A 55,600-nucleotide genomic window follows, 5' to 3' on the forward strand; every position below is an offset into this window, starting at 1 on the left:
CTTAGCGGTCCTGAAACCGGGGATTGGCGTCTCACCCATTGGCCGGACCCGCGCAAGACTCAGTTCGCATGGGCGGTTGCTTCCTGGAGGGCTGCGCAACCCGAGGGGATAGGGCCCCGCGCCACAAACAGGCGTGCTCGGCTTGATGCAGGGCAGAGCAAAAGATCGCAGCCTTCGAAAAGGCCTACACCGGATCGGATGTAGGTATTGTCGAAGGCTGCGATCTTTTGTTTTCCACTGTGTTTCAGTTGCTGCTGGTGATTTCCCCACCCGAGTCCTGTTCGAAGAATTCCGGGATCGGGTAATTGAAGCTATTGAGCCAGCGCTGCATGGCCAATTCCCGTTCGGTGGCCGAGGCAGTTTGCAGGTGGGTTGAGGCCACCACCCCGCGAATCTGCAGCTGCATCCAGCTCTCCGTGCCCTGTTGCGCAGCCGAAGAGGGGCCGGGTTCAATGGCCCAGGCGGTGGCGGACAGGCAAGTCATGCACACGATCAACAGTTGTCTGGTTTTCATCTCTTGGACTCCTCGTAAGGCGCTACTTGACCGCATCGGATGAGGCGTCGGCCACATCGCTCAAGCGGTTCGCGGGGGATGTCGCCCCGGCAGGGGCCGAGCCTCTGATTTTTTCCGCCCGGGCTTGAGCATCTGCCACTTGTTTGGGGCTCAGATTGGCCATGTTTGCCAGTTCGGCTGCCTGCTTCCAGTTGTCCTGGTAAATCAGCAGCGTCACCATGTTGAAGGCGGCCAGCGAGTCTGACTGTCTGAGCTCCATGGCGGTCATGAACTCGAAGCGGGCTTCAGGGATTCGTCGCTGATTGAGATAGACAACTCCCAGGTCATTGCGGATTTTTCCTTCGGTGGGGGACATTTTCACAGCGCGCTCAAGGTGTTCGGTGGCGCCAGCATGATCATGCCTGGCGGCAGCCAACTGGCCGAGGCCATGCTCGCCATCAGCGGCCAGGCAAGTGCCGAGCAGGCTCTGGTACAACGGCTCTGCCTCGTTACGTCCCATCAGACGCAGCACTCGCGCCTTGCGCAGGCGGACCTGGACCAGATCCTCCGGCAGACCTTCGAGGTTCGCCAGGCTGGCATACAAACGTCCGTCATTGGCCATGTCATCGGCCAGGTTCAGCGCCAGTTCCTGATCGGAGCCTGGCTTGGCGCAACTGGTCGGACGTGAAGCCACGCCGTTGCTGGCGCATCCGACCAGCAGCACCGTTGCGGCTATCGCGATCACCGCTTTCATTGAATGTCCCCTCGTATCAGGTTGAACACGTGGACGCTTGCACTTCAGGCCCCGGCTCATTGGGACAGCCCGTTACGGTTGTCGAACTCGCCGTTTTCAAGGAAGTACATGCGGTAGAAGTTCGGGTCGTAATTGCGCAGCTGTTCGCCCGGCAACGTCGGCAGTTGTGCGTCGGCGGCCAACGGTTGGACCAAGTGCGGCGTGACGATCATCAGCAGCTCGCGTTCTTCGCGATTGATGGAGTTATCGCGAAAGAACGCACCGAGAATCGGAACATCGCCCAACCCCGGTAATTTGTTCACCTGAGAGGCATTGCGCGTGCTGATCAGGCCGCTGATGACAAAGCTTTCGCCATCGGCCAGGGCAATACTGGTATCGGTACGGCGTACGGTGAGCGCCGGAACCAGCGTGCCAGCGATGTTCACCGCGTTGGTGAAATCCAGTTCACTGACTTCCGGTGCCACCTTGAGCATGATGCGGTTGGTTCCGACGACGGTGGGCGTCAAGGTCAGACGGATACCGAATTCCTTGTACTCGATGGACACGTTGTCGCTGCCGGCACTGGGCACCGGGATCGGCACTTCGCCGCCGGCCAGGAAGCTCGCGCTCTGCCCGCTCAGGGCCACCAGGCTCGGCCGCGCCAGGGTGTAGGCAAAGCCACTGCCTTCCAGCGCATTGATCATCAGCAGGGTTTGTCCGGTGGCAAAGGACAGGTTGAACATGTCGTTGTTGACCGGCAATGAAGGCCGCACCACGCCACCGATGGTGGGCAGGGTTCTCGGCGCGCCGAACAGGAAGTTGCCACGGCTGCCGAAAATAGAGGTTGAAGCTTCCTTGAGCTTGGTCCGACTGACTTCGACGAAACGGATGTCAGTCTGCACCTGGGCAAGCAGCATGGGGTCTTCGGAGGGTACGCTCGCGGCGCTGGTCAGTGCCGAGGTGGCTCTGCCTTTGACGAAGATCATGCTCTGGCGGGGGATTTTTGAGCAGGCCGTCCAGACCATCAGGCTGGTGGCCCCGGGCGCCAGGCCCGTAAGGATGAAGGCATCGCTGCCGCTGGGTTGCACGTCGGCAATTTTCGGGTCGCCCACTGCCAGCTTCGTTACGGGGGCCAGGATACGCAATTCGTTCTGAAGCCCTTGGCCAACCTCGAAGGTCGCCGGCAAATTGTCCAACTGAGCACAATTTGCCGTTGCGGCCTGGGCCGCTTCCAGGCCAAGGCCCATCCAGAACAGACCATGGATCAAGTGCTTTAAAGCGGGCGGGGTACGATAGCTCATGAAGTGATCCTCGACAGAGAGGCCGTCCCTAGGCTTAACAAATGCCTCGGATCACTTAAGGGGCCCGGGCTGCCCCTTGTATTGCACCAGACCATTGAGCGGCGGTGGTGAGCGCCTCGTCGCTACAAGCGAGCGAGCGCATCCCACCGGCCTGACTGAATGGCAGGCAGCTTTCGAAAAAACTGTTTGAGCCCCGCGATACCGGGGTGACGAGCAGGGTGACCGGTGTTGATCGGGTCGCCCTAGGGGTGATTTATTCACCGCCGTGCCCGCTTCTTTTTGAAGGTAGTTCATGCATGGCAAAGCGCCACGCCATAAACAAAAAAAACGACTAAAAAGTGACGGGAGGGAAATTCTCGGCAAAGTCGCCGTCAATAATTTGTCTTTTGTGCGATTTCGGGACGTATTTACAGCGAAAGGATCAACCGTCCGGCAAACAGAATCAGGATGACGCCCATGGTCCGTTCGAACCAATGACCCATGCGCATGAACACTTCCCGTACCCGGGCGCTGGAAAAAAACAACGCGACGACGACAAACCACAGGGCATTCACCAGGCACATCCAGACCCCGTACAACGCCTGGATCTGCAGCGGTGTGGTGGTGCTGATCAGGGTGGTGAAGATGGCCAGGAAAAACAGCGTGGCTTTCGGGTTGGTGGCGTTGGTCAGAAACCCGGTGACAAACGCTTTGAATGGCGTTTGCCGAGCAGCGTTTTGAGCGATGGGGTGTTCACCTTCAAGCGTGGATTTGGGTCTGCTGCGCAGCAGGCTGACGCCCAGGTAAAGAATGTAGGCACCGCCCACCACCTTGGCGACCATCAGCAACCAGGGGAAGGTGTGCATCAGCGCACCCACCCCGAGCAAGGTGTAGATCACATGCACCGAGATACCGGCGCCTATGCCCAACGCTGTGCAGATCCCGATCCAGCGGCCAAAACGGACGCTTTGACGGATCGTCACCGCGAAATCAGGGCCGGGTGCGACCACCGCAAGAAAATGAACGGTGGCCAGGGCCAGGAATTCGCCCAGGTAGCTCGATAGCATTTCAACTCCGAACGGTCAGGGGCGCGGCAACGCGGCGCTAACCGATTAAAAAGAGAAAAGGCTCAGGTGCGGATATTCCATACCCGCATCGGAATGTGTGCGGGATTATAAGTTGTGTGTAAATTGATGATAATCCGTTCAAATTTCACAGGGCTTTTGCTCCATGAGCACAAATCAATCACTGGCCTTGCTCGCCGAAATGGCCATTTTCGTCAAGGTTGTGGAGACCGGCAGTTTCTCCGAAGCGGCCAGGCAATCAGGCGTGTCACCGTCGGCTGTCAGCCGAAGCATCTCGCGTCTGGAAAAAGCCTTGGCGACCCGATTGCTGCAACGCACCACCCGCAAGCTGCGCTTGAGCGATGGCGGGGAAGAAGTGTTCAAGCGTTGTCGGGAAATGGTCGCCGCCGCCCGATCGGTGATGGAAATCAGTGGCCAGTTCGCCCATGAAGCCGAGGGGCGGATCCGGGTCAGCGTGCCCAAGGCGGTGGGACGCTTTGTCATTCATCCCCACATAGCCGAGTTCTTGCGTCGTTACCCCAAGGTCGATGTGGAGTTACTGCTGGAGGATCGACAGGTCGATCTGATCGACGATCACGTTGACCTGGCGCTGCGGATCACCGACCAGCCGCCGGTCGGGCTGGTGGGACGTCAGTTGTTGACCATTGACCACCTGCTCTGCGCCACGCCGCGCTACCTGGCCGAGCACGGCATCCCCGAGCATCCCCACGACCTGCTGGAGCACAGCTGCATCTACCTGGGAGAAACCCCACACGACGCTCGCTGGAAATTCAGGAAAGGCACCAGGTCCGTCCACGTGGGCGTGCGTGGACGTTATGCCGCCAATCATACGGGCGTGCGGCTGGAGGCTGTCTTGCAGCACATTGGCATCGGCAGCTTGCCGTATTTCACCGCCCATCATGCGCTGGAGCAAGGCTTGATCGTGCAGGTGCTGGCGGATTGGACGTTCCTGGCCTCTTACCAGGGTGGTTTGTGGCTGCTGCATTCGCCTACCCGTTACCTGCCACCAAAGTTGCGGGTGTTCATTGATTATCTGGTGGAATGCCTGGAGAAGGAGCCTACTTTGAACAAGGCGGGCCACAAAAAAGGCCCGCCGGATTAACCGTGCGGGCCTTTGCATGACTGATCGCAATCAGTGCTTGCTGTCCTGATCCGACATCGCCAGCAATTGCTTTTCCTGGTTCCAGTCGAAGGGTTCGTCGTTTTGCTCGGCTTCGAAACGACGTTCTTCCAGAGCCTGGTACAAGGCGATTTCTTCGTCGGGCATGTAATGCAGGCAGTCACCGGCGAAGTACCACAGCAGGTCACGAGGCACCAGGTGGGCGATCTGTGGATAACGGACGATGACCTGGCACATCAGGTCCTGGCCCAGGTACTGGCTTTCGATCGGATCAACGGGCAACTGCGCGCGCAATTCGTCGAAGCGCTCCAGAAACAGGGCATGGCTTTCTTCGGGAACCTGGTCTGCCTCACCCACGGCGACCAGGATGCTGCGCAAGTGGTCAAGCAAGACAAGGTGATCGGCAACGACGTTGGACACGAGATAAGTCCTCAAGAGCAAAACGGGCGCAGGAGTATAAAGCGCTTGCGCCCGTTTTTACATGGCACAGAGCACAGGGTCGCCAGGATCAGCGGACCTTGTCCTCGGCGAGCGTGAGTTCCTCCTTGTCGAAATCATCCACGTCGATCACTTTACGTCGGGCCGCTTCGGCCTCGCGCAGGGTCTGGGCTTCGCCGGCCTGTAGCACGCCGGCTTCAAGGGCTGCGTCGATGACCTGTTCGCCTGGAGCGGGGTTGAGCTGACCCTGTTTGAGCGCGCCGTGCAGTTTCTTGTGCAGCGGGTGGGCCGCGGCGAGCAGGTCGCAAGCGTGCTGCAGCGCACCCACCGGATCGTCGACCGATTGCGGGCGATAGCAACCCTGTAGCAGCTCCTCGAGGGTCGGGTCGCCCTTGCCCCGGCCGATCACTGCAGCCACTTCAGCGTCCAGCCTGTCGCTCGGACCTTTGTGGCGGCGGCCGAAGGGGAATACCAGCACGCGTAACAGGCCACCCAGCACCCGGTTCGGGAAGTTGTCCAGCAGTTCGTCCAGGGCCCGCTCAGCCTGGCCCAGGCTTTCTTCCATGGCCCAGGTGAACAGCGGTTCCATATGGTCCGGCGAGTCCAGGTCGTGGTAGCGCTTGAGCGCGGCGGAGGCGAGGTAGAGGTTGCTCAATACATCCCCAAGGCGCGCCGACAAGCGTTCGCGACGTTTGAGTTCACCGCCCAGCAGCATCATGCTCAGGTCCGCCAGCAGGGCGAATGCCGCCGCCTGCCGGTTGAGGGCGCGGAAATAACCCTGGCTCAAGGCGTTGCCGGGGGCTCTTTCGAAACGCCCCAGGCCCAGGTTCAGTACCAGGGTGCTGGCGGCGTTGCTGATGGCAAAACCGATGTGTTTGAGTAGCAACCCGTCGAATTCGATCAGCGCCTGGTCTCTGTCTTCACGCGTGGCCAAGGCCATTTCCTTGAGCACGAACGGATGGCAGCGAATCGCACCCTGGCCGAAGATCATCAGGTTACGTGACAGGATATTCGCGCCTTCGACCGTGATGAAGATCGGTGCACCTTGCCAGCTACGCCCCAGGTAGTTGTTGGGCCCCATGATGATGCCCTTGCCGCCGTGTACGTCCATGGCGTGGCTGATGCATTCGCGGCCGCGCTCGGTCAGGTGGTATTTGAGGATGGCCGACAGCACCGAAGGTTTTTCTCCCAGGTCCACCGCGTTGGCGGTCAGCATACGGGCGGCGTCCATCATCCAGGCGTTGCCACCGATACGGGCCATGGCCTCCTGAATACCTTCAAAGGCCGACAATGGCACGTTGAACTGCTCGCGTACCTGGGTGTACTGGCCGGTCACCAGGCTGGTGAACTTCGCCGCCCCGGTGCCCACAGCCGGCAGGGAAATCGACCGACCGACCGACAGGCAGTTCATCAGCATCATCCAGCCCTTGCCGAGCATGGGCTGGCCGCCGATGAGAAAGTCCAGCGGGATGAACACGTCCTTGCCCCAGTTCGGTCCGTTCATGAAAGCGGCGCCAAGGGGCAGGTGACGACGGCCGATATTGACGCCAGGGGTGTCGGTGGGAATCAGGGCGAGGCTGATGCCCAGGTCTTCTTCATCCCCCAGCAGGTGATCGGGGTCATAGGCCTTGAAGGCCAGGCCAAGGAGGGTGGCCACCGGTCCCAAGGTGATGTAGCGCTTTTCCCAGTTCAGGCGCAGGCCCAGGGTTTCCTGACCTTCCCATTCGCCCTTGCAGATGATGCCGGTGTCGGGCATCGCCCCGGCGTCGGAGCCCGCCAGCGGCCCGGTCAGGGCGAAGCAGGGGATGTCGTCGCCGCGGGCCAACCGTGGCAGGTAGTGGTTGCGTTGTTCGTCGGTACCGTAGTGCAGCAGCAATTCGGCTGGGCCGAGGGAGTTGGGGACCATCACGGTGGAAGCCAGATCGCCGCTACGGGTGGCCAGTTTCATCGCCACCTGGGAGTGGGCATAGGCGGAGAAGCCCTTGCCTCCATATTCCTTGGGAATGATCAGCGCGAAAAAGCCGTGCTCCTTGATGTGTGCCCAGGCGGCGGGTGGCAGGTCCATGGCCTGACCGATCTGCCAGTCGCTGACCATGGCGCAGAGTTCTTCGGTGGGGCCGTCGAGGAAAGCCTGTTCCTCCTCGGTCAGTTGCACCTTGGGATAGGCCAGCAGCGTGTCCCAGTCCGGCCGGCCACTGAACAGTTCACCGTCCCACCACACCGTACCGGCGTCGATGGCGTCGCGCTCGGTTTCTGACATGGGGGGCAGGGTCTTCTGGAACCAGTTGAACATCGGCGCGCTGAAATACTTGCGGCGCAGGTCCGGCAGCAGCAGTGGAGCCGCGACGGCGGCGAGCGCGATCCAGAAGATCAGCATCAGCCAACCGGGAGCGGGGCTGAACAGGCTCATGGCCAGCAGGTAGGCTGCGATGATGCCCAGCGCGGGCAGCGGGGCGGTACGCCGATGCGCCAGCCAGGCTTTCCCGACAACCAGAACCAGTATCCACAACAACAGCATATGTAATCCTCCGTGAACCAGGGCAAAACCGACCCTCAGAGCTTAGACGGCATCTGCAAAACCGGCGGTCGGCGCGATGTGATTGATTTCGTGGGAAACCCTGGATGCATTGCGCCAGTCTGGTTGGCAACATCCGTGGGAAATCGTTCGTTAACAAAGTGAGAAAGCGCCATTGTTTGGCGTAAACGCCGTTATTACCGAGGGTGGGCTTTGGATAGACTCGAAGCAAGCCCTATAGGCGCTGCCGAAGGTGCGGGCCGCGTTCGGACGATCTCTTGATCTGTCTATCTTTCTCTCAGGGCTCGATGGTCCGGGAAAGATCGCCGCCTCGTTGCACTCGGCAGCTCCTACGGACGCAGGCGTTTTCCGTGAGGTCCTGACCATGCAGCAATACCTGAACCCCAGCCGCTTCATCGACAGCGATCACCCTGCGGTCATTGAGTTCGCCGAAACTCATCGCGGCACTGATCGCGACCCGCAGGCACAAGCAATCAGCCTGTATTACGCGGTGCGCGAGGCCGTGCGCTACAACCCCTATACCTTCAGCCGCGATCCGCAGACCCTGCGTGGCAGTTACGCACTGGCCTGCGGTGAAAGCTATTGTGTGCCCAAGGCGACCTTGCTGGCCGCTTGCGCCCGCCATTGTGGTATCCCGGCGCGCATCGGCCTGGCGGATGTGCGTAATCACTTGTCCACTGCACGCCTGCTGGAGTTGCTCAAGAGTGACGTGTTCGCCATGCACGGTTATACCGAGTTCTATCTGAACGAGCGCTGGGTCAAGGCCACGCCGGCCTTCAATCAAGGCTTGTGTGAGTTGTTCGATGTGGCACCCCTGGAATTCGATGGCCGCGAGGACAGCGTTTTCCACCCGTTCAATCGACAGGGCGCCAAGCTGATGGAGTACGTCACCGACCACGGCCAATTCGCCGATGTGCCCGAAGCGTTCTTCTTCGAGCACCTGGAAAAATGCTACCCGCACCTGTTCGGCGAGCAACTGCCGCCCCTGCTTGGCGACATGCAGGGCGATTTGAGTCGCGGCTGATCCGGCGTATGCTGCTGCGGCATTTATCCATCGGAGCAAGCCGTGATGCTGAAGATCTGGGGTCGGAAAAACTCATCGAATGTGCGCAAGGCGCTGTGGTGCGCCGAGGAGCTGGGGCTGGCCTACGAGGCCATCGACGCAGGGGGTGCGTTCGGCGTGGTGGACACGCCCGAGTATCGCGCCAAGAACCCCAACGGCCGTGTCCCGATGATCGAAGATGACGGTTTCGTGCTCTGGGAGTCCAACACCATCGTGCGTTATCTGGCGTCTCGCCATGCTCCGGGTTCGGCCTGGTATCCGGCAGACCCCCAGGCTCGCGCCAGGGCTGAAAAATGGATGGACTGGACCACCTCCTCGTTTGCCGATCCGTTTCGCACCGTGTTCTGGGGCGTCTTGCGCACTCCCGCCGAGCAGCAGGACTGGGCGGCCATCCATGCGGCGATCAAGGTCTGCGATGGTTTGTTGGCGATGGCGGACCAGACGTTGAGCGAGCAACCCTACCTCTCCGGGGATGAAATCGGCATGGGCGATATTCCCTTGGGCAGTTTCATTTATGCCTGGTTCGAGATGCCCATCGAGCGGGCTGCGCTGCCTCATCTACAGGCCTGGTACGCCCGGCTGCAGCAGCGTCCGGCGTATCGCAAGGCGGTCATGACCGCGTTGACTTAATACTTACTATCGACACGCTTGACTGTACTTGTGCGGCGACGCCACGCACCATTGCCTTCGTGCGCCGTGGTTGTATTGCTCGCCGTGCGCCCTTATCTAATTGTTTCTTCCCCTTCTTGGTGCGTAATCCGATATGAGTTCCGCTCTGTCCATCCGGCAGCTAACCAAAACCTACGGCAACGGTTTCCAGGCCTTGAGTGGTATCGATCTGGACGTCGCCGAAGGTGATTTTTTCGCCTTGCTCGGCCCCAATGGAGCCGGCAAATCCACCACCATCGGCATTCTTTCAACCCTGGTGAACAAAACCAGCGGTACGGTGAATATCTTCGGTCATGATCTGGACCGTGAGCCCGCCGCTCTCAAGCGCTGCATCGGCGTGGTGCCTCAGGAGTTCAATTTCAACCAGTTCGAAAAGACCTTCGACATCGTCGTGACCCAGGCGGGTTACTACGGTATCCCGCCGAAGATCGCCAATGAGCGCGCCGAGAAGTATCTGACTCAACTGGGTTTGTGGGACAAGCGTGATGTGCCGTCCCGTTCATTGTCCGGCGGCATGAAGCGGCGACTGATGATTGCCCGTGCCCTGGTCCATGAGCCGCGCCTGCTGATTCTCGACGAGCCGACCGCGGGCGTCGACATCGAGTTGCGTCGGTCGATGTGGACCTTCCTGACCGAGCTGAACCAGAAAGGCATCACCATCATCCTCACCACCCATTACCTGGAAGAGGCCGAGCAGCTGTGCCGCAACATCGGCATCATCGACCACGGCACCATCGTCGAGAACACCAGCATGCGACAGTTGCTCAGCCAACTGCATGTGGAGACGTTCCTGCTGGACCTGAAGAACGATCTGAAGGCCGCGCCGCAACTGATCGGCTATCCGGCCCGGCTGGTGGACCACCACACGCTGGAAGTCCAGGTGGATAAAACCGTCGGTATTACCGGCTTGTTCTCCCAACTGGCGCTGCAAAACATTGAAGTGCAGAGCCTGCGCAACAAAACCAATCGCCTCGAGGAGTTGTTCGTGTCTCTGGTGGAGAAAAATCTGGCGAAGGTGGCTGTATGAGTTCCGAACTGCGACCCAACCTCATCGCCCTCAATACCATCGTTTATCGCGAAGTCCGACGCTTCATGCGGATCTGGCCGCAGACCCTGCTGCCGCCGGCCATCACCATGGTTTTGTACTTCGTGATTTTCGGCAACCTGATCGGTCGGCAGATCGGCGACATGGGTGGCTTCACGTACATGGACTACATCGTACCGGGGCTGATCATGATGTCGGTGATCACCAACTCCTACGGTAACGTGGTCTCGAGTTTCTTCGGCAGCAAGTTCCAGCGCTCGATCGAGGAACTGATGGTCTCGCCGGTTTCGCCCCATACGATCCTGATCGGCTACACCCTGGGCGGTGTATTGCGCGGGTTGGCGGTGGGCTTGATCGTGACCTTGCTGTCACTGTTCTTCACCGATCTGCAAGTGCACCATTTGGGCGTGACGATATTGGTGGTGGTGTTCACCGCCACGATCTTTTCGCTGCTGGGGTTCATCAATGCCGTGTTTGCGCGCAACTTCGATGACATTTCCATCATCCCGACGTTCGTGCTCACGCCACTGACTTACCTGGGCGGAGTGTTCTACTCGATTTCCCTGCTGCCACCGTTCTGGCAGACCGTGTCCCTGGCCAACCCGGTGCTGCACATGGTCAACGCGTTCCGCTACGGCATCCTTGGGGTGTCGGACATCCGGATCAGCGTCGCGATCACCTTCATGCTGGTGGCGACCGTGGTGCTCTATGTGGGGTGTGCACGGCTGTTGGTCAGTGGGCGAGGGATGCGTACTTAGAGCTCGGCAGGCGTGCTGACTGGTATACCGCTATCGCGAGCAGGCTCGCTCTCACATCGAAATGCAAAAAGGCCTCCATTCACTGGAGGCCTTTTTGCATTTCACATCCGGCTTTTCTTGCGCCGTTTCCATTGCCGCGCCACCCACCAGCGCCAATAGATCATGGTCATGAAATAGGCGAGGGCGCCGAGCACCAGGCCCGTCACCACCGACCCCAGCAGAAACGGCTGCCACAAGGTAGACAACTGGGTGGTGATCCATTCCCAGGTCAGTTCATCCGGTAACGTGCGGGCAGGCACATCCATCAACCAGGCCCCGGTCTGGTAGGTGCAGAAAAACACGGCGGGCATGGTGATGGGGTTGGTCAGCCAGACCAGGCTCACCGCAATCGGTATGTTGCCGCGTACGGTGATGGCCAGTGCCGCGGCCAGCAGCATCTGCAAAGGAATCGGCAAAAAGGCGGCGAACAGACCAACGGCCATGGCGCGTGCCACGGAGTGTCGATTGAGGTGCCAAAGGTTGGGGTCGTGCAGCAAGGAACCGAGAAAACGTAAGGACTTATGTTCCCGAATACTCGCTGGGTCAGGCATGTAACGTTTGAAAAGGCGCCGGGGCATAAGGCTTCTCGGTCGGTTCAAAGCGGTGAGGCCGCAAGTATGTCCGCATTCTACGGCTGACTGATTCAGACTTTGTGACAATTGTTAACGCGCACCGTGCCGTAGACCGACTATGCCTGAAGAGAAGACTCTCAAGGACAGGCTTATGCGCACAGGGATGGTCGCGCTTGCACTCGGGCTGCTGACCCCGGTTTTTTGCCCGGCGCTGCCGCCGCTGTGGCTGATTGCGGTCATGCCTGTGCTGGCGCTGATGGTTTTGCCGTTTCGAACTCATCCGCTGGGTTTTTTCCTGATCGGGCTGGCTTGGGCGTGTCTGTCGGCGCAACTGGCCCTGGACGATCGGTTGCCTGCCGCGCTGGATGGAGAAACCCGCTGGCTCGAAGGGCGCGTCGTCGGTTTACCGCAATATAACGAAGGTGTGGTGCGCTTTGAACTGGCCGATGCCCATTCCCGCCGCACACGGCTGCCGTCGTCGATGCGCCTGGCCTGGTTCGGTGGACCGCCTGTGAGCAGCGGCGAACGTTGGCGATTGGCGGTAAAGCTCAAACGCCCCACCGGGCTACTGAACCCCCATGGCTTCGATTACCAGGCCTGGCTGTTGAGCCGCGGCATCGGCGCGACTGGCACGGTCAAGGACGGTCATCTCCAGCAACCTGCCCAAGGTGCCTGGCGCGACGGCGTGCGTCAGGCGCTGGCGCAAGTCGACGCCCAGGGCCGCTCCGGGGCGCTGGCGGCATTGGTCCTGGGGGACGGAGCTGGGCTGAGTCGTGATGACTGGCAGGTACTGCAGGACACCGGTACGGTCCATCTGCTGGTGATCTCCGGGCAGCACATCGGCCTGCTTGCCGCACTGGTGTACCTGCTGGTGGCCGGTGCGGCGCGTTATGGCATGTGGCCGGTGCGTCTGCCGTGGCTACCTTGGGCCTGCGCGCTGGCCTTTATCGCAGCCTTGGGTTACGGCTTGCTCGCCGGCTTCGAGGTGCCGGTGCGGCGCGCCTGCGCGATGATCGGCCTGGTGTTGCTGTGGCGTTTGCGTTACCGGCATCCGGACCCCTGGTGGGCGTGGCTGCTGGCTTTCAATGGGGTGCTGGCGTTCGATCCATTGGCCAGTCTGCGGCCGGGGTTCTGGCTGTCGTTCGCCGCGGTGGCGATCCTGATGTTTACTTTCGGCGCACGCTTGGGGTCCTGGCGCTGGTGGCAAACCTGGACCCGTGCCCAATGGCTGGTGGCAGTCGGACTGTGCCCGATCCTGTTGATATTGGGTTTGCCGATCAGCCTCAGCGGGCCTCTGGTGAACCTGGTGGCGGTGCCTTGGGTCAGCCTGCTGGTGTTGCCGCCGGCGCTGCTCGGTACGGCGTTGTTGCCGATGCCGTTCGTGGGTGAAGGGCTGCTTTGGATCGCCGGCGGGTTGCTCGATCTGCTCTTCAAGGGGCTGGCGCTGGTGGCCGGGCGAATACCGGCATGGGTGCCTGCGGCTATCCCCCTGTGGGTGTGGTGCATGGCCGCTCTGGGGGCTTTGTTACTGTTGCTGCCCAAAGGCGTGCCACTGCGGGTACTGGGATGGCCCATGGTGCTGCTGGTGGTTTTCCCTCCGAGGGAGGATGTGCCTCCGGGGCAGGCCGAAATCTGGCAACTGGACGTGGGTCAAGGGTTGGCGGTGCTGGTACGCACCCGTCATCATGCCTTGCTTTACGACGCGGGGCCGCGCTTTGGCGAGGCCGACGCGGGTGAGCGCGTGGTGCTGCCGACCCTGCGCAAGCTGGGTGTCGCCGGGTTGGACCTGATGCTGCTCAGCCATGCCGACGCCGATCATGCCGGCGGCGCCCAAGCCGTGCGCAATGGCTTGCCAACGGTCCGGGTGGTCAGTGGCGACCCCGCCGCGTTGCCTGCCACCCTGCAGGCAGAGGCGTGCGACAGTGGCGCGCGCTGGGAGTGGGACGGGGTCAGGTTCGAGCTGTGGCAATGGTCATCTGCCCTTGAAAGCAATCAGAGGTCCTGCGTTCTGCTGGTCGAGGCCGGCGGTGAGCGGTTGTTGCTCACCGGCGACATCGATAGCCATGCCGAGCGCGCGTTGCTCGACGGGCCCCTGGCCGTGCCGGTCCAGTGGCTGGCGGCGCCCCATCACGGTAGCCGCAGTTCATCGTCGATGTTGCTGTTGTCGCGGCTCAAACCCCATTCGGTGTTGATCTCCCGCGGCCAGGGCAATGCGTTCGGCCATCCTCATCCGCGGGTGCTGGCTCGCTATCGCCGCTTGGGCATGGCGATCTACGACAGTGCCGAACAGGGTGCCATTCGTCTGCAACTGGGGGCTTTCGAAGCACCGCGCCTTCAGGCCGGCCAACGGCGCTACTGGCGCGACCCGCCGTCTGCGGGACCATGGCCGTAACCTTGACCCGGGTCATCCTCGACGACGGTGTTATCGGCGGGGCGGGCCTGCAAGGCGAGTCTGTATGATAAAGTGGCGCACTTTTTCGAGGGGGCTGTCACTGTGTGGGAATTGGTCAAATCCGGCGGCTGGATGATGTTGCCGATCATTCTGAGTTCCATCGTGGCGCTGGGAATCGTTGCCGAACGCCTGTGGACCCTGCGGGCCAGCCGCGTGACCCCGGAGCATTTGCTCGGGCAAGTCTGGGTCTGGATCAAGGACAAGAAACTGAACAAGGAGCGGCTCAAGGAGCTGCGGGCCAGCTCACCGCTGGGTGAAATCCTCGCCGCGGGGCTGGCAAATTCCAAGCATGGTCGCGAGATCATGAAGGAATGCATCGAAGAAGCCGCCGCCCGGGTCATCCATGAGCTGGAACGCTACATCAATGCCCTGGGCACAATTGCCGCCATGGCTCCGTTGCTGGGCCTGCTGGGCACGGTGCTGGGCATGATCGACATTTTCAGTTCGTTCACCGGCGCCGGCATGACCGCCAATGCCTCGGTGCTGGCAGGGGGGATTTCCAAGGCCTTGATCACCACGGCCGCCGGGTTGATGGTGGGGATTCCTTCGGTGTTTTTCCATCGCTTCCTGCAACGGCGCATCGATGAGTTGGTGGTGGGCATGGAGCAGGAGGCCATCAAGCTGGTCGAGGTGGTGCAAGGCGACCGTGACGTGGACCTGGCCGAGGGCAAGAAGTGAAATTCCGCCGCAAACCACGGGAAACCGTCGAGATCAACCTTGCGTCGCTGATTGACGTGGTGTTCATCCTGCTGCTGTTTTTCGTCGTGACCACCACCTTCACCCGGGAAACCCAGCTCAAGGTGGAACTGCCGGAAGCGGTCAGCGGCTCGCCTGCCGAAGACCAGCAACTCAAGAACCTGGAAGTCACGATCAGTGCCGAAGGGACGTTTTCGGTGAACAATCAGTTGCTGCCCAAGAGCGACCTGGCGAGTCTGATCGATGCGCTGCAGAAGGAGTCCGGCGGCGACACCAGCTTGCCGCTGTCCATCAGCGCCGACGGCAAGACCCCACATCAATCCGTCATCACCGCCATGGACGCGGCCGGCAAGCTCGGCTTCAGCCATCTGCGCATGACCACCGTCGAGGCGGCGCCGGCACCCTGATGGCCATGTCCGATCGATTGCTCGCCGCCTGGTACGAAGGTCACCCGGCCCTGACGCTGTTGCGGCCACTGGAGTGGTTGTACCGTCGGGTGGTGATGGGCAAACGCGAGCGCTTTCTGGCGGGCGAGGGTGAGATTTACCAACCGCCCGTGCCGCTGGTGGTCGTGGGGAACATCACGGTTGGCGGCACCGGCAAGACCCCATTGATCCTGTGGATGATTGAGCATTGCCAGCGCCGTGGCCTGCGGGTCGGCGTGGTAAGCCGGGGTTATGGCGCCAAACCACCCCATTTGCCCTGGCGAGTCGAAGCCGGGCAGGGCGCCGACATCGCGGGTGATGAGCCACTGCTGATTGTCCAGCGCAGCGGCGTGCCATTGATGATCGATCCGGATCGCAGCCGGGCGGTCCAGGCGCTGCTGGAGACTCAACCGCTGGACCTGATCCTGTCCGACGACGGCATGCAACATTACCGCCTGGCTCGGGATCTTGAATTGGTGCTGATCGACAACGCCCGCGGCCTGGGCAATCGACGTTGTCTGCCTGCCGGTCCGCTGCGTGAACCCGTGGAGCGTCTGCAATCGGTCGATGCCGTGCTATTCAACGGCGCCAGCGCCGACCGCGAAGACGGCTTTGCCTTCGAGCTGCGACCCACGGCCCTGGTGAACCTGGCCAGCGGCGAACGGCGTCCACTGGACCATTTCCCGCCCGGCCAGGCCCTGCATGCCGTGGCCGGGATCGGCAATCCCCGGCGTTTCTTCAACACCCTCGAAACGCTACACTGGCGACCTATACCGCACGGGTTTGCCGACCACGCCCAATACAGCGCCCAGGCATTGAATTTCACGCCGTCGTTGCCGGTGGTCATGACGGAAAAGGACGCGGTCAAATGCCGTGCCTTCGCCGAGCCCCACTGGTGGTACCTGGCGGTGGATGCCGCGCCGTCGCCCGCCTTCGCGGACTGGTTCGATACCCAGTTGATGCGCCTGTTGCCGGATCGGCTTTTGCCTTAAACCATTTATCCAGGGAAATGTTCATGGACACCAAACTGCTCGACATTCTGGCCTGCCCGGTCTGCAAAGGCCCCCTCAAGCTCAGCGCCGACAAAACCGAGCTGATCAGCAAAGGCGCCGGCCTGGCCTATCCGATTCGCGATGGCATTCCGGTGATGCTCGAAAGCGAGGCCCGTACCCTGACCACCGACGAGCGCCTGGATAAATGACCGCAGCCTTTACCGTTGTCATTCCGTCGCGCTTTGCCTCGACGCGCCTGCCCGGCAAACCGTTGCTGTTGATCGCTGGCAAACCGATGATCCAGCACGTATGGGAACAGGCCTGCAAAAGCAGCGCCCAGCGCGTGGTAGTGGCGACCGACGATGCGCGCATCGTGGAAGCCTGCAAGGGCTTTGGCGCCGAAGTGGTACTGACTCGCGAGGATCACAACTCCGGAACTGATCGCCTGGCGGAAGTCGCCGCCAAGCTGGGCCTGGAACCCGACGCCATCGTGGTCAATGTGCAGGGCGATGAACCGTTGATCCCGTCCAGTGTGATCGATCAGGTTGCAAACAATCTGGCAGCCCATCCCGAAGCGCGCATGGCCACCCTGGCCGAGCCGATCGAGGATGTGCAAACCCTGTTCAACCCCAACGTGGTCAAGGTCGTCAGCGATCTCAATGGCCTGGCGCTGACCTTCAGCCGCGCCACCTTGCCCTGGGCTCGTGATGCATTCGCGCAAAGTCGGGACGTCATGCCTGACGGCGTACCGTACCGCCGCCACATCGGCATCTACGCTTACCGCGCCGGTTTCCTCCAGGATTTCGTCGCCTGGGGCCCGTGCTGGCTGGAAAACACCGAATCCCTGGAGCAACTGCGTGCCTTGTGGCACGGCGTGCGAATCCATGTCGCCGATGCGCTGATTGCTCCGCCGACCGGCGTCGACACCGTGGAAGACCTCGAGCGCGTTCGTCGCCTGCTGGAGGCCTGATGCGGGTTCTGTTTGTCTGCCTCGGCAACATCTGCCGATCACCCACCGCCGAAGGCATCCTGCGGCACAAGCTGCGCGAGGCCGGGCTGGCCGAGCAGGTGGAAGTCGCCTCCGCCGGTACCGGTGACTGGCACGTCGGCAAGGCCCCGGACAAGCGCAGCCAGGCTGCGGCCCTACGACGCGGCTATGACCTGTCGGCCCAGCGTGCCCGCCAGGTCAGCCGGGCCGATTTCGCCACTTATGACCTGATCCTGGCGATGGACGGCAGCAACCTGCGCAATCTAAAAGTCCTGCAACCGAGCAACGGCAGGGCCGAACTGGATCTGTTCCTGCGCCGCTACGAGGCTGAACTCGATGACGTGCCGGACCCGTACTACGACGGCGAACAGGGTTTCGAGCAAGTGCTGGACCTGATCGAGCGTGCCACGGACCGCCTGGTGATCGAATTGAAGGGGCGGCTATGACCTTGCAGGTGCGGGCCGGCGTCAGCCTCAAGCCGTTCAACAGCTTTGGCGTGGACGTCACCGCCCGGTTATTCGCCGAAGCTCACAGCGACGCCGATGTCCGCCAGGCGCTGGCCTATGCCAGCGCCAATGACGTGCCGTTGCTGGTGATCGGTGGCGGCAGCAACCTGCTGCTGACCGGTGATATCGACGCGCTGGTGTTGCGCATGGCCAGCCAAGGGATTCGTCTGCTCAGCGATGATGGCGAGCGGGTGCTGATCGAAGCCGAAGCAGGCGAACCGTGGCACCCCTTCGTCCAGTACACGCTGGCGCAAGGCTGGTCGGGGCTGGAGAACCTCAGCCTGATCCCAGGCACGGTGGGGGCCGCACCGATGCAAAACATCGGTGCCTACGGTGTGGAGATCAAGGATGTGTTCGCCGGCCTGACCGCCCTGGATCGGCAAACCGGCGAGCTGCACGATTTCACCCTGGAAGAATGCCGTTTCGCCTACCGCGACAGCCTGTTCAAGCAGCAAGCGGGTCGTTGGCTGATCCTGCGGGTGCGCTTTGCCCTCAGTCGCGCCGCGCATCTGCACCTGGAGTACGGCCCGGTCCGCCAGCGGTTGACCGAACTGGGCATCGAACAGGCGACTCCCTCGGATGTCAGCCGGGCCATCTGCAGCATCCGCAGTGAAAAGCTCCCTGACCCGGCGGTGCTGGGCAATGCCGGCAGTTTCTTCAAGAACCCGCTGGTGCCGGCTTCGCACGTCGCGCAACTCAAGCTTCAATACCCGGATCTGGTGGCTTATCCACAACCCCAAGGGCAGATGAAAATTGCCGCCGGTTGGTTGATCGAGCGGGCCGGCTGGAAGGGCTTTCGCGAAGGCGACGCGGGGGTGCATAAGTTGCAGGCGTTGGTGCTGGTCAACTACGGCTGCGCCACCGGGCCGCAATTGCTGGATCTGGCCCTGCGTATCCAGAAAGACATTGCCGAGCGTTTTCAGGTCAATCTGGAAATGGAGCCCAATCGGTACTGAACCTGGCTTTCACCGAGCGCCCTGCACAACCTCGCACAAGGATCATTTGTGCAGGATTGTGCAGGGCGTTTTGCTTAATCCTGGGTTAATTTAGTGAGCTAACGATGCGACCATCGCATCATTGAAGGCCCGGTGCAGACGTCTGCGTGTTTGCACAAGAGAGCCCGATTAGCCTGAGTCAGTCTGCGCCAACCGAACCGTTGTCCAAACGGCAGATTGCTCGACCCCATAATTCGATCACCGTGCGGGCGTGCCCATGATTACCTTGAAACTCAATGGAAAAGATCACCAACTGGATGTGACCGAGGACATGCCGCTGCTCTGGGCCATCCGAGATGTGGCCGGTTACAACGGCACCAAATTCGGCTGCGGCATGGGCCTGTGCGGCGCCTGTACCATTCACATCGACGGCGCCCCGGCGCGCAGTTGCATCACCCCGATTGGCTCGGTGAAAGGCCAGAACGTCACCACCATCGATGCCCTTCATGTCGACCCGGTCGGGCAAATTGTCCAGAAGGCCTGGCTCGATACCGCCGTGGCCCAGTGCGGCTACTGTCAGGGTGGGCAGATCATGTCCGCGACCGCCTTGCTCAAGACCAATCCCAACCCGAGCGATGAGCAGATCGAAGAGGCCATGGTCGGCAACATCTGCCGTTGCGGCACTTATAACCGGATCAAGACTGCGATCCGCCAGGCTTCCACCCACCTGAAGGAGGCCAAGGCATGAGCCGCTTGCCCAATGATTTTGTGCTGAGCAACCTCAGCCGCCGTGGTTTCCTCAAAGGCGCGAGCGCCACGGGTGTGTTGGTGCTGGCCGCCAGTTGGGGCCTGCCGGACGCTTTTGCCGAGGACAAGAAGTTCGGCGGTGAGGGCATGCCCAATGGTGTGATCGACGACCCGCAGGTGTACGTGAGCATCGCCACCGATGGCAGCGTGACGGTGATCTGCAACCGTTCGGAAATGGGCCAGGGGGTGCGCACCAGCCTGACCATGGTGGTGGCCGATGAACTGGACGCTGACTGGGCGCAGGTCAAGGTGCGGCAGGCACCGGCGGATGAGGTGCGCTTCGGCAACCAGGACACCGATGGCTCGCGCAGTATGCGCCACTGGTACGAACCAATGCGTCGTTGCGGGGCCGCTGCCCGGACCATGCTGGAGCTGGCCGCCGCTGCCCAGTGGAATGTCCCGGCGAGTGAGTGTCGTGCCCAATTGCACAAAGTCGTGCACCAGCCTTCCGGTCGGGAACTGGGGTATGGCGCGTTGGCCGCCGCGGCCAGTGCCTTGCCAGTTCCCGCCCGTGACAGCCTGCGCCTCAAGCAACCTTCGGAGTTTCGCTACATCGGTAAGGAGTCGAGCCGGGCCATCGATGGCGAAGACGTCGTCAACGGGCGTGCCGTGTTCGGCGCCGATGTACATTTCGATGGCATGCTCTATGCCGTCGTGGCTCGCCCGCCAGTCTATGGTGGCAAGGTCAAGCGCGTGGACAGCAGCGCGGCGCTGAAAGTACCGGGCGTGGTCAAGGTGCTGCAGATCGAAGGACGTCCGCTGCCCTCCGAATTCCAGCCTCTGGGCGGCGTGGCGGTAGTGGCGAAAAACACCTGGGCGGCGATCAAGGGCCGCGAGGCGCTGAAAATTGAGTGGGATGACGGCCCGAATGCTGGCTATGACTCCGTCGCCTATCGCAAGGAACTGGAAGCCGCGGCCCTCAAGCCCGGGAAAGTCTTGCGCAACACTGGTGATCTGGACGACGCGCTGGCCAAGGCTGACGCAACCCTGGAGGCGTCCTATTACCTGCCGCACCTGTCGCAGTCGCCGATGGAGCCGATGGTCGCCGTCGCCCGGTTCAAGGATGGCCAGTGCGAAGCCTGGGCACCGAGCCAGGCGCCGCAGGTCACCCGTGAACGCGTCGCCGAACGGTTGGGGATCCCTTTCGACAAGGTTACCGTGCACATCACGCTGCTGGGCGGTGGTTTCGGGCGCAAGTCCAAGCCCGATTTCGTCCTCGAGGCGGCCGTGTTGGCCAAGGAGTTTCCAGGCCAGGCGGTGCGGGTGCAATGGACCCGCGAAGATGACATCCATCATTCGTATTTCCACACCGTATCGGCCGAATACCTCAAGGCTGGCCTGAACCAGGACGGGATGCCGTCCGGCTGGCTGCATCGCACCGTAGCCCCGAGCATTACCGCACTGTTTGCACCGGGCATGACCCACGAAGCGCCGTTCGAAGTGGGCATGGGCGTGACCAACATGGCCTACGCAATTCCCAACATGCGCCTGGAGAACCCTGAAGCGGTAGCCCATACGAGGGTTGGCTGGTACCGCTCGGTGTCGAATATTCCCCACGGTTTTGCGATTCAGAGTTTCATCGACGAATTGGCCCACAAGGCCGGCCAGGATCCACTGGCGTATCACGTCAAATTGCTTGGCCCGGACCGTAAGATCGATCCGCGCACCTTGAATGAAGAATGGAACTACGGCGAATCCCCCGAGCTTTATCCCATCGATACGGCGCGGATCCGCACCGTGCTGGAAACCGCCGCCAAGGCCGCCGGTTGGGGCCGCAAACTGCCCAAGGGCCGTGGCCTGGGGCTGGCGGTGCACTACAGCTTCGTCACCTATGTGGCGGCTGCGCTGGAGGTGGAGGTCAAGGACGATGGTACGTTGATCGTGCACAAGGCCGATATTGCCGTGGACTGCGGCCCGCAGATCAACCCCGAGCGTATCCGTTCCCAGTTCGAAGGCGCCTGCGTCATGGGCCTGGGCAATGCGGTGGTGGGGGAGATCAGCTTCAAGGACGGCAAGGTCCAGCAAGACAACTTCCACATGTACGAAGTGGCACGCATGTCCCTGGCTCCCAAGGAGGTCGCGGTGCACTTGGTCACGCCGCCGGGCGAGGTGCCGTTGGGCGGTGTGGGTGAACCGGGTGTGCCGCCGATTGCGCCGGCGCTGTGCAACGCGATTTTCGCCGCCACCGGCAAGCGCATCCGCGAGCTGCCCGTGCGGTATCAGTTGCAGGGCTGGCAGCAGGCCAAAACCTGATGGACAGCGTTGATCTGAACGTCCTGCGCAGCGTGCTTGAGTGGCGCCGCGCCAGGCAGCGGGTGGTGTTGTTCACTGTGGTCCAGACTTGGGGCACGGCGCCGAGGCCGCCGGGGGCGATGCTGGCCCTGCGTGAAGACGGCGTGGTGATTGGCTCGGTATCGGGCGGTTGTGTCGAGGATGACCTGATCGCCCGGCTGCACGACGGGCGTATTCCGGCGGACGGTCCACCCGTGCAGCTCATCACCTATGGCGTCACTCGTGAGGAGGCGGCGCGCTTCGGCCTGCCGTGCGGCGGTACCTTGCGCCTGACCGAAGAACGGGTCGGCGATCCGCAATGGGTCGCGCAACTGCTGGAGCGCTGCGATGGCCATGAGATTGTCGCCCGTGAGCTGACCGTCGCCACAGGCGAAGTGCTGCTGACGCCGGCCAGCAAAACCGACGCGCTGGTATTCGACGGTCAAGTCCTGCGGGCCATCTACGGCCCGCGCTGGCGGCTGCTGTTGATCGGCGCGGGGCAACTGTCGCGTTATGTGGCAGAAATGGCCCGGTTGCTGGATTTCGAGGTGTTGATCTGCGATCCGCGCAAGGAATTTGTCTACGGTTGGGAAGAGCAGCATGGCCGCTTCGTTTCCGGCATGCCCGACGAAGCGGTGTTGAGCATCCAGACCGACGAGCGCACCGCCATTGTCGCCCTGACCCATGATCCACGATTGGACGATATGGCGCTGCTCACGGCCCTGGACTCTAAGGCGTTTTATGTCGGGGCCCTGGGCTCTCGGGTGAACAGCCAGAAGCGCCGGGATAACCTGGCTCAGCTAGGCTTGTCTGCACAGGCTATCGAACGGCTGCATGGGCCGATCGGTTTGCACATCGGCAGCCATACGCCGGCGGAAATTGCCTTGTCTTTGCTGGCTGAAATCGTGGCGATCAAGAATGGCGTCGAGTTGCGTCAGAAAAAGCCGCTGTAATCGGCGGGCGAGGAGACGGGATGACTGAATCGATTGGCGTGATCATTCTCGCGGCAGGATCGGGCAGCCGTTTCCGTCAGGTTGCAGGCCAGGACAAAGATAAGCTGCTGGCCGATTGCACGGGGCGTGACGGCGCTGTCCGATCGGTCATCGAGCAGGTGCTGGTGAACTTGCCGCCTTCTCTGGAAAAACGCGTGCTGGTGACCCGTGAGGACCGTCCACAGGCTATTCGCATGGCCCAGGCTTACGGGTGCGATTTTGTACAACTGGACTCGCCTGGCTTGGGTGACAGTATCGCTGCGGGTGTCCAGGCTTGCCCGGACCTGGATGGCTGGTTGATCGTGCTCGGTGATATGCCGTTCATCCTGCCGTCAAGCATCGAGCAGGTAGTGGCGCAGATCAGCGAAGATGGCATCAGTGTGCCGGTCCTAGCGGGTGAGTATGGGCATCCCGTGGGGTTTGGTCGTGCGTTTGGCCCGCAATTGATGGCATTGACCGCTGATCGCGGCGCCAAGGGGTTGTTTACCGGGGCGCGGGTGGTGGAGGTGGCAGTGGACGATCCTGGGGTGGTTTGGGATGTGGACGTGCCTGAAGCGCTGATCTTCAAGTAACAGCCGACGCGGATTCCTGTGGGGCAGGCAACATTGATACAAGCCGGGCCCGCGCTATCGCGAGCAGGCTCGCTCCCACACTGAATTTCGATGGTCGCCAGATTTTATGCCCGCCGCCAATCTCCTGTGGGAGCGAGCCTGCTCGCGATAGCGCTGCGTCAGCTTGCATCAAGGGTGGACGCCGGGCCATGTTCGCCAGCAAGCCCGCTCCACACCATCGAGCTTCCAACACTCATGTAACTAAGTCTGAAGACATAAAAAAGCCCCGCCTGGCGTCAACCAGGCGGGGCTTTTTACTGGGCGGTGGAATCAGGCGTGAGGTTTAGGCTCGTGCTCTTTTTCCAGGGCTTCAGTGTGGCGAGGTGCGACTTCTTCAGCGGAGTGCTGAGGTTCGTCGATCACCGGCGCCGATTCAGCGGGAGCGGGTTCGCTGGTGGTTTCAGCGACCGGGGCAGGGGCTGCCTCGATTGCTTGCTCCACGGGTGCTGGCTCAGCGGCAGGCGCTTGAGCAGCGGCAGCGGCAGCTTGTTCGGCTTCCTTCTGCAGACGCTCGGCTTCACGCTTGCGACGACGCACTTCACGCGGATCGTTCGGAGCGCGACCGTTGGGGGTCAGGGCGCTGGCAGGGGCAGGCGCCTCCACCTCTACCGGGGCTGGAGCTTCGGCAACCACAGGCGCTTGAACCGCTGGAGCTGGCTCGACCACGACCGGCTCGGCTGCTTTCACGGCTTCTGCTGCCGGCTCGGCTTCGACGACGGCTGGCTCGGCGTGCCAGTTGAACGCGGTCTGTTCTTCGCGAACCGGCTCCGGCGCTTTTTCCTCGATCACAGCTTCGATCACAGGTTCAGCGGCAACCACAGGTTGCTCGATGACAGGTACAGGCTCGGAAACTGCTTCTGCCTGAGGTTCGGCTTCACGAACCGGGGCGAGTTCCACTTCTGGCGAAGCGGTGGTTTCTACCGGGGTAGTGGCTTCGACCACAGGCGCTTCAACCGGGGCGTTTTCCACCACAGCGGTAGCGCGTTCGGCCTGTTCGTGAGCCTCGGCTTCAGCGGGGGCGCTGATCGAGCTGCTGGCAACCGCGGCGGTGACGGCCAGGCCGGCGGCCAGGTCGGCAGCGCTTGGCGCTTCGGCGTTCTCGGCGGATTCGGAGGCTTCCGAACCTTCGATCACATTGCCGTTGGCGTCGCGTTGACGCTCACGACGGTTGCTGCGGCGACGCTGCCCACGGGAGCGGCGGCGTGGACGATCGCCTTCGGCGTTGTCCTGACCGTCTTCCTGCAGTTGCTCTTCGCTGTTCAGTACTTCCTCTTCGCTGGCAGCGGCAGCCTGCTCGGCGCGTGGTTGACGCTCTTCACGTGGCGGACGCGGTGCGCGCTCTTCGCGAGGCTGACGGGCCGGACGCTCTTCAGCGGTGCCGGCAGCAGCGGCGGGAGCGGCATCCAGCGGTTCGCGCAGCTCGCGAACACGTTCTTCACGCTCGCCACGTGGCTTGCGATCTTCACGAGGCGCGCGGGGTTGGCGCTCTTCACGCGGCGGACGCGGCGCGCGTTCTTCGCGGGCTACGGCTGGCACTTCCTCACGGGCTTCGCGAGGCTGGCGTTCTTCACGTGGCTCACGTGGTGCGCGCTCTTCACGCGGTGCACGTTCTTCACGGGGTTTACGCTCCTCGTCACGACGACCGTTGCGGTTGCGGGTCTGCTGACGACCATTGCGACGTTCTTCGTTGCGGGCTGGACGCTCGGTAGCCGCTGGCTTGGCGACAACGGTCGGCGCAGCCGGCTCTTCCTTGGTGGCGAACAGGCTGACCAGGGATTTCACCAGGCCTTTGAACAGGCTTGGTTCAGGTGCGGCGGCAGGTGCCGGTGCCGGCGCGGCTGCTTCGGTCGGAACCGGTGCATTGGCGCGGGCTGGAGCCGTCTTGACCGCAGCTTCCTGGCGAACCAGGGTGCGAGTGGCAGCAGCCGGCTGCACTTCTTCCACTTCGGCAGCGGCAGCAGCGATTTCGTAGCTGGACTGATTGGTGTGGGCTTCCGGGCTGTCATCACGCAGGCGCTGCACTTCGAAGTGCGGCGTCTCGAGGTGATCGTTCGGCAGGATGACGATACGGGCGCGGGTGCGCAGTTCGATCTTGGTGATCGAGTTGCGTTTTTCGTTGAGCAGGAACGCAGCCACCGGGATCGGCACCTGGGCGCGAACTTCGGCGGTGCGGTCTTTCAGGGCTTCTTCTTCGATCAGGCGCAGGATCGCCAGGGACAGCGACTCGACGTCACGGATGATGCCGGTGCCGTTGCAACGCGGGCAGACGATGCCGCTGCTCTCGCCCAAAGAAGGACGCAGGCGCTGACGGGACATTTCCAGCAGGCCGAAGCGCGAGATGCGACCGACCTGTACGCGGGCGCGGTCGGCTTCCAGGCACTCACGGACCTTCTCTTCCACGGCGCGCTGGTTCTTGGCCGGGGTCATGTCGATGAAGTCGATGACGATCAGGCCGCCGATGTCGCGCAGGCGCAACTGACGGGCGATTTCTTCGGCGGCTTCAAGGTTGGTCTGCAGGGCGGTTTCTTCGATGTCGCTGCCTTTGGTGGCGCGCGCCGAGTTGATGTCGATGGACACCAGGGCTTCGGTCGGATCGATGACGATGGAGCCGCCGGACGGCAGTTCGACGACGCGCTGGAACGCGGTCTCGATCTGGCTTTCGATCTGGAAACGGTTGAACAGCGGAACGCTGTCTTCGTAGAGTTTGATCTTGCTGGCGTACTGCGGCATGACCTGGCGGATGAAGGTCAGGGCTTCGTCCTGGGCTTCAACGCTGTCGATCAACACTTCGCCGATGTCCTGGCGCAGGTAATCGCGGATCGCGCGGATGATGACATTGCTTTCCTGATAGATCAGGAACGGCGCGGAGCGATCCAGCGAGGCTTCCTTGATGGCGGTCCACAGTTGCAGCAGGTAGTCGAGGTCCCACTGCATTTCTTCGCTGCTGCGGCCAAGGCCGGCGGTGCGAACGATCAGGCCCATGTCGGCTGGGGCAACCAGGCCGTTGAGGGCTTCGCGCAGTTCATTGCGCTCTTCGCCTTCGATGCGGCGGGAGATACCACCGGCGCGAGGGTTGTTCGGCATCAGGACCAGGTAACGGCCCGCCAGGCTGATGAAGGTGGTCAGGGCTGCGCCCTTGTTGCCACGCTCTTCTTTTTCGACCTGGACGATGACTTCCTGGCCTTCGCTCAGGACGTCCTTGATGTTGACGCGGCCTTCAGGGGCCTTCTTGAAGTATTCGCGGGAGATTTCTTTGAGGGGCAGGAAGCCGTGGCGCTCGGAGCCGAAATCGACAAAGGCAGCCTCAAGGCTTGGTTCGATGCGAGTAATCCGGCCTTTATAGATGTTGGCCTTCTTCTGCTCGCGTGCACCGGATTCGATATCCAGATCGTAGAGGCGCTGGCCGTCTACCAGTGCAACACGCAACTCTTCGGGTTGAGTTGCGTTAATCAGCATTCTTTTCATGTAGTACCGTCGGTTTCCGGGCTGCCGGAAACGGCGTTCGGCACACACGACTTCTCACGGTCGGTGTCAGGTGCGTCATGGAAGTGGCCGGGCCATTCCAGTGTCCAGCGAGTTCGACCCAATGATGGCGAAGTCGCGACGGACGCGTCCTGCTTGCTGGCTGTTCAAGCACTCAGTCAGGAGGAGGAATCAACCGGCGCCTGTGGACGAGATGAAGCGTCTAAATATAAGCCTAGTGCTACACAGTCCGACGGTTGTACATCTCCACCCTACACGTATCCCTGATAATCGGGTGCTGCCGCGCGCAGAATCCGCAGCGGGTTGGCATTTACCGTGAGCTCCGAAAGGGGAGGTCACGCATCATGGCTAATTTAGGCGTTGTTTCCGAAGCTCTCGCTCGGGGTCGTCTACCGGTGACTGCACTTTGTGAACTGGCCGTGAATGTGGCGCGCAAGGCGAGTCAAAACTCTGCTTTGCCGCGTATTTCAGGCCTCATGTCACCTGCGCTCGTTACACCTGCAAACTCTGCCGTTATCTAGCAAAAGCCCCGTAGGACGGCCTCTCGTCCTCGTGAATTGCGTTGGTCAGGGCCGGTTTTTGACCGTTAGTCCGCTGTCCGGCCGCTTTTGGCGGCGTTCGCGACTATAGCAGCAATGATTAAGTGCTTCAATTCCATAAAAAATTGTTATCATCGCCGCCATGACGACTACTGCCCCTTCGACCCCTGGCGTTCAACTGCTCGAGGTCTCGCCGGAATATGCCGGCCAACGAATCGATAACTTCCTTCTAGCCCGACTCAAAGGCGTGCCCAAGACCTTGATCTATCGCATTTTGCGCAAGGGTGAAGTGCGGGTGAACAAAGGTCGGATCAAGCCCGAATACAAGCTTCAGGCGGGCGATATCGTGCGCGTGCCGCCGGTTCGCGTGCCCGAGCGCGATGAGCCCGTGCCCCTGGCCCAAGGCCTGTTGCAGCGCCTGGAAGCCTCGATCGTCTTCGAAGACAAGGCGCTGATCGTGCTCAACAAGCCTGCGGGCATTGCGGTTCACGGCGGCAGCGGCCTGAATTTCGGCGTGATCGAGGCCTTTCGTCAGTTGCGCCCCGACGCCAAGGAGCTGGAGTTGGTCCATCGCCTGGATCGCGACACCTCCGGCCTGCTGATGATCGCCAAGAAACGCAGCATGTTGCGGCATTTGCATGAGCAATTGCGCGGCGATGGCGTCGACAAGCGCTACATGGCGCTGGTGCGGGGACGTTGGGATACCTCCATCAAGCAAGTTCGGGCGCCGTTGCTCAAGAGCAACCTGCGTTCCGGCGAGCGCATGGTGGAAGTCAACGAAGAAGGCAAGGAGGCCCTGACAGTGTTCAAGGTCCTGCGCCGCTTCGGTGATTTCGCCACCATGGTCGAGGCCAAGCCGGTGACTGGCCGCACCCACCAGATTCGCGTCCATACGCTACATGCCGGGCATTGCATCGCTGGGGACAGCAAGTACGGCGATGACGACTTCACCCGGGAAATCCGTGATCTTGGTGGCAAACGCCTGTTTCTCCATGCCTACATGTTGACCGTGCCGTTGCCCGATGGTGGTGAGCTGAAATTGCAGGCTCCGGTGGATGAAATGTGGGCCAAGACCGTGGAGCGGTTGAGTGCATCCTGAATACAAGCTGCTGATCTTCGATTGGGATGGCACTCTGGCGAACTCCATCGGTCGGATCGTGGAGGCAATGCATGCCGCCTCTGATCGTGCAGGTTTTGCCAGGTGTGATGATTTTGCCGTGAAGGGCATCATCGGCCTCGGCTTGCCGGAAGCGATCCGCAGTCTGTACCCGGAGATCAGTGACCCTGAGCTGCTGGTTTTTCGCCAGTATTACGCTGATCACTACATTGCGCTGGAGGCTGAGCCTTCGCCGTTGTTTGACGGTGTGGTAGACACTCTTGAAACCTTGAGGGGCGAGGGGTATCGCTTGGCTGTCGCCACCGGCAAGGCGCGTCGCGGGCTGGATCGGGTGCTGAAATCCCATGGCTGGGACGATTATTTCGATATCACCCGGGCTGCGGACGAAACGGCCAGTAAGCCGCATCCGCTGATGCTCGAGCAAATCCTGGCTCACTGCGGCATGCAGCCGGAACAGGCGTTGATGGTGGGGGATTCCTCGTTCGACCTGCAGATGGCGCGCAACGCCGGTATGGGGTCGGTTGCGGTGAGTTACGGCGCGCAGACGATCGCGGCGCTGCAAGCCTTCGAACCGCAGTTGGCGATCGATCATTTTCCTGAGTTGCACGCCTGGCTGAGCCGGCGGGCCAATTAAGTTTTTGCTGGGGATACTTGCATGACCGACGAATGGAAGGCACCGGCCAAGGCGAGCGCCGAGAACGGTGACGACAAAAGCTGGAAGCTGTTGGAGAAGACCTTGCTGGCCGGTGTGCAGGAGCAGCGTCGTTCCCGCCGCTGGGGCATTTTCTTCAAGCTGCTGACGTTCGTTTATCTCTTTGTCGCGCTATTGCTGTTCACGCCCCTGTTCGACATGGAAAAAAGCGCCGTGCGGGGTTCTGCGTACACCGCATTGATCGACATCGAAGGCATGATTGCCCATAAGGAGCCTGCCAGCGCGGACAATATCGTCGGTAGCCTGCGGGCTGCTTTCGAAGATCCCAAGGTCAAGGGTGTGATATTGCGCATCAACAGTCCGGGTGGCAGCCCGGTGCAGTCGGGTTATGTCTATGACGAGATCGTCCGGTTGCGCGCGTTGCACCCGAACACCAAGGTCTACGCGGTCATTTCCGATCTGGGGGCTTCCGGTGCTTACTATATTGCCAGCGCGGCCGATCAGATCTATGCCGACAAGGCGAGCCTGGTGGGCTCCATTGGCGTGACGGCGGCCGGCTACGGTTTTGTCGGGACGATGGAGAAACTGGGCGTGGAGCGTCGGGTGTACACCTCCGGCGAGCATAAGTCGTTCCTTGATCCGTTCCAGCCGCAAAAACCTGAAGAAACCGCGTTTTGGCAGGGTGTGCTCGACACGACCCACAAGCAATTCATTGCCAGTGTCAAAAAAGGCCGGGGTGAGCGCCTCAAAGACAAGGAGCATCCCGAGCTGTTCTCTGGGCTGGTCTGGTCTGGGGAGCAGGCCTTGCCGCTGGGCTTGATCGATGGCCTGGGCAGCGCCAGTTCGGTGGCGCGGGACGTGATTGGCGAAAAAGAGCTGGTGGATTTCACCATCGAAGAGTCGCCGTTTGATCGCTTCTCGAAGAAGCTGGGAGCGAGCATTGCCGAGCATCTGGCGATGTGGATGGGGTTCCAGGGGCCGGCATTGCGCTAGTTCGTTGGTTTGCGCGATCCCCTGTGGCTTGGCTGTGGGGGGCAAAGTTTGCTCGCGATGAGCGATAACCCGGCTGGTCTGCATCATCGCAGCGCCTGCATCGCGGGCAAGCCTTGCTCCCACAAATAAATGCCCTCGCTACACGTTGTATGTTGGCTTAGGGAACCTGCACGCCCTCGGCCAGCAACATATCCACAAGGCGAATCAGTGGCAGGCCAACCAGGCTGGTGGCGTCTGGCCCTTCCGTGCTCTGGAACAGGCTCACGCCAAGCCCTTCGGCCTTGAAGCTGCCCGCGCAGTCATAAGGTTGCTCGGCCAGCAGGTAGCGTTCGATGCGTGCAGGGTCCAGCGTGCGCATGTGGACGGTAAACGGAACACAATCGACCTGGCAGGTGCCGGTCTGGCTGTTAAGCACCGCCAGGCCGGTCAGAAAGCTGACCCGGGCCCCGCTCGCGGCCAGCAGTTGTTCGCGGGCGTTCTCGAATGTATGGGGCTTGCCCAGGATGCGCTCGCCGAGCACGGCCACCTGGTCCGAACCGATGATCAGATGCGCCGGATGGCTGCTCGCCAGGGCCTGGGCTTTTTCCCGGGCCAAGCGTTTTACCAGGTCGAGTGCTGGCTCGTCAGGTCGACGGCTTTCGTCGATGTCCGGTGAGCTGCAGACGAACGGTAGCCCCAGACGGGCAAGCAATTGCCGGCGATACACTGAGCTTGAGGCGAGTAATAAAGGCAGCATGGGCATCTCCAAAAGGCAGGGGCGAATTCTAGCGAGGCGCGCAAGTGACGGACAGGGCTGAATTTCCTTTGACATGGCCGGGTGCATCCCTATAATGCTGCGCCTATGTTGAATGACCCGATTCCACCTCACGTTGACCCGCGCAAATTGGCTGACCGTGGCACCACCCTTCAAGGTGAACTGCTGCTGGCCGATTTGAAGAGACTCTGCGACCCGCTTTCCGACGATGTCGGTACGGTCCAGGCCAAATTCGTTTTTGAACGAGATGAACGTAAATCTGTGGTAATCCACAGCTTTATCGACACTGAAGTCAAAATGGTTTGCCAGCGTTGTCTTGAGCTGGTCACCCTGCCGATCCACAGCGAATGCAGTTATGCCGTGGTGAAGGAGGGTGCGAATACCCAGTCGTTACCGAAAGGTTATGACGTGCTGGAACTGGGCGAAGATCCATTGGATCTGCAGTCACTGATCGAGGAGGAGCTTCTGCTCGCCTTGCCCATTGTGCCTGCTCATCATCCGGAAGAATGCCAGCAGCCGGCGGGAGCAGATGAGCCCGAACCGAGCGAGGACGAGGTAACGCGGTCCAACCCGTTCAGTGTATTGGCGCAGTTAAAGCGTGACCCAAACGTTTAGGAGTTAATCAATTATGGCTGTTCAGCAGAACAAAAAATCCCGCTCTGCCCGTGACATGCGCCGTTCGCACGACGCTCTCGAGGCTAGCACCCTGTCTGTAGAAAAAACCACCGGTGAAGTTCACCTGCGTCACCACGTATCGCCAGAAGGCGTATACCGTGGTCGTAAAGTGATCGACAAGGGCGCTGACGAGTAATCCTTGTCCGCTCAAGTCATCGCGATTGACGCAATGGGCGGGGACTTCGGTCCCCGCAGCATTGTTCAGGCCAGCCTTGCTTGTCTGAATGCTACACCCTCGTTGCACCTGACCCTCGTCGGTCAACCCTCCCTTCTAGAAGAAATGCTCAACGGCCAATCGGCTGTGGATCGTTCGCGCCTGACGATCGCACCTGCGTCCGAAGTCATCACCATGGACGAAAAACCTGCCCAGGTCCTGCGTGGCAAGCCTGACGCCTCGATGCGTGTAGCCCTTGAGCTGCTGCGCGATGGCAAGGTCCAGGCGTGTGTCAGTGCAGGCAATACCGGTGCACTGATGGCGCTGTCGCGTTACGTGCTCAAGACCTTGCCGGGCATCGACCGGCCGGCGATGGTTGCGGCCATCCCCACCCAGCGTGGTTTTTGCCAGCTCCTTGATCTGGGCGCCAACGTCGATTGCAGTGCCGAGCATCTACTGCAATTTGCAGTGATGGGCTCGGTAGCGGCTGAAACCCTGGGTATCGTGCGCCCTCGTGTAGCGCTGCTGAACATCGGTACCGAAGACATCAAGGGTAACCAGCAAGTCAAGCTGGCAGCCACGTTGTTGCAGGCTGCGCGAGGTATCAATTACATCGGCTTCGTTGAGGGCGATGGATTGTACCGGGGTGAGGCGGACGTGGTGGTGTGTGACGGTTTTGTCGGCAATATTTTGCTCAAGTCCAGCGAAGGCCTGGCGACCATGATCGGGGCGCGTATCGAGAAGCTGTTCAGGCAGAACCTGGCCTCGCGGATGGTCGGTGCCCTGGCGTTGCCGTTGATGCGTCGGTTGCAGGCGGACCTGGCACCGGCGCGGCATAACGGTGCAAGTTTTCTCGGGCTGCAGGGCATTGTGATCAAGAGTCATGGTTCGGCGGGCGTGCAGGGGTTTCAAAGTGCGATCAATCGCGCGCTGATCGAAATCCAGGAAAACCTGCCGGAGCGTCTTCATGGGCGCCTCGAAGATTTGTTAACTTAGGCGTTTTCGTCTGACAATGCTTAAATGTGACCGGTCGGTTCAAGCCGCCATCCAACTGTCAGTTTCCTAGCGCCCCCTGGGGCGTCAATTTTTGACGACAAGATCATTAGGGGCTTTGTTTTCATGTCTGCTTCTCTCGCATTCGTCTTTCCTGGGCAGGGTTCGCAGTCCCTCGGCATGCTTTCCGAGCTGGGCGCGCAATACCCGTTGATCCTCGAAACATTCAAAGAAGCTTCCGATGCTCTGGGCTATGACCTGTGGGCACTGACCCAGCAAGGGCCGGAAGAGCAACTCAATCAAACCGACAAAACCCAGCCGGCCATCCTGACCGCCTCGATCGCACTCTGGCGCCTCTGGCTGGCCGAGGGCGGTGCGCGTCCGGCGTTCGTTGCCGGACACAGCCTGGGCGAATACAGCGCTCTGGTGGCTGCTGGCAGTCTGAGCCTGGGTGACGCGGTGAAGCTCGTGGAGCGTCGTGGCCAGTTGATGCAGGAGGCCGTTCCGGCCGGGCAGGGCGGCATGGCTGCGATTCTCGGCCTGGAAGATGCCGATGTGCTGGCCGCCTGCGCCGAAGCCGCGCAAGGCGAAGTGGTCAGCGCTGTGAACTTCAACTCACCGGGCCAGGTGGTGATTGCCGGTGCCAAGGATGCTGTGGAGCGCGCCATTGAAGGGTGCAAGAGCCGTGGTGCCAAGCGTGCCATGCCGTTGCCCGTCAGCGTGCCGTCGCACTGCGAACTGATGCGTCCGGCCGCTGAGCGTTTTGCCGAGTCTATCGCTGCCATTGACTGGCAGGCGCCACAGATTCCAGTGGTACAGAACGTCAGTGCCGATGTGGCTGCGGATCTTGAGACCCTCAAGCGTGATCTGCTGGAGCAACTCTACAAACCGGTTCGCTGGGTCGAATCGGTGCAGACCCTGGCGGCCAAGGGCGCGACCGAACTGGTCGAGTGCGGTCCTGGTAAAGTGCTGGCCGGTCTGAACAAACGCTGCGCCGAAGGCGTATCGACTTCCAATCTCAATACCCCAGATGCTTTCGCTGCCGCCCGTGCAGCGCAGGCCTGAACAGGAGAAGCTTGCATGAGTCTGCAAGGTAAAGTTGCACTGGTGACCGGTGCAAGCCGTGGCATCGGCCAGGCCATTGCCCTGGAACTGGGTCGTCAAGGCGCCATCGTTGTTGGTACCGCGACTTCCGCTTCGGGCGCCGAGCGCATCGCCGCTACCCTGAAGGAAAACGACATCCAAGGCACCGGTCTTGAACTGAACGTCACCAGCGATGAATCCGTTGCGGCGGTGCTGGCAAGCATTCAGGAACAGTTCGGTGCGCCGGCAATCCTGGTCAATAATGCCGGCATCACCCGCGATAACCTGATGATGCGCATGAAAGATGACGAATGGTTCGACGTGATCGATACCAACCTGAACAGCCTGTACCGGCTGTCCAAGGGCGTTCTGCGTGGCATGACCAAGGCTCGCTGGGGTCGAATTATCAGTATCGGTTCGGTTGTGGGTGCCATGGGCAACGCAGGCCAAGTAAACTATGCTGCGGCCAAAGCCGGTCTGGAAGGTTTCAGTCGTGCGCTGGCGCGTGAAGTGGGTTCGCGTTCGATTACGGTAAACTCGGTAGCCCCGGGTTTCATCGATACCGACATGACCCGTGAACTGCCGCAAGCGCAACGTGAAGCCTTGTTGACACAAATTCCGCTGGGTCGTCTGGGGCAAGCTCAAGAAATCGCGTCCGTGGTCGCTTTTCTTGCGTCGGATGGTGCGGCATACGTGACTGGGGCTACAATCCCGGTAAACGGCGGGATGTACATGAGTTAAATGTGACGGATTGCTTCAAAAAAATGTCATACGAGCTGTCTAAAATCCGTTATAAAGCTGCAATCTATTTATAGGCGGCGGGCTGCAGGGTTTGAGGAGTGAAGCTTTCGGTTGAAAAACCGAAAAGTCTTTCTATACACTTACCCACCGGCCAGCTGCCTGAATTTGTCCATTAGGAGTGAAAACAAGGTATGAGCACCATCGAAGAGCGCGTCAAGAAAATCGTTGCCGAGCAACTGGGCGTCAAAGAAGAAGAAGTGAAGAACGAAGCTGCCTTCGTTGAAGACCTGGGTGCCGACTCCCTTGACACCGTTGAGCTGGTGATGGCTCTGGAAGAGGAATTCGAGACCGAAATCCCTGACGAAGAAGCTGAAAAAATCACTACTGTTCAGCTGGCTATCGACTACATCAATAAGCATCAGGCTTAATTATTTTTAGTCGTCGCTAGCTGTCATGGAAAAACCGCACTGCCATCATGGCGTGCGGTTTTTTCTTTAGGCCTGATGCAAAGTCGTCATTAGAATAAAGGAGAGTGCTGTGTCGCGTAGACGCGTCGTAGTCACCGGTATGGGTATGTTGTCGCCACTGGGCACGGATGTGCCGAGCAGTTGGCAGGGCATTCTGGCTGGCCGTAGTGGCATTGGTCTGATCGAACACACCGACCTTTCTGCCTATTCCACCCGTTTTGGCGGCTCGGTAAAGGGTTTCAATGTCGAGGAGTACCTGTCGGTCAAAGAGGCCCGCAAGCTCGACCTGTTCATTCAATACGGCCTGGCAGCCGGATTCCAGGCCGTACGTAATGCCGGTCTTGAAGTCACCGATGCCAACCGTGAACGTATCGGCGTGGCCATGGGGTCGGGTATTGGCGGCTTGACCAATATCGAAGAAACCAGCCGTACGCTGCACGAGTCGGGGCCGCGACGGATTTCTCCGTTCTTTGTGCCGGGCTCGATCATCAATATGATTTCCGGTTTCCTGTCCATCCACCTGGGTGTGCAGGGGCCTAACTACGCTATTGCTACGGCGTGTACCACGGGCACCCACTGCATTGGCATGGCCGCGCGCAACATCATGTACGACGAGGCCGACGTGATGATTGCCGGCGGCGCCGAGATGGCGGCCTGCGGGCTGGGCATGGGTGGCTTCGGCGCATCCCGTGCGCTGTCGACCCGCAACGACGAACCGAGCCGCGCCAGTCGGCCGTGGGACAAGGGCCGAGACGGCTTCGTATTGTCCGACGGTTCCGGTGCGCTGGTACTCGAAGAGCTGGAGCATGCCAAGGCGCGCGGCGCGACCATTTATGCCGAGCTGATTGGCTTTGGCACCAGTGGCGATGCCTACCACATGACCTCGCCACCCGCCGACGGTGCCGGTGCTGCCCGCTGCATCACCAACGCACTGCGTGACGCGAAGGTCAACGCCGAGCAGGTGCAGTACATCAATGCCCATGGCACTTCGACCCCGGCGGGCGATCTTGCCGAGGCCCAGGCCATCAAGACCGTGTTCGGTGAGCACGCCTACAAACTGGCGGTCAGCTCGACCAAGTCCATGACCGGCCACTTGCTGGGTGCCGCGGGCGCGGTGGAAGCGATCTTCAGCGTACTGGCGATCAACAGCCAGGTCGCGCCACCGACCATCAACCTTGACGAGCCGGACGAAGGCTGCGATCTGGACTTCGTGCCACACACGGCGCGTGGCATGGACATCGATGTGGTGCTGTCCAACTCCTTCGGCTTTGGCGGTACCAACGGCTCGCTGGTGTTCCGCCGGTTCGCTGGTTGATGGAAAGCTGGGTCGACGGTCAGCCTGCCGACGTTCTGTCGCTCAAGGACCGCGGCCTGGCTTACGGCGATGGGTTGTTTGAAACCATCGCTGTGCGCAATGGCAAACCGGTGTTGCCTGAGCGTCACCTGCAGCGTCTGGCGCTAGGTTGTCAGCGGTTGACGCTCCAGGTTGACATGGGGGCGTTGGAGGCTGAGTTGCGCGCCTACGCGCAATGCCTGGGTGACGGCGTGCTTAAGTTGATCGTGACCCGCGGTGATGGTCTTCGCGGTTATGGCGCTGATCCCTCGGCGCCGTCCCGGCGCATCCTGCAGGGCAGTCCGCCGGCCGCCTATCCTCCAGTGCATGCCGAGCAGGGCGTTCGCCTGTTTCCCTGTGCCACCCGCCTGTCCGAGCAACCCTTGCTGGCCGGTCTCAAGCACCTCAATCGTCTTGAACAAGTGATGGCCCGCGCCGAATGGCGCGATGCCGAGCACGCCGAAGGCTTGATGCTGGACACGTCCGGGCGAGTGATCGAAGGCGTCTTCAGTAACCTCTTTCTGGTGCGCGATGGTGAATTGGTCACGGCGGACCTGAGCCGTTGTGGCGTGGCTGGCGTGATGCGGGCCGAATTATTGTATCAAGCCGAGTCTCAAGGCATCGCCACGCACATCACCGACATCCGCCTCGAACAGCTGCACCAGGCCGACGAAGTCTTCGTCTGCAATAGCGTTTATGGCGTATGGCCGGTACGTGCATGCGGTTCGGCGCGCTGGTCGACCGGGCCGCTCACCCGTAAACTGCAGACCCTTGCCCGCACGCTATTGGATGTTTGATTCGTGAGACGTAAATTCTTGCTTCTGCTGGAAACCGGACTGGTTCTGGCGGTGCTGCTGTTGGGCACTTGCGCCTGGAAAATTCATTCGGCGTTGCAACAACCGCTGAACATCACCCAGGAAGAACTGCTGGACGTCCCCAACGGGACCACCCCCACCGGAACCCTCAAGCGCCTCGAAGCGGACGGCCTGATCAAGGACGCTTTCTGGTTGCGCGTCTATTGGCGCTTCAATCTGGCCGGCCAACCGTTGCATTCCGGTGAGTACCGGATGGTGCCGGGCATGACAATGGAAAGCCTGATCGAGGTCTGGAAGCGCGGGGAAGTGGTGCAGTACAGCGTCACCCTGGTGGAGGGGTGGAATTTTCGCCAAGTTCGCGCGGCGCTGGCCAAGGATGAAAAACTCCAGCAGACCCTCGCCGGTCTGAGTGACAGCGAAGTGATGGACCGCCTGGGTCATTCCGGGATATTCCCCGAGGGACGGTTCTTCCCGGACACCTATCGCTTCGTGCGTGGCACATCGGACGCTGACCTGCTGAAAATTGCCTACGACCGGCTCGAAGACGTGCTTGCCAAAGAGTGGGCGCAACGCGCCGCCGATTTACCTTACTCCCAGCCCTATCAGGCGCTGATCATGGCATCCCTGGTGGAAAAGGAAACCGGCGTGCCTGAGGAGCGTGGGCAGATCGCCGGTGTGTTCGTGCGCCGTATGCGCCTGGGCATGCTGTTGCAAACCGACCCTACCGTGATCTACGGGCTGGGCGAGCGCTACAACGGCAAACTCACCCGTGCTCACTTGCGGGAAGAAAACCCCTACAACACCTATCTGATTCCTGGCCTGCCGCCGACACCGATTGCGATGGTGGGGCGCGAGGCGATTCACGCCGCGTTGAACCCAGTTGCCGGCAACAGCCTTTACTTCGTCGCCCGTGGTGATGGTAGCCACGTGTTCTCCGATGACCTGGATGCGCACAATAACGCCGTGCGCGAATATCAGCTCAAGCGCCGAGCCGATTATCGCTCCAGTCCGGCCCCGACTGTGCCGGATGAGGAGCCTATCGACGAACCGAATGCCAGCGAGCCGCCGCGCTCGCAATGACTTTGTTTAAGGATCGCCCGTGACTGGCTTGTTTATAACGCTGGAAGGCCCTGAAGGCGCCGGCAAGAGCACCAACCGCGAATACCTGGCCGAACGCCTGCGAGCCGCCGGCATCGAGGTGGTGTTGACCCGCGAGCCCGGAGGTACACCGCTGGCCGAGCGGATTCGCGAGGTGCTGCTGGCGCCGATCGAAGAAGTCATGAACCCTGACACCGAGCTGTTGCTGGTGTTCGCCGCCCGGGCACAACACTTGGCCGAAGTGATTCGCCCGGCGCTGGCCCGTGGCGCGGTGGTGCTCTGCGATCGTTTTACCGATTCGACCTATGCCTATCAGGGCGGTGGAAGGGGCTTGTCCCTGGAGCGCATCGCCGCGCTGGAAACCTTCGTCCAGGGTGACCTGCGGCCGGACCTGACCCTGGTGTTCGATCTACCGGTGGAAATCGGCCTGGCCCGCGCCAGCGCCCGGGGCCGGCTGGATCGTTTCGAATTGGAAGGCCAGGCGTTCTTCAACGCGGTGCGCAATGCCTTTTTGAGTCGGGCCAAGGCCGATCCGGCGCGTTATCTGTTGATTGATGCCGCTCAGCCGTTGGCGCAAGTCCAGCAGGCGCTGGACGGTTTGTTGCCGCGTTTGTTGGAGCGTGCCCGTGGCTGAAGCCTATCCCTGGCAGGACGGACTCTGGCAGCAACTGGCCGGAAGGGCACAGCATGCCCATGCCTATCTGCTGCACGGCCCGGTCGGTATCGGTAAGCGGGCGTTGGCCGAGCGTCTGATGGCTAGCCTGCTTTGCCAGCGCCCGGATATCTCGAACGCGTGCGGTGAGTGCAAGTCCTGCCTGTTGCTCAAGGCCGGCAGTCATCCTGACAATTACGTGTTGGAACCGGAGGAGGCGGACAAGGCGATCAAGGTCGACCAGGTCCGGGATCTGGTCAGCTTCGTGGTCCAGACCTCGCAGATGGGCGGGCGCAAGGTGGTGCTGATCGAGCCGGTGGAATCGATGAACATCAATGCCGCCAACGCCTTGCTCAAGAGCCTTGAAGAGCCTTCCGGCGATACCGTGCTATTGCTGGTCAGTCACCAGCCGAGCCGCTTGCTGGCAACCATCAAAAGCCGTTGCGTACAGCAGGCCTGTCCGTTGCCCAGTGAGGCGATGAGCTTGAAGTGGTTGGCCGAGGCCTTGCCTGACAGCAGCGACGAAGAACGCGTCGAGTTGCTGACCCTTGCCGCCGGCTCGCCGTTGGCGGCCGTCAGCCTTCAGGCCCAGGGTGTGCGTGAACAACGGGCGCTGGTGGTGGATGGGGTGAAGAAGCTGCTTAAGCAGCAACAGTCTCCCACGCAACTGGCAGAAGGCTGGAACGCCATCCCGCTGCTTCTGCTGTTCGACTGGTTCTGTGACTGGTCGAGCCTGATCCTGCGCTACCAGCTCACCGAAGACGAAACCGGGCTGGGACTGGCGGACATGCGCAAGGTGATTCAGTACCTGGCGCAAAAAAGCAGCCAGGATAAAATCTTGAACATTCAGGACTGGATTCTTGCCCAGCGTCAGAAGGTGCTGAGCAAGGCGAACCTCAATCGGGTGCTGTTGCTCGAGGCGCTGTTGGTGCAATGGGCGAGTTTGCCTGGTCGAAACTGACAGACACTGCCTAAACTCAGCTCAATCGCAGCGGAGATCAGCATGAACGAACCTGTCAGTCCCGGGCCACGCAACGGCATCCTGTCCCTGACCATCAAGGACAAGTCGGTGCTCTACGCCGCCTACATGCCCTTCATCAAGAACGGCGGCCTGTTCATCCCCACCAACAAGAATTATCGCTTGGGCGATGAGGTGTTCATGCTCTTGAGCTTGATGGACGAAGCGGAGAAGATCCCGGTCGCCGGCAAGGTGATCTGGATGACGCCCAAAGGCGCCCAGGGTAACCGGGCTGCCGGTGTTGGTGTGCAGTTCAACGACGGCGACCATTCAGCCCGTAATCAGATCGAAACCCACCTGGCCGGAACCCTGAAATCCGACCGTCCCACCCATACGATGTAGCCCGGCCCTTTATGCTTGTAGATTCCCATTGTCACCTTGATCGTCTCGACCTCGCCGCCCACGACGGCTCCCTGGATGCTGCACTGGATGCCGCCCGCCAGCGTGGTGTGGGTCACTTCCTGTGCATCGGCGTCAGCGCCGACAATGCCGCCGACGTCAAAGCCCTGGCCGAACGCTATGCAGATGTCGATTGTTCAGTCGGCATCCATCCTCTGGACGTCCAGCCCGACGCTACGCCTGCCCTGGATTGGCTGTTGCGCGAGCTCGACCATCCACGGGTGGTCGCCATTGGCGAAACCGGCCTGGACTATCACTACGAACCGCAAGCCGCCGAGGTTCAGCAGGCTTCGTTCCGGCTGCATCTGGAGGCTGCGCAACAGACTGGCAAACCGGTGATCATCCACACCCGCGGCGCCCGGGCCGATACCCTGGCCTTGTTGCGTGACGCCGCGTTGCCACAGGCGGGGGTGCTGCATTGTTTCACCGAAGACTGGGACATGGCCAAGACCGCGCTGGACATGGGCTATTACATTTCCTTGTCCGGCATTGTCACGTTTCGCAATGCCGACGCGCTGCGGGATGTGGCCAGCAAAGTGCCGGCAGATCGCCTGTTGGTGGAAACCGACTCACCGTACCTTGCGCCGATTCCGTATCGTGGCAAGCCGAACCTTCCGCAATACGTGCGGGAAGTGGCGGAGTTCCTGGCGATGTTGCGGGGCGAGTCCTACGAGCGATTTGCCGAGCAGACTACGGAGAACTTCAAGCGGCTGTTTCCGCTGGCCCATGTCCGCGCGGTGTCTGCCTGAGTTTCAGGCAAAAAAAACCCGGGTTCTGGGGGGTGAATCCGGGTTAAGACCATTAGGAGTAAAACAAAGGCACGCGGTCCGTTGGTACCTTTACCGGCGCGTCACTTGGGGGAGATGTCGCGCCGACAGTTCAAGTATTGATCAGTATGCTGACGCGTCCAGTTTAGCCGGGCTGGTTTTTAAACAAATTTGGAATACGCTCGCTTCGGATAAGTTCTCACTGCCGTCAAAGCCAGTCGTTACGGTGCGGCGAAGCGAATGACAGGAAGCTGGAGCTGCACGGTTTTGTGAAGAACTGTGGTTGGGAACGGATGATCCGTGCATTTTTGCGTAAGTTAGGCATAATACTCGGCTTCGAATTTTGACCCTTCAGACCTTTTTCTTATGCACAAAGAACCCCGTAAGGTCCGTGAGTTTCGTCGCCGCGAGCAGGAAATTCTCGACACCGCGCTCAAGTTGTTCCTCGACCAGGGTGAAGACAGCGTCACCGTCGAGATGATTGCGGATGCCGTGGGTATCGGCAAAGGCACGATTTATAAACATTTCAAATCCAAGGCGGAGATCTACCTGCGCCTGATGCTTGATTACGAGCGCGATTTGAATGAGCTGCTGCATTCGGCCGATGTGGACAAGGACAAGGAGGCCCTGTCCCGGGCCTACTTCGAATTCCGCATGCGCGATCCGCAGCGTTATCGCTTGTTCGACCGTCTGGAAGAGAAGGTGGTCAAGGGCAACCAAGTGCCGGAGATGGTCGAGGAACTGCACAAGATCCGCGCCTCGAACTTCGAGCGCCTGACCCTGCTGATCAAAGGCCGGATCAGTGAAGGTAAGCTCGAAGACGTGCCGCCCTATTTCCACTACTGCGCCGCCTGGGCGTTGGTGCACGGTGCGGTGGCGCTGTATCACTCGCCGTTCTGGAGCAACGTGCTGGAAGACCAGGAAGGCTTCTTCCAGTTCCTGATGGACATAGGCGTTCGCATGGGCAACAAGCGCAAGCGTGACACCGACGTTCCGAGCAGCTAAGTCATTCAGCTGCCTGATTGCGCCATGTCCGCTTACATGGCGCAGTGTCCCAGGAATATACTCAGGCTTGGGCCTTGCGAAAACTTGAGTTCTGGGTCAAGTTTCGTAAGTCCGATTCTTCTTTCGCCGGAGTGATCCATGATCGTTGACCGTCAAGGCAGGCGTTTCCGCAATTTGCGAATCAGCCTGACTTCAGCCTGCAATTACGCCTGTACCTACTGCGTGCCCAACGGCAAGCGGCTGGTGGCTGCGCAGGATGAACTGTCGGCCGAGGCCATGGCGCGCGGTGTGGCCTACCTGATCGAAGCTGCCGGTATCGAGCGGCTGCGCATCACCGGCGGCGAGCCGCTGGTCAGCCCCAAGCTTGAAAGCTTCATGACGGCGGTGGGGCAGATGGGCCTGGAGGACATCAGCCTGACCACCAATGGTCAGTTACTGGCCAAAAAGCTGCCTTTGCTGGTAGATGCCGGCATTCGCCGCATCAACGTTTCCCTCGATACCCTGGACCCAGGGGCGTTTCGCAGTATCGCCCGCGGTGGCGATCTGGCAACCGTGCTCGACGGGATGGATCAGGCCCGTGCTGCGGGAATGAAGATCAAGGTCAACATGGTGCCGTTGCGCGGGCAGAACCTGGATCAGGTGATGCCACTGCTCGAGTACTGCCTGGAGCGCGGCTATGAGCTGCGCTTCATCGAGCTGATGCGCATGGGGCACCTGGCCAGCGACTCCAACGCGTTCCTGCAGCAATTCGTCAGCCTTCAGCAGTTGCTGAGCCTGATCGGCGACCAGTACGAGTACCTGCAAGCCGACGCTCCAGTGGATGCCACCGCAGTGCGCTATGAAATTCCGGGCCTAGGGCATTTTGGCGTGATCGCTAACGAAAGCGTGCCGTTCTGTCGTACCTGCTCACGGTTGCGGCTGTCCTCCACGGGTTGGCTGCATGGCTGCCTGTCGTCGAGTAACCGACACTTTGTCGGCGATCTGCTCGACAAACCCCGTCATCAGGCCTTGCCGGCTCTGCAGCGCTTGCTGGTCAAGGCGTTGGGGGATAAGCAGGAAGTGGCGTTCTCTGGCGGCGCAACCATCATGAAAATCATCGGCGGTTGACGAATGCTATCGCGGGCAAGCTTTGCTCCCAGGTGAACACCGTACCTGTGGGAGCAAGGCTTGCCCGCGATAGCAATTTCCCCTTCACTTGGATGTGTCTGACACCCCCATTTCGATGAGCTGGCGCAAAAGCTGCATCCAATGGCCATTCGCCGGTTTTCCGTCACCGGTTTTTGGAGGGTAGGATGCGTAGCCTGGTTTTGCTGCTGGCCGTTTTGGCGCTCGGTGGCTGCATGAATGTCAGCGACATGGGGGAGGGCGTTCGCTATCACATGAGCGACGCCGGTTTGCTGGACCACAGCGACAGCCGGCGTGTGAATAACCTGCGCATCCAGCCGGATTCGTTCATCTACATTGCTCAGGGTGCCTTCGCGCCTCCCGGCAGTGCCTACCCGCGGCCCAATGTCGTCGCCGAAGAGGCCTTCAACGGTTTCATCGAGTATTTCCCCATGGTGCGTCGTGCCCGGGTTCCCGAGGGTCTGGACCAGGCCATGGGCGAAGCCCGAGCCGCCGGTGCTCACTACTTGCTGTATACGCGGTTCGCCAAGGCCGACAACCGTATCGGCAACACCGACGAATGGCTGGATGAAGAGGCCGTGGACCGTTTGGGTGTCGACACCAGCGTCATTCAAATCATGTTGATCGAGACCAGTACCCAGTATTTGATTGATACTGCACGCATCAAGAGTCGTGGCGGTTTACTGACGTTGCACGACAAACAGCCAGAAGACCTGATCGCTCCCCCTTTGCGCGAGTATGCCCGCAGCCTGTTGGGAGTGAGCGACCAGTAACATTCAAGGAGTCACCATGAGCGGACCGCAAAAAGCCAATGACCTGCTGGGGCAGATCCCCAAGACCAAAGGTTTGCCGCCAGTCCACTTGTGGAATCCTGACTTCTGCGGCGATATCGACATGCGCATCGCCCGTGATGGCACCTGGTATTACCTGGGTACGCCAATCGGGCGCAAGCCGATGGTCAAGCTGTTCTCCACTATCATCCGCCGCGACGGCCATGATTACTTCCTGATCACTCCTGTGGAAAAAGTTGGCATCAAGGTCGACGATGCACCGTTTGTGGCGGTGACCCTGGAGGTTGAAGGGCAGGGTGAGCAGCAGCGACTGCGCTTCACCACCAACGTCGAGGAAACCACTGAGGCCGGCGGCGAACATCCGATGCGGGTGGTGATCGATCCGCAAACCCAGGAACCCGCGCCCTACGTGCACGTACGCAGCAACCTCGAAGCGCTGATCCATCGCAATGTGTTCTACCAGTTGGTGGAGCTGGCGGTCAGTCGCGAGATCGACGGGCAGAGGTGGTTGGGGGTATGGAGTGGTGGGGTATTTTTCCCGATAGGCCTGGAACCCTGATCCCTGTGGGGGCGAGCCTGCTCGCAGCATGGCCAACCTTGTCTTAACTGATCCACCGCTATCGCGAGCAGGCTCGCTCCCACCCGGGTGAAGCCGTAAAATTCAAATTGACACCCAATCATATGATGATTAGTTTGGGCCTCTATAGAAAGTGGCCCCGGGGTGTTCATGTCCAGCAGTTTTCACGCATCGACCGTCGATTGGCTGGGGGGCTGGATAGCCGCCGGTCAGGTCAAGCCTGGGCAGACCATCAAGGTTGAGGCCGACCTCGGCCAGCAATTGGGCGTCAGCCGCACGGTGATCCGCGAAGCGATCAAGACCCTGGTGGCCAAAGGCATGCTGGAAGTCGGCCCGAAAGTCGGGACACGGGTGCTGCCGGTGCGTCGCTGGAATCTGTTTGACCCGCAGGTGGTCGGTTGGCTGTCGCGCAGTGGGCTGCCGGAAAATTTCGTCGATGACCTGCTGGACCTGCGGCGTACCATCGAACCGATGGCGGTGCGCTGGGCGTGTGAGCGAGCGACGGCTGATCAGGTGCAGGCGATCCGCCTGGCCTACCATGCCCTGGAGCGGGCGGTGGACAGCGGGGCCGATTACAACCGTGCCGACCAGTTCTTCCATGAGTGCATCCTCGCTGCCAGCCACAATCAATTTATTGAGCAAATGGTCCCGGCCCTGGGCGCGCTGCTGGCGGTGTCGTTCGAGGTGTCCGCCGCCGACCCGGATGAGCTGCGCCGCACGTTGCCGATCCACAAGGATATCGCCGAAGCCATCGCTGCCCGTGACGCGGCGCGGGGCGTCTGGGCCTGCATGACCTTGATCGATAACGCTGACCTGGCGATCAAGCGTTTTTACCCTAACGTCATGGCCGGGCGGACAGAGATTGCCGGGCAAGCAGGAAACAGGAGTGTTCAATGATGTGGACGGCTGTGACGGAACACCGGGCGATATTGGGGGAGGGCCCCTTCTGGGACGAGCCGACCCAAGCGCTGTATTGGGTCGACATTGCCGGTAAACAGGCGTTGCGGCTGATCGGCGCGAATGTGCAAATCTGGCAGATGCCCGAGCATGTGTCCGCTTTCATTCCGACACAAAGCGGCGACGCCTTGGTGACCCTGAGCAGCGGTGTCTATCGACTCGATCTGGATTCGCCGGGACTGGAACCGAACCTGAAATTGCTGTGCATGGCCGATCCCCGGCCAGGGAATCGCGCCAACGAGGCCCGTTGCGATGCCCTGGGCCAGCTCTGGCTCGGCACCATGCAGAACAACATCGGCGAAAACGCAGAAGACCTGCCCATTGAAGGACGATTCGGGGGCCTGTTTCGCATTGGCGCCGATGGCCGGGTCATGCCGCTGCTGCGCGATCGGGGCATTCCCAACACGCTGTTATGGAGTCCTGACGGCACTACGGTGTATTTCGGCGAAAGTCTCGACGGCACGCTTTACCGACATTTCATTTATCCCGACGGCAGCCTGGCCCCCGCCGAGGTCTGGTTTGGCCCTCACCCGCGTGGCGGCCCCGACGGCTCGGCAATGGATGCCAGGGGCTATGTCTGGAATGCTCGCTGGGACGGTAGCTGCCTGCTGCGACTGGACCCGCAAGGTCAGGTTGATCGGGTGATCGAGCTGCCCGTCAGTCGTCCCACCAGCTGTGTGTTTGGTGGTGAGGACCTCAAGACACTGTACATCACCAGTGCGGCGAGCCCACTTAACCATCCACTCGACGGCGCGGTGTTGTCGATGCGAGTCGAGGTACCCGGTGTGGCTTGTACGCGGTTTGCGGGCTGAATCCCAAAATATGGGATGTAAATATATATATTGAGATTATTTGGCGAGCGGGTTTATAGTCGGTCCCATCAGCGACACGCACTCACACTAAAAAAACAAGACAGGTGAAGTGATGCAACGATCTTCCTCCGTACCGCCCGACGGCGTACGCGATTCCAAAAGCCTTTCGACCGGTCATCTCTGGATGTCCGGTTTTTGTCGTGCTTGCGGACAGGAGTCTTGAGTCATGGCCCACACCCTGTCCTTGTTACCGATGCCCGAACCCCCGAAAGGCGAACGCCTGAAAAACAAAGTTGTGCTGCTGACCGGGGCTGCCCAAGGCATTGGCGAGGCGATCGTCGCCGCGTTCGCCTCGCAGCAGGCACGCTTGGTCATCAGTGATATCCAGGCCGAGAAGGTTGAGACAGTCGCAGCCCTCTGGCGTGAACGCGGGGCGGATGTGCAGGCACTCAAAGCCGATGTATCCAACCAGCAGGACCTGCATGCCATGGCCCGTCGTGCCGTCGAACTGCACGGTCGCATCGACGTTCTGGTGAACTGCGCGGGCGTGAACGTATTTCGTGACCCGCTGGAAATGACCGAGCAAGATTGGCGGCGTTGTTTCGCCATCGACCTGGATGGCGCCTGGTACGGCTGCAAGGCTGTGTTGCCGCAGATGCTTGAGCAGGGCGGGGGCAGCATCATCAATATCGCCTCGACTCATTCATCCCACATCATTCCCGGCTGTTTCCCTTACCCGGTGGCCAAGCACGGACTGCTCGGCCTGACCCGCGCATTGGGTATCGAATACGCGCCCAAAGGTGTGCGGGTGAATGCCATTGCGCCTGGTTACATCGAAACCCAATTGAATATCGACTACTGGAACGGCTTCGCCGATCCACATGCCGAACGCCAGCGTGCGCTGGATCTGCACCCGCCACGCCGAATCGGCCAGCCGATCGAAGTGGCAATGACGGCGGTGTTCCTGGCCAGCGATGAAGCACCTTTCATCAACGCCTCGTGCATCACCATCGATGGTGGACGTTCGGTCATGTACCACGACTGAATATTTCGGGATTTCAGTCGGAAACTTCGCCTGTAATCCAATCATCATACGATATGACTATTTGGACCTATGCTGTACAGCAACATGTTTGACCGCCCAGCCTGCGCATTTCCACTGATGTTGGAGCAGGGCCCTGGACGTTTTGGCTTTCAATAAAAAAAACAAGGAGACAGCTATGAATCATCGTCGTGGGATCCGTTCCCTGTGCCGTGCCGCCCTGGCGGTTACTGCCGTCAGCCTCAGCAGCACCTTGCTGGCGGCCGAAGAAGTGAAGATCGGTTTTCTGGTCAAGCAGGCCGAAGAACCCTGGTTCCAGACCGAATGGGCGTTCGCCGAAAAGGCCGGTAAGGACCGGGGCTTCACGGTGATCAAGATCGCCGTGCCCGACGGCGAGAAGACCCTCTCGGCCATCGACAGCCTCGCCGCTAACGGCGCCAAGGGCTTCGTGATCTGCCCACCGGACGTGGCTCTCGGCCCGGCCATCGTGGCCAAGGCCAAACTCAATGACATGAAAGTGATTGCCGTGGATGACCGCTTCGTCGGCTCCGATGGCAAGTTCATGGAAGACGTGCCGTACCTGGGCATGGCCGCGTTCGAAGTGGGCCAGAAGCAAGGCGACGCGATGGCCGCTGAGGCGAAAAAGCGCGGTTGGGACTGGAAAGACACCTATGCCGTGATCAACACCTACAACGAGCTGGATACGGGCAAGAAACGTACCGACGGTTCGGTCGACGCCCTGAAGAAGGCCGGCTTTCCAGACGATCACATCCTTTATACCGCGCTGAAAACCCTCGACGTGCCGGGCAGCATGGACGCCACCAACTCGGCCCTGGTGAAACTGCCCAGCGGGGCGAAAAACCTGATCATCGGCGGCATGAACGACAACACAGTGCTGGGCGGCGTGCGCGCCACCGAAAGCGCCGGGTTCAACGCGGCCAATGTGATCGGGATCGGCATCAACGGCACCGACGCCATCGGCGAACTGAAAAAACCCAACAGCGGTTTCTTCGGTTCGATGCTGCCAAGCCCGCACATCGAAGGCTACAAGACCGCCGAGATGATGTACGAGTGGATCACCACCGGCAAAGAGCCACCGAAGTACACCGCCATGGACGAGGTGACGCTGATCACTCGGGAGAACTTCAAGCAAGAACTGGAGAAGATCGGCCTGTGGAACTGATGGTCGGTTGATTCAAAAGCGGCCCTGGCCTGACGAGTGCCGGGGCCGCTTGATCTCTGTGAGTTCGAGGTGGTTATGCAAGCGCAAACAGCGACACAGCAACACAACATGGGCGGCAGCTTGCGGTTCAACGGGATTGGTAAATCCTTTCCCGGTGTGCAGGCGCTGGCCAATATCAGTTTCGTTGCTCATCCGGGACAGGTCCATGCTTTGATGGGCGAGAACGGCGCGGGCAAGTCCACGTTGCTGAAGATCCTCGGCGGTGCCTACATCCCCAGCAGCGGCGACCTGCAGATCGGCGAGCAGACGATGGCTTTCAAAGGCACCGCCGACAGCATTGCCAGCGGCGTGGCGGTGATCCACCAGGAGCTGCACCTGGTGCCGGAAATGACCGTTGCCGAAAATCTGTTCCTTGGGCATTTGCCGGCCCGTTTCGGTCTGGTCAATCGTGGGCAACTGCGCCAGCAGGCGTTGGCGTTGCTCAAAGGCCTGGCCGACGAAATCGACCCCCAGGAAAAAGTCGGTCGCCTATCCCTCGGCCAGCGCCAACTGGTGGAAATCGCCAAGGCCTTGTCCCGTGGCGCCCATGTCATTGCCTTTGATGAACCCACCAGCAGCCTCTCGGCGCGGGAAATCGACCGCCTGATGGCGATCATCACCCGCCTGCGGGACGAGGGCAAAGTGGTGCTGTATGTCAGCCACCGCATGGAAGAGGTGTTCCGCATCTGTAACGCGGTCACGGTGTTCAAGGACGGCCGTTATGTGCATACCTTCGAGAACATGAGCGAGCTGACCCACGATCAGTTGGTCACCTGCATGGTCGGTCGCGACATCCAGGACATCTACGATTACCGCCCTCGCGAGCGCGGTGATGTGGCGTTGCAGGTCGAGGGGCTGCTCGGCCCGGGCCTGCGTGAGCCGGTGAGTTTCCAGGTGCATAAAGGTGAAATCCTCGGCTTGTTTGGGCTGGTGGGTGCCGGCCGTACCGAGTTGCTGCGGTTGCTCAGTGGGCTGGAACGCCAAACTGACGGGCGCCTGGTTCTGCATGACCAGCAGTTGAAACTGCGTTCACCCCGGGATGCCATTGCCGCGGGCGTATTGCTCTGCCCGGAGGATCGCAAGAAGGAAGGCATCATCCCGTTGGGCAGCGTCGGCGAGAACATCAACATCAGCGCTCGCGGCGCCCATTCCACCCTGGGGTGCCTGTTGCGGGGCGACTGGGAACGGGGTAACGCCGACAAGCAGATCAAGGCGCTGAAAGTGAAGACGCCATCGGCGGGTCAGAAAATCATGTACCTGTCTGGCGGCAATCAGCAGAAAGCGATTCTCGGTCGCTGGCTGTCGATGCCGATGAAAGTCCTGTTGCTGGACGAGCCCACGCGCGGTATCGACATCGGCGCCAAGGCCGAGATTTATCAGATCATCCACAACCTGGCGGCCGATGGCATTGCGGTGATTGTGGTGTCCAGCGATCTGATGGAAGTGATGGGCATATCCGACCGAATCCTGGTGCTCTGCGAAGGGGTTATGCGCGGCGAGCTGCCGCGTGACCAGGCCAACGAATCCAACCTGCTGCAACTGGCGCTGCCACGCCAACGCGTTGCCGACGCGGCGAACTGAGAGGTAAACATGACCATTCAAAACAATGCACTGCCAACGGCACGCAAACCCCTGGATCTGCGGCGCTTCCTGGACGACTGGGTCATGCTGCTGGCGGCTGTCGCAATCTTTGTGCTCTGCACCCTGATGATCGACAACTTCCTGTCACCCCTGAACATGCGAGGCCTGGGCCTGGCGATTTCCACCACGGGCATCGCGGCCTGCACCATGTTGTATTGCCTGGCTTCCGGGCACTTCGACTTGTCGGTGGGCTCGGTGATTGCCTGTGCCGGTGTGGTCGCGGCGGTGGTGATGCGTGACACCAACAGCGTGTTCCTCGGCGTCAGTGCGGCGCTGGTGATGGGGCTGATCGTCGGGCTGATCAATGGCATCGTCATTGCCAAGCTACGGGTCAATGCGTTGATCACGACGCTGGCGACCATGCAGATCGTCCGGGGCCTGGCCTACATCTTTGCCAATGGCAAGGCGGTGGGCGTGTCCCAGGAATCGTTCTTCGTGTTCGGTAACGGCCAGATGTTCGGCGTGCCGGTGCCGATCCTGATCACCATTGTCTGCTTTCTGTTTTTCGGCTGGTTGTTGAACTACACCACCTACGGGCGCAACACCATGGCCATTGGTGGCAACCAGGAGGCGGCGTTGCTGGCAGGGGTGAACGTTGATCGGACCAAGATCATCATCTTCGCCGTGCATGGTGTGATCGGTGCCTTGGCGGGTGTGATCCTGGCCTCACGCATGACCTCGGGCCAACCGATGATCGGCCAGGGCTTTGAACTGACCGTGATCTCGGCTTGCGTGTTGGGCGGGGTGTCGTTGAGCGGCGGTATCGGCATGATTCGCCATGTCATCGCCGGGGTGCTGATTCTGGCGATTATTGAAAACGCGATGAACCTGAAGAACATCGACACCTTCTACCAGTACGTCATCCGTGGCTCGATCCTGTTGCTGGCGGTGGTGATCGATCGAATGAAACAACGCTGAAATCTGCCCCGACCGGGCTGGACCCAATCGCGAGCAGGCTCGCTTCCACAGGATCTGTGCCGGATTCCGAACCCGAGCACGGCGCAGATCCCCCTGTGGGAGGCTCCGAACTCCGGCACAGCGCAGAACCCTGTGGGAGCGAGCCCGCTCGCGATGGCGTCATTCCTGACGCCCGCGATCAACCGACCTTGCGCAGCGCTTCAACCAATTCCTGCTTACGCATCTTCGAACGTCCGGGAATGTTCTTCGCCCGGGCCTCTTTCATCAGGTTATCCACAGTCTGGGTCGCGCGGGAGGCCTTGCTGGTGCGCGGCTGACCCTCGCGGGTCTTGGCTGCGCGACGGGCCGATTCCTTGCGGTCGGTTTTCTTTTCTGCTGCCGGTTTTGTCTTCCCCGACCCACCGGAGCGTTCGCCACCGCCAGACTGCTTGTTGACCGTCGCCCAAGCACGAGCCTCGGCCTTGTCCTCGGATAACCCCTTTTTCTCATAACTTGCTTCAATGTGTTCGGCTTTGCGCTTTTGCTCGGCTGTGTATTTTTCTTTGCTTCCACGAGGCATGGGAATCTCTCCTCAAGTGTGTGAGCAGAGCCACCCGCCAGGAGCGCGTCGCTCGCTCCCTGGGGGGTTACTGGCTGGCGCCGCCCTCGGAACCCGACCCGCCGGTGGTGGTTTTCGAGCCCGTGCCGGTTTCGGCGTTATCGGGGGTATTGGAGTCCGGCGTATTCATGCCGCCCTGACGACCCGCATCGTTGCCCTGCACCCGCGGATCGGTGCCGTTGGCGGGAGGCTGACCATTGTTCAGGCCGCCACCGGTGCCATCGGTGTTCAGCTTGGGCATGCCTTCGGTTGCGGGGGAATTGGGCGCCTGTACCGGATCGGTCGGACCGGTGCCGTCGGTGGTGGCTGCGAAAGCCGCCGAAGACAGCAGCGTGGCGAATGTGAATGCAGTCAGCCTTGATGAGATCATGGTGTCGCCTCCATTTTTTAGAATGCTTGCCTGATTTTGGGCTGTCCTGAATCCGGGTTGGTGCCTGACAGGCGACGAATGGTGCCGTAGGGACCGTCACTCAAAATTTGTCTTCGAGGTGTGACGAGCGCAGCGTGGCGGCTTAGTATGGCGCTTTCAATTGGCTACAAGGCCCGTTCATGTCGATCCAGATTCGTCCTGCGCAACCCAGCGATGCGCCTCAAATCCTTGCCTTCATCACTGAACTTGCCGATTACGAAAAGGCCCGCCACGAAGTCATCGCCAGCGTGACGGACATTCAGCGCAGCCTGTTCAGCGAGGGCTCCACTGCCCATGGACTGATCTGTCTGCGTGATGGCGTGCCCATCGGTTATGCGGTGTTTTTCTTCAGTTATTCCACGTGGCTGGGCAGCAACTGCCTGTACCTCGAAGACCTGTACATCACGCCTGACCAGCGCGGCGGCGGGGCAGGGAAGACGCTGCTGCGTCACCTGGCGAAAATTGCCTGCGACAACGACTGCGGCCGCTTCGAGTGGAGCGTGCTGGACTGGAACACGCCGGCGATCGAGTTCTACAAGTCCCTCGGCGCGCAACCCCAGGAAGAGTGGGTGCGCTACCGGATGGACGGCAAGGTGCTACGGGATTTCGCTAACGGCAATTGAGCACTTCATGAGTGGGCGTCGGATGCCCACTCGGCAAACCCCGGTCGTGGTTCGAGTCGTTTGCAATATGCGGCCACGGCCGGGTAGTCCGGGCGTTCCATGGGCGTCTGGCGCCAGCGATGCACCGACAGACCGATGAGCACATCCGCGAGGGAAAAATCCGCACCGGCCACGTAGGCGCCAGTGCGGCTCAACTGATCCTCCAGCAACCCCATCTTTTCGTTCCAGCCTTTGACCCCGGCGGCGATGCGTTGTGGGTCCTGAAACTCCGGGTTCTTGCGCACCAATGCATGAAACGCATAGCCCCATGACGGGTTGAGTTCGGTCGCTTGCCAGTCCATCCACTGTTCGATTCGGGCGCGCGCGGCCGGTTCGACGGGCAGTAGATCGTTGCCTCCATGCTTGCCCACAAGGTAGCGACAAATGGTGTTGGACTCCCACAGCACACCGTTTTCATCAATGATCACCGGCACTTGGGCGTTGGGGTTGAGCGCCAGAAACTCGGGGTCATGGGTCGAGGCAAAGCCGATGCCCCAGTCTTCGCGCTCGTAGGCGATCTCCAGCTCCTGACAGGTCCACAACACTTTTCTGACGTTGATCGAAGAAGTGCGGCCGAGGATTTTCAACTGTTGTCCCATCCCTTTTTCCCTGAGTTGTTTGGCGTCCGATCAGAAACGTAGCAGGGTCTTGGGCGAATGGCGATTGGCTTTGTCGTCGATGTATTTAATCCCAATATATGGGAGTGATATTTATATATTGAGATTTTGTTGCGCCCAGGTTTATAGTCCGTGCACTCACTGCCAAAAAACAAAACAGGTGAAACGGATGCAGGCGCAATTGATTGCGCTCGATTGGGGGACCACCTCATTACGGGCTTACAAACTCGCCGCCGGGGGCGAGGTGCTCGAACAGCGTTCGCTGTCGTCGGGGATCATGCAGTTGCCCTCCGGGCCGCGAACGGTGGCCGGTCAGGTGTGCATCGACGGTTTTGAACTGGCCTTCGACGAGGCGTGCGGCGATTGGCTCGACGCCCAGCCAGGCCTGCCCGTGATCGCCTGCGGCATGGTCGGCAGCGCCCAGGGCTGGCGCGAAGCGCCTTACTGCGACACACCCGCCAACGTCGCCAATCTCGGACATTCCCTACAAATCATTCGTAGTCTTCGCGGTGTCGATGTGCACATCGTGCCGGGGGTGATCCAGCGTTCGCGGTTACCCAATGTCATGCGCGGCGAAGAAACCCAAGTGCTTGGCGCCTTGCACAGCCTGCCGGATGAAGCGGTACTGATCGGCTTGCCCGGCAGCCATTCGAAATGGGTGGAAGTGGCCAACGGTTGCATCGTGCATTTCGATACGTTCATGACCGGCGAGATCTTCGCCGTGCTCAGTGACCACAGCATTCTGGGCCGCACCCAGCAACGTGGCACGGCGTTCGATAGCCTGGCTTTTGATCGCGGCGTGCAGGTGGCGTTGTCGGTGGACGGCCAGATCGGCCCGTTGTCCACCGTGTTCAGTGCCCGCAGTCTGGGCTTGACTGGCGAACTCAGTGGCAGCGCCCAGGCGGATTACCTTTCCGGCCTCCTGATCGGTCATGAGCTGACGGCCCTGGCTACCGTGCAACGCCGACGGCGCGACACCATTCATCTGCCGACGGTGGTGTTGATCGGCAATTCTCAACTCTGCGTCCGTTATCAACGGGCCCTCGATGCCTGCGGTTTTGCGCGGGTGTCCCTGGCCGAACAGGCCACCGAACGTGGTTTGTGGCAACTGGCCGTGGCGGCCGGGCTGCTCGATTCCACCGCATCGCGTTAAACGACTGGAGGTCTGACATGCTCACACAAGCACTGGCGCACAACGGGCTGATCGCAATTTTGCGCGGTCTGCGTCCGGAAGAGGCCGCCGCTATCGGCGAAGTCCTTTATGGCGCCGAATTTCGCGTCATCGAAGTACCGCTCAATTCCCCCGAACCGTACGAAAGTATCCGCATCCTGCGCAGTACCTTACCCGCCGATTGCCTGATCGGGGCCGGTACGGTGCTGACCCCGGAACAGGTCGAGCAAGTGAAAGCCGCCGGCGGTCAAGTCATCGTTATGCCCCATAGCGATCCTAAGGTGTTGCGGGCGGCGAAAGCCGCGGGCTTGTACCTCTCGCCCGGTGTTGCCACGCCCACCGAAGCCTTTGCCGCACTGGCCGAAGGTGCCCATGTGTTGAAGATGTTTCCGGCCGAGCAAATGGGCCCCGCGGTGGTCAAGGCCTGGCTCGCGGTATTGCCGGCCGGAACCGTGTTGGTGCCGGTGGGCGGGATTACCCCGGACAACATGGCGGTGTTCGTCGAGGCCGGCGTCAAGGGGTTCGGCCTGGGTTCCGGGTTGTTCAAGCCGGGCCTGACGGCTGACGAAGTGGCGGTGCGCGCCAAGGCCTACGTGGCCGCGTGGAATGCCTTGAACTGAAGACTTTTCCAGCGCCCCGCGCGCTGCATCTGATAAGAGAGACAACAAGATGAAAATCACCAAACTGACCACGTTTATCGTTCCGCCGCGCTGGTGCTTCCTCAAGGTTGAAACCGACGAAGGCGTCACTGGTTGGGGCGAACCCGTGGTTGAAGGCCGCGCCCACACGGTGGCGGCCGCCGTTGAGGAATTGT

At 60.8% G+C, this 55,600-nt stretch carries 59 protein-coding genes (1 of these 59 cut by a window edge); 47 read left to right on the forward strand and 12 right to left on the reverse strand.

Features of this window, described 5'->3' with window-relative positions; genetic code table 11:
- Positions 1–244: 244 nt before the first annotated feature.
- From BW979_RS11410 to BW979_RS11425, 4 genes are all read right to left on the reverse strand, one after another.
- Entirely contained in the window at positions 245–514 is a 270-nt protein-coding gene (locus BW979_RS11410; protein ID WP_047228168.1) for a DUF3613 domain-containing protein, read from the reverse strand.
- Positions 515–536: 22 nt separating this feature from the next.
- Positions 537–1,247 carry a tetratricopeptide repeat protein gene (locus BW979_RS11415; protein ID WP_047228169.1) on the reverse strand — a complete coding sequence of 237 codons (711 nt, stop codon included), beginning with the start codon at positions 1,245–1,247 and terminating at the stop codon, positions 537–539.
- 56 nt (positions 1,248–1,303) lie between these two features.
- Positions 1,304–2,527 (reverse strand): type II and III secretion system protein family protein, encoded by a 1,224-nt coding sequence (locus BW979_RS11420; protein ID WP_047228170.1) that lies wholly within the window; start codon positions 2,525–2,527, stop codon positions 1,304–1,306.
- 407 nt (positions 2,528–2,934) lie between these two features.
- Complete coding sequence (locus BW979_RS11425; protein ID WP_047228171.1) at positions 2,935–3,573, reverse strand: LysE family translocator; 639 nt, start codon at positions 3,571–3,573, stop codon at positions 2,935–2,937.
- 163 nt (positions 3,574–3,736) lie between these two features.
- Here BW979_RS11425 and BW979_RS11430 point away from each other — a divergent pair, with 163 nt between their 5' ends.
- Complete coding sequence (locus tag BW979_RS11430) at positions 3,737–4,693, forward strand: LysR family transcriptional regulator (RefSeq protein ID WP_047228172.1); 957 nt, start codon at positions 3,737–3,739, stop codon at positions 4,691–4,693.
- Positions 4,694–4,723: 30 nt separating this feature from the next.
- Here BW979_RS11430 and BW979_RS11435 read toward each other — a convergent pair whose 3' ends face one another.
- Both BW979_RS11435 and BW979_RS11440 read right to left on the reverse strand, forming a co-directional pair.
- Positions 4,724–5,131, reverse strand: coding sequence for a PA2817 family protein (locus BW979_RS11435; RefSeq protein WP_047228173.1), 408 nt, complete (start codon positions 5,129–5,131; stop codon positions 4,724–4,726).
- An 88-nt stretch (positions 5,132–5,219) separates the two neighbouring features.
- Complete coding sequence (locus BW979_RS11440; RefSeq protein WP_076383821.1) at positions 5,220–7,667, reverse strand: acyl-CoA dehydrogenase; 2,448 nt, start codon at positions 7,665–7,667, stop codon at positions 5,220–5,222.
- 382 nt (positions 7,668–8,049) lie between these two features.
- Between BW979_RS11440 and BW979_RS11445 the strand changes: the two genes are divergently transcribed.
- The 4 genes from BW979_RS11445 to BW979_RS11460 all read left to right on the forward strand — a co-directional run bounded on the left by BW979_RS11445 (position 8,050) and on the right by BW979_RS11460 (position 11,220).
- A complete protein-coding gene (locus BW979_RS11445) occupies positions 8,050–8,709 on the forward strand; it encodes a transglutaminase-like domain-containing protein (RefSeq protein ID WP_076383822.1) in 660 nt (219 codons plus the stop codon).
- A 45-nt stretch (positions 8,710–8,754) separates the two neighbouring features.
- Entirely contained in the window at positions 8,755–9,378 is a 624-nt protein-coding gene (locus tag BW979_RS11450; RefSeq protein WP_047228176.1) for a glutathione S-transferase family protein, read from the forward strand.
- Between the two features lie 133 nt (positions 9,379–9,511).
- Positions 9,512–10,444: an ABC transporter ATP-binding protein gene (locus BW979_RS11455; protein WP_047228177.1), complete on the forward strand. Its 933-nt coding sequence runs from the start codon at positions 9,512–9,514 to the stop codon at positions 10,442–10,444.
- Positions 10,441–11,220: an ABC transporter permease gene (locus BW979_RS11460; protein WP_047228178.1), complete on the forward strand. Its 780-nt coding sequence runs from the start codon at positions 10,441–10,443 to the stop codon at positions 11,218–11,220. Before BW979_RS11455 ends, BW979_RS11460 begins: the two co-directional genes overlap by 4 nt.
- Positions 11,221–11,321: 101 nt before the next feature.
- On the opposite strand, the gene BW979_RS11465 is transcribed toward BW979_RS11460, so the two are convergent.
- Complete coding sequence (locus tag BW979_RS11465) at positions 11,322–11,837, reverse strand: DUF2062 domain-containing protein (RefSeq protein WP_047228179.1); 516 nt, start codon at positions 11,835–11,837, stop codon at positions 11,322–11,324.
- A gap of 145 nt (positions 11,838–11,982) precedes the next feature.
- On the opposite strand from BW979_RS11465, the gene BW979_RS11470 reads away from it, so the two are divergent.
- From BW979_RS11470 to BW979_RS11525, 12 genes are all read left to right on the forward strand, one after another.
- Positions 11,983–14,223 carry a DNA internalization-related competence protein ComEC/Rec2 gene (locus BW979_RS11470; protein ID WP_076383823.1) on the forward strand — a complete coding sequence of 747 codons (2,241 nt, stop codon included), beginning with the start codon at positions 11,983–11,985 and terminating at the stop codon, positions 14,221–14,223.
- A gap of 102 nt (positions 14,224–14,325) precedes the next feature.
- On the forward strand, positions 14,326–14,961 hold the full coding sequence (locus BW979_RS11475; RefSeq protein ID WP_160893079.1) for a MotA/TolQ/ExbB proton channel family protein: 636 nt from the start codon (positions 14,326–14,328) through the stop codon (positions 14,959–14,961).
- Entirely contained in the window at positions 14,958–15,386 is a 429-nt protein-coding gene (locus BW979_RS11480) for an ExbD/TolR family protein (protein WP_047228182.1), read from the forward strand. Before BW979_RS11475 ends, BW979_RS11480 begins: the two co-directional genes overlap by 4 nt.
- Complete coding sequence (gene lpxK, locus BW979_RS11485; RefSeq protein ID WP_076383825.1) at positions 15,386–16,396, forward strand: tetraacyldisaccharide 4'-kinase; 1,011 nt, start codon at positions 15,386–15,388, stop codon at positions 16,394–16,396. The genes BW979_RS11480 and lpxK overlap by 1 nt, the downstream gene beginning before the upstream one ends.
- Positions 16,397–16,419: 23 nt before the next feature.
- Complete coding sequence (locus BW979_RS11490) at positions 16,420–16,605, forward strand: Trm112 family protein (RefSeq protein WP_003179363.1); 186 nt, start codon at positions 16,420–16,422, stop codon at positions 16,603–16,605.
- Positions 16,602–17,366, forward strand: coding sequence for a 3-deoxy-manno-octulosonate cytidylyltransferase (kdsB, locus tag BW979_RS11495; RefSeq protein ID WP_076383826.1), 765 nt, complete (start codon positions 16,602–16,604; stop codon positions 17,364–17,366). Before BW979_RS11490 ends, kdsB begins: the two co-directional genes overlap by 4 nt.
- Positions 17,366–17,830, forward strand: coding sequence for a low molecular weight protein-tyrosine-phosphatase (locus BW979_RS11500; RefSeq protein ID WP_047228185.1), 465 nt, complete (start codon positions 17,366–17,368; stop codon positions 17,828–17,830). The genes kdsB and BW979_RS11500 overlap by 1 nt, the downstream gene beginning before the upstream one ends.
- Positions 17,827–18,846 carry a UDP-N-acetylmuramate dehydrogenase gene (gene murB / locus BW979_RS11505; RefSeq protein ID WP_047228186.1) on the forward strand — a complete coding sequence of 340 codons (1,020 nt, stop codon included), beginning with the start codon at positions 17,827–17,829 and terminating at the stop codon, positions 18,844–18,846. Before BW979_RS11500 ends, murB begins: the two co-directional genes overlap by 4 nt.
- A gap of 256 nt (positions 18,847–19,102) precedes the next feature.
- Complete coding sequence (locus tag BW979_RS11510; protein ID WP_047228187.1) at positions 19,103–19,573, forward strand: (2Fe-2S)-binding protein; 471 nt, start codon at positions 19,103–19,105, stop codon at positions 19,571–19,573.
- Positions 19,570–21,885, forward strand: coding sequence for a xanthine dehydrogenase family protein molybdopterin-binding subunit (locus BW979_RS11515; RefSeq protein ID WP_047228188.1), 2,316 nt, complete (start codon positions 19,570–19,572; stop codon positions 21,883–21,885). Before BW979_RS11510 ends, BW979_RS11515 begins: the two co-directional genes overlap by 4 nt.
- Positions 21,885–22,856, forward strand: coding sequence for an XdhC family protein (locus tag BW979_RS11520; protein ID WP_076383827.1), 972 nt, complete (start codon positions 21,885–21,887; stop codon positions 22,854–22,856). The genes BW979_RS11515 and BW979_RS11520 overlap by 1 nt, the downstream gene beginning before the upstream one ends.
- Positions 22,857–22,876: 20 nt before the next feature.
- Positions 22,877–23,467 (forward strand): nucleotidyltransferase family protein, encoded by a 591-nt coding sequence (locus BW979_RS11525; RefSeq protein ID WP_047228190.1) that lies wholly within the window; start codon positions 22,877–22,879, stop codon positions 23,465–23,467.
- A 309-nt stretch (positions 23,468–23,776) separates the two neighbouring features.
- On the opposite strand, the gene rne is transcribed toward BW979_RS11525, so the two are convergent.
- A complete protein-coding gene (rne, locus tag BW979_RS11530) occupies positions 23,777–26,971 on the reverse strand; it encodes a ribonuclease E (RefSeq protein WP_076383828.1) in 3,195 nt (1,064 codons plus the stop codon).
- A gap of 699 nt (positions 26,972–27,670) precedes the next feature.
- On the opposite strand from rne, the gene rluC reads away from it, so the two are divergent.
- Genes rluC through BW979_RS11545 form a run of 3 tightly spaced genes read left to right on the forward strand, consistent with a single transcriptional unit; the run spans position 27,671 to position 30,290 of the window.
- Positions 27,671–28,627, forward strand: coding sequence for a 23S rRNA pseudouridine(955/2504/2580) synthase RluC (gene rluC / locus BW979_RS11535; RefSeq protein WP_047228192.1), 957 nt, complete (start codon positions 27,671–27,673; stop codon positions 28,625–28,627).
- The gene (locus tag BW979_RS11540) at positions 28,617–29,279 is read left to right on the forward strand and encodes an HAD-IA family hydrolase (protein ID WP_047228193.1); all 663 of its coding nucleotides are present in this window, start codon (positions 28,617–28,619) and stop codon (positions 29,277–29,279) included. The genes rluC and BW979_RS11540 overlap by 11 nt, the downstream gene beginning before the upstream one ends.
- Before the next feature lie 21 nt (positions 29,280–29,300).
- Positions 29,301–30,290, forward strand: coding sequence for a S49 family peptidase (locus tag BW979_RS11545; RefSeq protein ID WP_076383829.1), 990 nt, complete (start codon positions 29,301–29,303; stop codon positions 30,288–30,290).
- Between the two features lie 157 nt (positions 30,291–30,447).
- Here the strand turns inward: BW979_RS11545 and BW979_RS11550 are convergent, their stop codons facing one another.
- Positions 30,448–31,026: a Maf family protein gene (locus tag BW979_RS11550; protein WP_076383830.1), complete on the reverse strand. Its 579-nt coding sequence runs from the start codon at positions 31,024–31,026 to the stop codon at positions 30,448–30,450.
- 105 nt (positions 31,027–31,131) lie between these two features.
- Between BW979_RS11550 and BW979_RS11555 the strand changes: the two genes are divergently transcribed.
- The 23 genes from BW979_RS11555 (at position 31,132) to araH (ending at position 51,329) form a co-directional block, all read left to right on the forward strand.
- Positions 31,132–31,659, forward strand: a complete 528-nt coding sequence (locus tag BW979_RS11555; protein ID WP_003204262.1) for a YceD family protein — start codon at positions 31,132–31,134, stop codon at positions 31,657–31,659.
- A gap of 13 nt (positions 31,660–31,672) precedes the next feature.
- The gene (gene rpmF, locus BW979_RS11560; protein ID WP_003179396.1) at positions 31,673–31,855 is read left to right on the forward strand and encodes a 50S ribosomal protein L32; all 183 of its coding nucleotides are present in this window, start codon (positions 31,673–31,675) and stop codon (positions 31,853–31,855) included.
- A 3-nt stretch (positions 31,856–31,858) separates the two neighbouring features.
- Positions 31,859–32,869 carry a phosphate acyltransferase PlsX gene (gene plsX / locus BW979_RS11565; protein WP_076383831.1) on the forward strand — a complete coding sequence of 337 codons (1,011 nt, stop codon included), beginning with the start codon at positions 31,859–31,861 and terminating at the stop codon, positions 32,867–32,869.
- A gap of 123 nt (positions 32,870–32,992) precedes the next feature.
- Complete coding sequence (fabD, locus tag BW979_RS11570; protein WP_076383832.1) at positions 32,993–33,931, forward strand: ACP S-malonyltransferase; 939 nt, start codon at positions 32,993–32,995, stop codon at positions 33,929–33,931.
- 15 nt (positions 33,932–33,946) lie between these two features.
- The gene (fabG, locus tag BW979_RS11575; protein ID WP_047228198.1) at positions 33,947–34,690 is read left to right on the forward strand and encodes a 3-oxoacyl-ACP reductase FabG; all 744 of its coding nucleotides are present in this window, start codon (positions 33,947–33,949) and stop codon (positions 34,688–34,690) included.
- Between the two features lie 191 nt (positions 34,691–34,881).
- Entirely contained in the window at positions 34,882–35,118 is a 237-nt protein-coding gene (gene acpP / locus BW979_RS11580; protein WP_047228199.1) for an acyl carrier protein, read from the forward strand.
- Positions 35,119–35,227: 109 nt separating this feature from the next.
- Complete coding sequence (fabF, locus tag BW979_RS11585; protein ID WP_047228200.1) at positions 35,228–36,472, forward strand: beta-ketoacyl-ACP synthase II; 1,245 nt, start codon at positions 35,228–35,230, stop codon at positions 36,470–36,472.
- Positions 36,472–37,287 carry an aminodeoxychorismate lyase gene (pabC, locus tag BW979_RS11590; protein WP_047228201.1) on the forward strand — a complete coding sequence of 272 codons (816 nt, stop codon included), beginning with the start codon at positions 36,472–36,474 and terminating at the stop codon, positions 37,285–37,287. Before fabF ends, pabC begins: the two co-directional genes overlap by 1 nt.
- A 3-nt stretch (positions 37,288–37,290) precedes the next feature.
- On the forward strand, positions 37,291–38,385 hold the full coding sequence (mltG, locus tag BW979_RS11595; protein WP_076383833.1) for an endolytic transglycosylase MltG: 1,095 nt from the start codon (positions 37,291–37,293) through the stop codon (positions 38,383–38,385).
- Positions 38,386–38,404: 19 nt separating this feature from the next.
- On the forward strand, positions 38,405–39,037 hold the full coding sequence (gene tmk / locus BW979_RS11600; RefSeq protein ID WP_047228202.1) for a dTMP kinase: 633 nt from the start codon (positions 38,405–38,407) through the stop codon (positions 39,035–39,037).
- Positions 39,030–40,016 (forward strand): DNA polymerase III subunit delta', encoded by a 987-nt coding sequence (locus BW979_RS11605; protein WP_076383834.1) that lies wholly within the window; start codon positions 39,030–39,032, stop codon positions 40,014–40,016. The genes tmk and BW979_RS11605 overlap by 8 nt, the downstream gene beginning before the upstream one ends.
- A gap of 42 nt (positions 40,017–40,058) precedes the next feature.
- Positions 40,059–40,415 (forward strand): PilZ domain-containing protein, encoded by a 357-nt coding sequence (locus tag BW979_RS11610; protein ID WP_047228204.1) that lies wholly within the window; start codon positions 40,059–40,061, stop codon positions 40,413–40,415.
- An 11-nt stretch (positions 40,416–40,426) separates the two neighbouring features.
- On the forward strand, positions 40,427–41,221 hold the full coding sequence (locus BW979_RS11615; protein WP_047228205.1) for a TatD family hydrolase: 795 nt from the start codon (positions 40,427–40,429) through the stop codon (positions 41,219–41,221).
- Positions 41,222–41,605: 384 nt separating this feature from the next.
- Complete coding sequence (locus BW979_RS11620; RefSeq protein WP_003204240.1) at positions 41,606–42,244, forward strand: TetR/AcrR family transcriptional regulator; 639 nt, start codon at positions 41,606–41,608, stop codon at positions 42,242–42,244.
- A gap of 138 nt (positions 42,245–42,382) precedes the next feature.
- Positions 42,383–43,351, forward strand: a complete 969-nt coding sequence (locus BW979_RS11625) for a GTP 3',8-cyclase MoaA (RefSeq protein WP_047228206.1) — start codon at positions 42,383–42,385, stop codon at positions 43,349–43,351.
- Between the two features lie 185 nt (positions 43,352–43,536).
- Positions 43,537–44,142 carry a DUF4823 domain-containing protein gene (locus tag BW979_RS11630; protein WP_047228207.1) on the forward strand — a complete coding sequence of 202 codons (606 nt, stop codon included), beginning with the start codon at positions 43,537–43,539 and terminating at the stop codon, positions 44,140–44,142.
- Positions 44,143–44,158: 16 nt separating this feature from the next.
- The gene (locus BW979_RS11635; protein ID WP_076383835.1) at positions 44,159–44,719 is read left to right on the forward strand and encodes a DUF1285 domain-containing protein; all 561 of its coding nucleotides are present in this window, start codon (positions 44,159–44,161) and stop codon (positions 44,717–44,719) included.
- Positions 44,720–44,887: 168 nt separating this feature from the next.
- Positions 44,888–45,634, forward strand: coding sequence for a FadR/GntR family transcriptional regulator (locus tag BW979_RS11640; RefSeq protein ID WP_047228209.1), 747 nt, complete (start codon positions 44,888–44,890; stop codon positions 45,632–45,634).
- A complete protein-coding gene (locus BW979_RS11645; protein WP_047228210.1) occupies positions 45,631–46,506 on the forward strand; it encodes an SMP-30/gluconolactonase/LRE family protein in 876 nt (291 codons plus the stop codon). The genes BW979_RS11640 and BW979_RS11645 overlap by 4 nt, the downstream gene beginning before the upstream one ends.
- Positions 46,507–46,732: 226 nt before the next feature.
- Positions 46,733–47,551, forward strand: coding sequence for an SDR family oxidoreductase (locus BW979_RS11650; RefSeq protein ID WP_047228211.1), 819 nt, complete (start codon positions 46,733–46,735; stop codon positions 47,549–47,551).
- Positions 47,552–47,726: 175 nt separating this feature from the next.
- Complete coding sequence (locus BW979_RS11655; protein ID WP_047228212.1) at positions 47,727–48,731, forward strand: substrate-binding domain-containing protein; 1,005 nt, start codon at positions 47,727–47,729, stop codon at positions 48,729–48,731.
- A 75-nt stretch (positions 48,732–48,806) separates the two neighbouring features.
- Positions 48,807–50,351: an L-arabinose ABC transporter ATP-binding protein AraG gene (araG, locus tag BW979_RS11660; RefSeq protein WP_047228213.1), complete on the forward strand. Its 1,545-nt coding sequence runs from the start codon at positions 48,807–48,809 to the stop codon at positions 50,349–50,351.
- 9 nt (positions 50,352–50,360) lie between these two features.
- The gene (gene araH, locus BW979_RS11665; RefSeq protein ID WP_076383836.1) at positions 50,361–51,329 is read left to right on the forward strand and encodes an L-arabinose ABC transporter permease AraH; all 969 of its coding nucleotides are present in this window, start codon (positions 50,361–50,363) and stop codon (positions 51,327–51,329) included.
- Between the two features lie 178 nt (positions 51,330–51,507).
- Here araH and BW979_RS11670 read toward each other — a convergent pair whose 3' ends face one another.
- Positions 51,508–51,888: a Rho termination factor N-terminal domain-containing protein gene (locus BW979_RS11670; RefSeq protein ID WP_076383837.1), complete on the reverse strand. Its 381-nt coding sequence runs from the start codon at positions 51,886–51,888 to the stop codon at positions 51,508–51,510.
- 67 nt (positions 51,889–51,955) lie between these two features.
- Positions 51,956–52,297: a hypothetical protein gene (locus BW979_RS11675; RefSeq protein WP_047228216.1), complete on the reverse strand. Its 342-nt coding sequence runs from the start codon at positions 52,295–52,297 to the stop codon at positions 51,956–51,958.
- A 179-nt stretch (positions 52,298–52,476) separates the two neighbouring features.
- On the opposite strand from BW979_RS11675, the gene BW979_RS11680 reads away from it, so the two are divergent.
- Entirely contained in the window at positions 52,477–52,959 is a 483-nt protein-coding gene (locus tag BW979_RS11680; RefSeq protein ID WP_047228217.1) for a GNAT family N-acetyltransferase, read from the forward strand.
- Between the two features lie 5 nt (positions 52,960–52,964).
- Here BW979_RS11680 and BW979_RS11685 read toward each other — a convergent pair whose 3' ends face one another.
- Positions 52,965–53,597 carry a glutathione S-transferase family protein gene (locus BW979_RS11685; RefSeq protein WP_076383838.1) on the reverse strand — a complete coding sequence of 211 codons (633 nt, stop codon included), beginning with the start codon at positions 53,595–53,597 and terminating at the stop codon, positions 52,965–52,967.
- Between the two features lie 187 nt (positions 53,598–53,784).
- Between BW979_RS11685 and BW979_RS11690 the strand changes: the two genes are divergently transcribed.
- The 3 genes in view from BW979_RS11690 to dgoD are tightly spaced (at most 49 nt apart) and all read left to right on the forward strand, a layout consistent with a single transcriptional unit that may run on beyond the window.
- Entirely contained in the window at positions 53,785–54,768 is a 984-nt protein-coding gene (locus BW979_RS11690; RefSeq protein WP_076383839.1) for a 2-dehydro-3-deoxygalactonokinase, read from the forward strand.
- A gap of 17 nt (positions 54,769–54,785) precedes the next feature.
- Positions 54,786–55,406 (forward strand): 2-dehydro-3-deoxy-6-phosphogalactonate aldolase, encoded by a 621-nt coding sequence (locus BW979_RS11695; protein WP_076383840.1) that lies wholly within the window; start codon positions 54,786–54,788, stop codon positions 55,404–55,406.
- A 49-nt stretch (positions 55,407–55,455) separates the two neighbouring features.
- On the forward strand, positions 55,456–55,600 hold the beginning of the coding sequence (gene dgoD, locus BW979_RS11700) for a galactonate dehydratase (RefSeq protein ID WP_047228221.1). It continues 1,004 nt past the right edge of the window; the window shows 145 of its 1,149 coding nt (coding positions 1–145); the start codon lies at positions 55,456–55,458; the stop codon falls past the right edge of the window.

Source organism: Pseudomonas sp. A214 (genome assembly GCF_900156295.1).
Lineage (GTDB): Bacteria > Pseudomonadota > Gammaproteobacteria > Pseudomonadales > Pseudomonadaceae > Aquipseudomonas > Aquipseudomonas rhizophila.

Excerpts from the sequence above, each read along its gene's own strand:
- rluC (WP_047228192.1), top strand. The coding sequence starts at position 27,671 with ATGACGACTACTGCCCCTTCGACCCCTGGCGTTCAACTGCTCGAGGTC.
- BW979_RS11430 (WP_047228172.1), top strand. The coding sequence starts at position 3,737 with ATGAGCACAAATCAATCACTGGCCTTGCTCGCCGAAATGGCCATTTTC.
- BW979_RS11420 (WP_047228170.1), bottom strand. The coding sequence starts at position 2,527 with ATGAGCTATCGTACCCCGCCCGCTTTAAAGCACTTGATCCATGGTCTG.
- rpmF (WP_003179396.1), top strand. The coding sequence starts at position 31,673 with ATGGCTGTTCAGCAGAACAAAAAATCCCGCTCTGCCCGTGACATGCGC.
- BW979_RS11685 (WP_076383838.1), bottom strand. The coding sequence starts at position 53,597 with ATGGGACAACAGTTGAAAATCCTCGGCCGCACTTCTTCGATCAACGTC.
- araH (WP_076383836.1), top strand. The coding sequence starts at position 50,361 with ATGACCATTCAAAACAATGCACTGCCAACGGCACGCAAACCCCTGGAT.
- BW979_RS11610 (WP_047228204.1), top strand. The coding sequence starts at position 40,059 with ATGAACGAACCTGTCAGTCCCGGGCCACGCAACGGCATCCTGTCCCTG.
- BW979_RS11465 (WP_047228179.1), bottom strand. The coding sequence starts at position 11,837 with ATGCCCCGGCGCCTTTTCAAACGTTACATGCCTGACCCAGCGAGTATT.
- BW979_RS11525 (WP_047228190.1), top strand. The coding sequence starts at position 22,877 with ATGACTGAATCGATTGGCGTGATCATTCTCGCGGCAGGATCGGGCAGC.
- BW979_RS11555 (WP_003204262.1), top strand. The coding sequence starts at position 31,132 with ATGTTGAATGACCCGATTCCACCTCACGTTGACCCGCGCAAATTGGCT.
- BW979_RS11650 (WP_047228211.1), top strand. The coding sequence starts at position 46,733 with ATGGCCCACACCCTGTCCTTGTTACCGATGCCCGAACCCCCGAAAGGC.
- rne (WP_076383828.1), bottom strand. The coding sequence starts at position 26,971 with ATGAAAAGAATGCTGATTAACGCAACTCAACCCGAAGAGTTGCGTGTT.
- BW979_RS11470 (WP_076383823.1), top strand. The coding sequence starts at position 11,983 with ATGCGCACAGGGATGGTCGCGCTTGCACTCGGGCTGCTGACCCCGGTT.
- BW979_RS11425 (WP_047228171.1), bottom strand. The coding sequence starts at position 3,573 with ATGCTATCGAGCTACCTGGGCGAATTCCTGGCCCTGGCCACCGTTCAT.
- lpxK (WP_076383825.1), top strand. The coding sequence starts at position 15,386 with ATGGCCATGTCCGATCGATTGCTCGCCGCCTGGTACGAAGGTCACCCG.
- BW979_RS11615 (WP_047228205.1), top strand. The coding sequence starts at position 40,427 with ATGCTTGTAGATTCCCATTGTCACCTTGATCGTCTCGACCTCGCCGCC.
- BW979_RS11620 (WP_003204240.1), top strand. The coding sequence starts at position 41,606 with ATGCACAAAGAACCCCGTAAGGTCCGTGAGTTTCGTCGCCGCGAGCAG.
- BW979_RS11640 (WP_047228209.1), top strand. The coding sequence starts at position 44,888 with ATGTCCAGCAGTTTTCACGCATCGACCGTCGATTGGCTGGGGGGCTGG.
- BW979_RS11450 (WP_047228176.1), top strand. The coding sequence starts at position 8,755 with ATGCTGAAGATCTGGGGTCGGAAAAACTCATCGAATGTGCGCAAGGCG.
- BW979_RS11645 (WP_047228210.1), top strand. The coding sequence starts at position 45,631 with ATGATGTGGACGGCTGTGACGGAACACCGGGCGATATTGGGGGAGGGC.
- pabC (WP_047228201.1), top strand. The coding sequence starts at position 36,472 with ATGGAAAGCTGGGTCGACGGTCAGCCTGCCGACGTTCTGTCGCTCAAG.
- BW979_RS11690 (WP_076383839.1), top strand. The coding sequence starts at position 53,785 with ATGCAGGCGCAATTGATTGCGCTCGATTGGGGGACCACCTCATTACGG.
- BW979_RS11410 (WP_047228168.1), bottom strand. The coding sequence starts at position 514 with ATGAAAACCAGACAACTGTTGATCGTGTGCATGACTTGCCTGTCCGCC.
- BW979_RS11490 (WP_003179363.1), top strand. The coding sequence starts at position 16,420 with ATGGACACCAAACTGCTCGACATTCTGGCCTGCCCGGTCTGCAAAGGC.
- BW979_RS11460 (WP_047228178.1), top strand. The coding sequence starts at position 10,441 with ATGAGTTCCGAACTGCGACCCAACCTCATCGCCCTCAATACCATCGTT.
- BW979_RS11440 (WP_076383821.1), bottom strand. The coding sequence starts at position 7,667 with ATGCTGTTGTTGTGGATACTGGTTCTGGTTGTCGGGAAAGCCTGGCTG.
- BW979_RS11625 (WP_047228206.1), top strand. The coding sequence starts at position 42,383 with ATGATCGTTGACCGTCAAGGCAGGCGTTTCCGCAATTTGCGAATCAGC.
- BW979_RS11655 (WP_047228212.1), top strand. The coding sequence starts at position 47,727 with ATGAATCATCGTCGTGGGATCCGTTCCCTGTGCCGTGCCGCCCTGGCG.
- araG (WP_047228213.1), top strand. The coding sequence starts at position 48,807 with ATGCAAGCGCAAACAGCGACACAGCAACACAACATGGGCGGCAGCTTG.
- BW979_RS11520 (WP_076383827.1), top strand. The coding sequence starts at position 21,885 with ATGGACAGCGTTGATCTGAACGTCCTGCGCAGCGTGCTTGAGTGGCGC.
- BW979_RS11515 (WP_047228188.1), top strand. The coding sequence starts at position 19,570 with ATGAGCCGCTTGCCCAATGATTTTGTGCTGAGCAACCTCAGCCGCCGT.
- acpP (WP_047228199.1), top strand. The coding sequence starts at position 34,882 with ATGAGCACCATCGAAGAGCGCGTCAAGAAAATCGTTGCCGAGCAACTG.
- BW979_RS11510 (WP_047228187.1), top strand. The coding sequence starts at position 19,103 with ATGATTACCTTGAAACTCAATGGAAAAGATCACCAACTGGATGTGACC.
- BW979_RS11455 (WP_047228177.1), top strand. The coding sequence starts at position 9,512 with ATGAGTTCCGCTCTGTCCATCCGGCAGCTAACCAAAACCTACGGCAAC.
- BW979_RS11675 (WP_047228216.1), bottom strand. The coding sequence starts at position 52,297 with ATGATCTCATCAAGGCTGACTGCATTCACATTCGCCACGCTGCTGTCT.
- BW979_RS11670 (WP_076383837.1), bottom strand. The coding sequence starts at position 51,888 with ATGCCTCGTGGAAGCAAAGAAAAATACACAGCCGAGCAAAAGCGCAAA.
- murB (WP_047228186.1), top strand. The coding sequence starts at position 17,827 with ATGACCTTGCAGGTGCGGGCCGGCGTCAGCCTCAAGCCGTTCAACAGC.
- BW979_RS11500 (WP_047228185.1), top strand. The coding sequence starts at position 17,366 with ATGCGGGTTCTGTTTGTCTGCCTCGGCAACATCTGCCGATCACCCACC.
- fabG (WP_047228198.1), top strand. The coding sequence starts at position 33,947 with ATGAGTCTGCAAGGTAAAGTTGCACTGGTGACCGGTGCAAGCCGTGGC.
- BW979_RS11415 (WP_047228169.1), bottom strand. The coding sequence starts at position 1,247 with ATGAAAGCGGTGATCGCGATAGCCGCAACGGTGCTGCTGGTCGGATGC.
- fabD (WP_076383832.1), top strand. The coding sequence starts at position 32,993 with ATGTCTGCTTCTCTCGCATTCGTCTTTCCTGGGCAGGGTTCGCAGTCC.
- BW979_RS11550 (WP_076383830.1), bottom strand. The coding sequence starts at position 31,026 with ATGCTGCCTTTATTACTCGCCTCAAGCTCAGTGTATCGCCGGCAATTG.
- BW979_RS11445 (WP_076383822.1), top strand. The coding sequence starts at position 8,050 with ATGCAGCAATACCTGAACCCCAGCCGCTTCATCGACAGCGATCACCCT.
- kdsB (WP_076383826.1), top strand. The coding sequence starts at position 16,602 with ATGACCGCAGCCTTTACCGTTGTCATTCCGTCGCGCTTTGCCTCGACG.
- BW979_RS11545 (WP_076383829.1), top strand. The coding sequence starts at position 29,301 with ATGACCGACGAATGGAAGGCACCGGCCAAGGCGAGCGCCGAGAACGGT.
- BW979_RS11630 (WP_047228207.1), top strand. The coding sequence starts at position 43,537 with ATGCGTAGCCTGGTTTTGCTGCTGGCCGTTTTGGCGCTCGGTGGCTGC.
- BW979_RS11635 (WP_076383835.1), top strand. The coding sequence starts at position 44,159 with ATGAGCGGACCGCAAAAAGCCAATGACCTGCTGGGGCAGATCCCCAAG.
- BW979_RS11680 (WP_047228217.1), top strand. The coding sequence starts at position 52,477 with ATGTCGATCCAGATTCGTCCTGCGCAACCCAGCGATGCGCCTCAAATC.
- BW979_RS11695 (WP_076383840.1), top strand. The coding sequence starts at position 54,786 with ATGCTCACACAAGCACTGGCGCACAACGGGCTGATCGCAATTTTGCGC.